Genomic DNA, 51,847 nt, shown 5'->3' on the forward strand with positions numbered 1-51,847 from the left:
TTTCACGGCATGAATCACGTCCAGGTAGCTCAGGGCGGGCTTCACCATCACCATGTCGGCGCCTTCGGCTTCGTCGAGGGCCAGTTCGCGCAGGGCCTCGCGCTTGTTGGCGGGGTTCATCTGGTAGCTCTTTTTGTCGCCCTTTTTCGGGGCCGAATCCAGCGCGTCGCGGAAGGGGCCGTAGAAAGCCGAGGCGTACTTGGCCGTGTAGCTCATGATGCTCACGTGCTGAAATGCATTCTCATCGAGCACCCGCCGAATCCAGGCCACGCGGCCGTCCATCATGTCGCTGGGGCCGATGATGTCGGCGCCGGCCCGGGCCTGGGCCAAGGCCATCTGGCCCAACACTTCCAGGGTGGCGTCGTTGAGGATTTCGCCCGATTCGGCGTCCACCACTCCGTCGTGGCCGTCGGAACTGTAGGGGTCCATGGCCACGTCCGTCATCAGGACCACATCCGGAAACTGCCGCTTGATGTCGGCCACCGTTTTTAGGTACAGCCCTTCCGGGTTGGCCGATTCGCGGGCCAGCCGGTCTTTCAGCGCGTCGTTGATGCTGGGAAAGGGGGCAAAGGCCTTGATGCCCAGCTCCACGCACTGGCCCACCTCGTCGATGATGCGGTCGGCGGTGTAGCGGTGAATGCCCGGCATGGACTTCACTTCCAGGGTCTGGTTCTGGCCTTCAATCAGGAAAAGCGGAAACAAAAAATCGTGGGTGGTGAGGCGGGTTTCCTGCACCATGTCGCGGATGACTTCGGACTTGCGGTTGCGCCGGGGGCGGTGGGTAGGGAGCATATCCAGTGATTATTTTATCTTAAACAATTGACTAAAGCGGAAGGGTTTTCCATCCGGAAACTCCCCTAATAACATGGACCATAGGCCTAGGTAGGCACTCAGCAAAACAGCGAAAATTCCTGCAAGGATTCCTGCCCCGCCCCCTACAGAGAAAATAAGCCAGAAGCCGCCAATCGCAAGAATTAAAGCAATGCCTGCCAGTAGAAAGCTGGCGTTGGCATCATCAAGCGTTGGCTGGTGGCGTTTGCTTTGAGGCAAAACTTTGACAGCGGGCTTGCTGGCCGCAAGCCTGCGAGCCGTCCCTGCTCCGGTGGAGAATTTGCCCTCGTAATGGCCTGCTCTGCCAGAGCTTGGCCAACCTGCCACCAGAAGCACCAGTACCATCAGCTTGACCAGGCGTGGGATGAAGAACATACAGTGAGGTAAGTCACGAAGCTGGCTTCGCCGGGACAACCCAGGATGTGCAGCAAGTTTACATGATTGGCGCAAAGTTCGCCCAGAAAATCCACTAGTGCCCAAACGGGTCCAGATAAGCCACTAACACGGCCAGGGCCGCGGCTCCAGCCAGGATGCCCCACACCAGTCCGCCGCCGCTCAGCAGCAACCCCACCAAAGCCACCGGCAGTACTACTAGGCCCAGAATGCCAAACACCGTTGTGCCCAAGCCGCGCTCGGCCGTGGCGTGGGGCCGGGTGAACAGGAGGCGTGGCCGCGCAACCGAGGCCTTTGCCTCATGGCGTGGCTCTTGGGCCGTCGCACGCGCCTCTTTGTGCAAGGTGCTAGCCTTTCGGTTGCGATGCCGGGCCACGGGCCGGAGGGCGGGCTCAGCGGGCGCCACGGCGGCTACGGCCGGTTCTGGATTAACGGTCGACACCGCAGGGGCGGGGTGCTGAGGTCCTATTGCTTTTTGCGACTGCCGAATGGGCTGAAAAGAGAAGCTGGGCCGGGCGCTCTGGCAGCCGGTGGCCAGCCCGATAATGGCCCAGGTCAGCAGCGCCAGCAGGCGGTGGGTTGTAGAAAGGTTCATGAACAAGTGTCGGAAACGCTACTGTACGCACCTAGTAGGGTTTCCGCCGTCGGCTCCCATCCCTGCGCCCGCCAAAAGTAGGGTTCCGGTTGCCAACGCGCCGAAGTGCTCAGTGTCCTTTCACGCCCGTGATGATGTAATGCTTGCCAAAAAAGTGGCGAAACGGGTACATTTTCCACTTCAAACCATCGGGCAAGCGGGTGTTGAGCCGCAGCAGATAGAGCAACTGGAACGGATACGCCAGCAAAGCAAAGGGCAGATAAAGGATGTCTTTGGCGTAAAACGACGTGTACTGTACGTCTTCGATGGTGATGCCGTTGGTGCGCAGCAGGCGAATGAGCTCCTGGATGGGCACGTTCTGGGTTACTTCTTCCGAGTCGTCGTACACCGGCCGGAACATGCGGTGCCGGGCCAACAACAGGTAGGCCAGCCGGTCGAGGATGGTGGCTGAATTGTCGTTAGTCAGCACGAAGGTGCCGCCGGGCTTGAGGCGGGCCACGCAGTTGCGCACAAACGAGAGGGTGTTGCTGAACATCATCACCCCGCTGATGGACGTGACCAGGTCGAACTGCTGCTGGGCCGGAATGGGAAACTCGCGGGTCAAATCCATCGCCACGAAAGGGATGTTCCGCTCGTTGGTGCGCGGCGGGGCAATGTCGGCCCCGCAAAGGCTGGCGTTGGGAAAGAGCGTTTGCAGGTAAGACAAAAACTCCATGTTGCCGCAAGGCAAGTCCAACGCTTGCAAGGGCTCATTCTGCGAAAACCGTTTCACCAGCAAATCGAGCACGGTGCGGTTGACGTTCTTTTGGGTTTGCCCACGCAATACCACGAGATTCTCCGGCAGGGAAGCAGTTAAAGCCATATGTTGAAAGCGTGGCGCTGAAAAAGCAATGAGAAAACCCAAGCATTAGTAGGGACAATCTAACTATTTCATGTTTTATTTCAACAATATAGCCGCTGATTTGCAGGGAAACAACCCGGGTTATTCAGTTTTCAGAGCCATCGACTCAATCTCAGTCAAAAATGTAGATGCTGAGTATCTAATTGTTATAAAAATGGAGCCCTGCAGGTTACTTAATTATGCCTGGCTCATCATTTCGGCGGCTTGCCACCCCGTGCCCGCGCCCAGGGCCACGCCCATGCCGTTGCAGCGCACCGCCGCCAGCACGCCGGGTTTCACCCAGTCGATGATGGGCGCCAGCGCCGGGCCAAACCCCATCACGCCGCTCCAGCGGTAGTCCACTCGGGGCCTGTGCCCCGGCACCACCACTTCGTGCAACAGCGTGGTGAGGTACTGCTGCACCGGCTCGGTAAGGCCGGGAATAACCGTTTCCTCGGCCGCAAAATCGAGGTTGCGGCCCCCGCCAAGCAGGATGCGGTGGTCGGGCAACTGGCGGAAATAAGCGTACCCGTGGTCGTAATGGAACGTGCCCGTGAGCTTTGCCTCGGGCAGTGGCTCCGTCACGAGTACCTGGCCACGGCCAGGCGCCACGGCCAGGCCGGGCAGCAGCTCGGTAGCGAAGGCGTTGGTGGCCAGCAGTACCTGGCCGGCCTCGATGGTGGCACCGTTGGCCAGGCGCACCGTTACCGCGCGGCCAGCCGGGGCTTCTATTGCTTGCACCGCGCAATTTGCCGGCACCGGCACCTCAGCAGCCCAGGCACGGCTGAGCAGCGTGCGCATCATGCGGCCCGCATCGAGGCTGCCTTCGCAGTCGTTTTTCAGCAAGGTGCCCACGCCGCCGAAGCCAAAGCGGCCGGCTTCGGGGCTGGCGTCGCGGAAGGTGTGTGCCCGGCCTACCACGGGCGCCAGCAGGTCGTTGAAGTAGTCAATCTTGCTCAGGCACTCGACCGCCAACGCACTTTCCTCGTGGCGGAACAGCTCGTAGCCGCCCACGGGCTGGTAGTCCAGGGCCGCATCTCCCACCAATTCGCGCAGGCGCGCCAAGCCCGTGTACCGTGCCGCGACCACCGGCTGCACATCGCCGCGTTTTTCCTGCTCAATGAGCTCGGAAATGGAGCCGAAGCACGCAAACCCGGCATTCTTGGTGGAAGCGCCACTGGGCAAGGCGCCACGTTCCAGCACCACCACGCGCCAGTTGGGTTGCCGCTGCTTTAGGTACAAAGCAGCCGTCAGGCCCACCAGTCCCGCCCCGATGATGGCCACGTCAACCGGGTCAAAAAAGGACTGGTGTTCCCAATAAGAAAGGTTGGCGGCCAAGGAGCAGAAACGTTAAAGTGGCTGGAAATCAGCTTTGGTTTTAGCTATTGCAAGGCGACTCAATTGGCGCCGCGAGTTTCACGGTATCTCCTATTTGCCCCGCGCTATTGCCACCGCAAGGGCCAGCAGCAACGCCCCCACCACCGCCAAAGTAGTCCACCCAAACGCGGACCAGAAACCGATGAAAAAAACCGCAGCCCCTACAAAAGATACGCCCACTAGCGCCAGCACTGCCAAGATGGGCACCAGCAACAGAACCCCATTCAGCACCCTCCTGCCTTCGCCAGGCGGCTTAGGCGTTGCCACCGGCGGGTTAAAATGCCAGAATAACTTCCTCAATCACGTCGCAGACCTCGTGCAACTGCTGCTCCGTGATGACCAGCGGCGGGGCAAAACGAATGATGTCGCCGTGCGTGGGCTTGGCCAGTACGCCGCGCTCCATCAGGGTCACGCACACGTCCCAGGCGGTGCGGCCGTCCTCTGCGGGCACAATGACCACCGCATTCAGCAGGCCCTTGCCGCGCACCAGCTCCACCACCTCGGGCCGCTTGGCTTGCACTTGGCGCATGCGCTCCCGGAACTGCTCGCCCAGTTTGGCCGCATTAGCCGCCAGGTTTTCCTCTTGCAGCACGTCCAGCGCCGCCCGCATCACGGCGCAGGCCAACGGGTTGCCGCCGAACGTGGAGCCGTGCTGGCCGGGCTGAATGGTCAGCATGATGGCATCGTTGGCCAGCACCGCCGAAACGGGCAGCACGCCGCCGCTCAGGGCCTTGCCCAAAATCAGCACGTCGGGGTGCACCGCTTCGTGGTCGCAGGCCAGCAGCTTGCCGGTCCGCCCCAAGCCCGTTTGGATTTCGTCGGCAATGAACAACACATTGTGCGCCTTGCAAATGGCCGCCGCCCGGGCCAGGTAGCCCACCGAGGGCACCATCACGCCGGCTTCCCCCTGAATGGGTTCCACCAGAAAGGCGCACACGTGCGGCTCTTTCACGGCTGCTTCCAACGCCTCCAAATCGTTGTAGGGCACCACCTGGTAGCCGGGCATGTAGGGGCCAAAGCCGCCGGTGCTGTCGGGGTCGGTGCTGAAGGAGATGATGCCCGTGGTGCGGCCGTGGAAGTTGTGCTCGGCCACAATGATGCGCGCCTGGTTGGGCGCAATGCCGCGTTCCTGGTAGCCCCACTTGCGGGCCAGCTTCAGGGCCGTTTCCACCGCTTCGGCGCCCGAGTTCATCAGCAGGGCTTTGTCGTACTTAAACAGCTCGCACAGCTGCTTTTCGGCCGCGCCCAACTGGTCGTTAAAAAAAGCCCGCGACGTGAGCGTGAGCTGCTGGGCCTGCCGCGTGAGCGCTTCAATGATGCGGGGGTGGCAGTGGCCCTGGTTCACGGCCGAGTAAGCCGAGAGAAAGTCGAAGTACTGCTTGCCGTCCACGTCCCACAAATGCACGCCTTCGCCGCGGTTCAGCACCACGGGCAGGGGGTGGTAGTTGTGCGCCCCATATTGGTCTTCGAGCTGCATGAGCTGCTCGGCGCGGCGGGAGGTGGCGGTGGGGGAGGAGGCAGTTTGCATAACGAGGTGGGAATAGTGGTGGGGCGAAAATACAGCGAAGCTGCGCAGCAGGGCCTAGCGCAGGAGCATGCCTTCGAGCTGCCGGGCGGTGTCGATGTAGCGGCCTACGTAGTTTCCCTCTTCGCGGCCGCTGGCGCGCAGCAGCGTCCAGTCGAGCACGGCGGTTTCGGGGAAGCTAACGGGCAGGGGCTCGCGCGGGCCCGCCGGGTCGGCGGCGGCGGGCAGCAACAAAGCTTGGATGGTGTTGCCGCGCCAGCCCAACACCCGGGCCGACGCCTGACGAAAGCTCGTGTCGGTCGTGATTACGCGAACGGACAATAGAAATTGGTCGCCGTCGGGCAGGCCCGCCAGGAAGCGCTTCTTGGCTTGCGGCAGCGTGCGCAAAGCTTCGCGGACGGGGTCGGCCAGGGCGGTTTCGTCGCGGGCGAGGGCCGGCCGCACCCCTGCCGGGGCCGTGGCCGCTGTAAGCACCACCGGAACGCCGGTTTGGGCCACCGCCGCTGGGGGCCTCACGGCCATGAAAGTGGCTAAAATCAGCAGGGCGAAGGCGGTAGGCGTTTTCATGGATGTAGGCGCAAGGTTACCAAAGGAAAGCAATGCAGTGAGGGCTACCACTGAAGACGGGCGTACCTTTGCCGTACTTTATGCCTGCTCCCGTTCCGCAGCCGCTCCAGCCCGGCGACTTCTACTATACGCCCGAGGGTTACTTGGTTTTCACCGAGCAGTACCACCGGCGCCGGGGCAGTTGCTGCGGCAGCGGCTGCCGCCATTGTCCCTGGAAATTTCGGCCCAACGCAGGCTCTCAGAAGGCTTCCGAACAGAAATAAGGGTGGGGTGCTTGGTGAATGCCAGACTTTTGCCGATATTTGCGGCCCGTTTCCCTGCTTTGTAATTCTTAACCCTCCGATATCATGGCCCGTGTTTGTGATTTGACCGGCAAGCGTACCCGCGTTGGTAACAACGTTTCGCACGCTAACAACAAGACCAAGCGCAAGTTCTACCCGAACCTGCAGAAAAAGCGCTTCTACATTCCTGAGCAAGACGCTTGGGTAACCCTGAAAGTAGCTACCTCCACCATCCGCACCATCAACAAGAACGGCATCATGTCGGTCCTGAAGAAGGCCAAGGAGCAGGGCTTCATCGTTTACTAGACTGAAGTTTTTGCGGCAGCAAGCGCGAGGTGACGGGTGAGACTACTTCCCGAAGGCCTGCATTCGCTGTCGACATAAAATAATTTCAAAGCCAGCGCCGATACGCTTGCCCCCGAGGCAACTGTATCGGCGCTGGCTTTGTCTGTTGGCGGTTATCTTGCACTATTGCTTGGTTTTTCACTCCCCAATCCCATGCGGTTTCTGTCTGCCTCTCCATTGCCGAAGCCACAGCGGCTGCGGAGCATTTCACGAGCTTTTTTAAGCAGCGGGCTCCTGCTGCTGGGAGGAACGGCCGCCGCCCAAACACTGCCCTCCATCCCCGAGCCGCTCACGGCAACGGCCCCTCCCGCCCGGCCCACGGATATTATCACGCCCGCATTCCACAAGCAGCGGCGCGAGCTGCTGCGGTCGCAGTTGCCGGCCAAGGGCGTGGCCGTGGTGTTTGCGGCCCCCGTCCGCAACCGGGCCAACGACGTGGATTTCATCTACCATCAAAACCCGGACTTTTACTACCTCACGGGCTACACCGAGCCCGATGCCGTGTTGCTCCTGTTTAAAGAGCCCCGCACGGTAGGCGGGCAGGCCGGCATCACGGAGGCACTCTTCACCCAGCCCCGCAACCCCGCCCGCGAGCAGTGGACGGGCCGCCGCCTGGGCGCCACCGGAGCCAAAACCCAGTTGGCGCTGCAGTTTGCCGCCGACAACAAAGAATTTTCGGCCGCCGGCATTAAGTGGGCCGACTTTGACCACGTGCTTTTCACCGAGTTGCCCACCGATGCCCGCGACGATGCCGGCAACCCCGCCGACTTGCACAGCCTGGTGGCCACCTTCCGCCAACAAGCCGGCCTGCAGAACGGCTACAACTCCGAGCAGGCCGCCGTCGAAAACATCATTCGGCGTTATGGCAGCCGCGATGCCAAGCGCATGAGCGAGTACATCAGCGGCCAGGTGAAGGAAAACCCCACCCTGGCCAAGTCTGCTTTGATAACCGCTTACCTGGCCGCCAAAACCGACGCCGCGCGCCAAGCCGCCATCGCGGCTAACCCGCCCGGCCGCTTCGACGATGCTACCCTGAACGAGGCGCTCGATGAATTGCGCGCCGTTAAAACGCCCGAAGAACTGGCCTTGCTTCGCCGGGCCATTCGCATCAGCACGCAGGGCCAGCGCGAGGTGATGAAGCTGGTGCGCCCCGACATGGGCGAAATGGAAGTGCAAGGCCTGCACGAGTACGTGTACCGACGCTACGGCGCCGAGTTTCAGGGCTACCCCAGCATTGTGGGCGGCGGGGCCAACGCTTGCATTCTGCACTACGAAACCAACGACCGGCAGCGCCTCGACAACGAATTGTTGCTCATGGATTGCGGCGCCGAATACCACGGCTACACGGCCGACGTCACGCGCACGGCGCCGCCCAGTGGCACGTTCAGTCCGGCCCAGCGGCAGATTTATGAGCTCGTGCTGGCAGCCCAGGAAGCCGGTTTTGCCGCCAGCCGCCCCGGCGCGGAGTTCGACGCGCCCAACAAAGCCACCCAAGACGTGGTGGCCAACGGGCTGATAAAGCTCGGCATCATCAAGAAGAAAGAGGAATTCAAGCGGTATTACCCGCACGGCGCCAGCCACTACCTGGGCCTCGACGTGCACGACCGTGGCAGCTACGGCCCGCTGAAGGCCGGCAACGTCATTACCATGGAGCCCGGCATTTACATTCCCGCCGGCTCGCCCTGCGACCCCAAGTGGTGGAACATCGGCGTGCGCATCGAGGACGACGTGCTCATTACCCCCACCGGCCACGAGAACCTGTCGGCCGAGGCCCCGCGCACCGTGGCCGACATTGAGAAGCTGATGGCCGAGCCCAGCGCGCTGGAAGGCTGGCAGCTGCCCACGTTGAAATAACACTGCATTTTGGGCCGGGCTAGCTGGAGTTTTACACTACATTCACTTAACGCTTTGCGTTTTCCAAAAAGACCCGTACCTTTGCAGTCCTAAATTTAAAAATCACACCCCCGTCGAGATGGCCAAGAAAGGAAACCGGGTGCAGGTTATCATGGAATGCACCGAGCATAAAAACTCGGGGATGCCGGGCACCTCGCGCTACATCACCACCAAGAACCGCAAGAACACCCCTGAGCGCATCGAGTTGAAGAAATTCAACCCCATCCTCAAGAAAATGACCGTTCACAAGGAAATTAAATAACCTGAACAATGGCTAAGAAAGTAGTAGCAACTCTGAAAACCACAGAGAACGCCAAGAACTGGGCAAAGGTGATTCGCGCCGTGAAATCGGAGAAAACCGGTGCCTACACCTTCCGCGAGGAAATGGTCCTGCTCGACAAAGTGCAGGAGTACCTGGCCACTGGCAACAAATAAGTTGTTGCCCGGCTTCGGCCATCCGCTTTGTAAAAGTTTAAAAAGTCCCACCTTCGTGGGGCTTTTTTAGTTTACGGGGGTAGGAAGGTTTTTAAGGGTAAGAGGGTGTGGGGGTAAGCGGGCATGAATTGCCGGACGTCCCACTACTTATTGCCTGACTGATAACTCTCGCCCTCCCAACCTCCTACCCTCATACCCCTCCTCATGGGTCTCTTCGATTTTTTCAAAAAGGACAAGGAAACGCCCGCCCAGCAAGCCTCGCTGGACGCGGGACTGGAAAAGACCAAAACCAATTTCTTTGAGCAGTTGAGCAAGGCCGTGGTGGGCAAAAGCACCGTGGACGAGGCCGTGCTCGACGATTTGGAGGGCTTGCTGGTGCACGCCGACGTGGGCATCGAAACCACGGTGAAGGTCATCGACCGCATCGAGGCTCGGGTGTCCCGCGATAAATACGTGAGCACTTCGGAGCTGGACCGCATTCTGCGCGAGGAAATCGCGGCCCTGCTGGAAGACAACAACTCTGGTTCTACGGCCGTGCTGGACAGCGCGGGCAGCTCGGGCCAACCCTACGTCATCATGGTAGTGGGCGTGAACGGGGTGGGCAAAACCACCACCATCGGCAAGCTGGCCCACCGTTTCCATTCGGCCGGCAAAAAAGTGGTGCTGGGTGCGGCCGATACTTTCCGCGCCGCGGCTGTTGACCAGCTCATCATTTGGGGGCAGCGCGTGGGCGTGCCCGTGGTGAGCCACGGCATGAACACCGACCCCGCTTCGGTGGCCTACGACGCCGTGCTGAAAGGCGTGGAGATGGGCGCCGACGTGGTCATCATCGATACCGCGGGCCGCTTGCACAACAAAGTGAACCTGATGAACGAGCTCAGCAAAATCAAGCGCGTGATGCAGAAGGTGATTCCCGATGCGCCGCACGAGGTGCTGCTGGTGCTGGACGGCAGTACGGGCCAGAACGCATTTTTACAGGCCAAGGAATTCACCAAAGCCACCGAGGTAACGGCCCTTGCCATCACCAAACTCGATGGCACGGCCCGCGGCGGCGTGGTGATTGGCATTTCGGACCAATTCAGCATCCCGGTGCGCTACATTGGGGTAGGAGAGAAAATGACCGATTTGCAGCTGTTCGACCGGCACACGTATGTTAACTCGCTGTTCAAGAAATAGCCCCTCGAAACAGTAGAATATTCAACGGCCCGCCTTCCCAAACAATACGTGGGGAGGCGGGCCGTTTACCTTCGTGCCATGAATGAGATTCAAACGTTAGCCGTCGTTGGGGCGGGCACCATGGGCCTGGGCATTGCCCAGCTCGGCATTCAGCACGGCCTGCCCACCATTTTGTTCGACTTGAGCCCGACTGCCTTGGAAAAAGCCAGTGCCGCAATTGCCACGGGTTTGGGCAAACTGGTGGAAAAAAACAAGCTCACCGCCGAAGCTCGCGACGCCGCCTTGGCCCGCTTAGTCACGACCACGGACATGAGCACAGTGCAGGCCGACCTCGTCATCGAAGCCGTGGTGGAGCGGCTCGAGGTGAAACACAAGCTTTTTCAGGAGTTGGCACTTCTCAACGGGCCGGCCACCATTTTGGCCTCCAACACTTCTTCGCTGCCCGTCACGCAGCTGGCTGCGCCCGTCCCGAACCCTGAGCGGGTGGTAGGCATGCACTTCTTCAATCCCGCGCCGCTTATGCCGCTAGTGGAGGTGATAAGCGGCGTGGCAACCGCGCCTGGCGTTGCCGATGCCGTGGAGGCCGTTGCCAAGCGCTTGGGCAAAGTGCCGGTCCGCGCCGCCGATGCCCCCGGCTTCATCGTGAACCGCGTGGCGCGCCATTACTATGTGGAAAGCTTGAAGGTGGTGGAAGAAAACGTGGCTTCTTTCCAGGTAGTAGACGAGCTATTAGAAGCCAGTGGATTCAAAATGGGGCCGTTTCGGTTGATGGACTTGATTGGGGTGGACACCAATTTCTCGGTCACGAGCGCCATGTTTGCCTCTTTCCATCAAGATGCCAAGTTCCGGCCCAGTCGCATCCAGCAGCAAAAAGTGGATGCCGGGCACTACGGCCGCAAAACCGGGCGTGGGTTCTATGATTATCAGTAAACACCTAATAAACGCCGCGATGAATAGTCTGTTTTGCCGTAGTATTTGCGCTTGGCTATTAGGGTGTGTAGTTGCCGGGATGAGCGCGTGCGGCGGGAAAAGCGACGACCAGCCGCAAATTCCCTACGCTCCCGTTAACCTCAGTATCAACATCACCAATCAACAATACGCCGCCTTGCGCGTCGATAACGGAGCGGTGACCTTCCCGGTGAAAGGCCCCGCTGGCGACGGTGGCGTAAAGGGAGTGATTGTGGTGCGCCAGAGCGCGGGCACGTTCCTAGCGTTTGAGCGCAACTGTCCGTACCGTCCCTACGATGCCTGCGCCTTGGTAAGTCTTGACCGCAACTCGCGCCAGTTCCTGGCCGATTCCTGTTGCAACTCACAGTTTGATTTGCGGGGACAAAGCATTGGCGGGCCTGCAGCTAGGCCCCTACGCCAGTACGCTACCAGCCTGCAAGGCAGCCTGCTCAACATCACCAATTGAGGCCAAAGCGCATTTTTGAGAAAAAAAACTAATTTGGGCTTGTGCTTATTTAGATACAGTCGTAAGTTTGCAGTCCGAAACAACAACACCGGGTTTCGGGCAAGAAATTGCTTCCTTAGCTCAGCCGGTTAGAGCATCTGACTGTTAATCAGAGGGTCCCTGGTTCGAGCCCAGGAGGGAGCGCCAAAGCCTAGAATGCCCGCCCTAACCGGCGGGCATTCTTCGTTTCCAGCCAATACGGGCGCTTTTTGATTTGGTACTCCGGCTGTCTTCGGTTATCTTTGGATATAAACCGGGACGGAAAGCAGGACGGAAACCGGGACGAATCAATATGGAAACGCCTAAGTTGTTCAAGCGGAAAATCAGTGTTCGGTTCTATCCACGAGTCGCAGAGGCCGATAAAGTGGGACGGTGCCCGGTGCGGCTAACAACCCGCTGGCACGGTCAGGAGCTTCAGACAGACACCGGGGAGCGGGTTCTACTGGCGCGGCCGGGCAAGGGCGAGGAGATGGAAGTAATGTGGGACGCCAAAGGCCAGCGTGCGCTGGGCGGGCGACGCCTGACACCGAAGGAAGAGGAAGCAGGCGTGCCCACGCACCCGGACACGGTTACGAACATCAACGCCCGGTTGGGAGCCTTGGAGAAGAATGTTATCGACACATTCAACCGGCTTTTTGATGCGGCCCCTTATGCGCAGGTGAGCAAGGCCGCGCTCGTGGCGGTGCTGTACCCTGCGACGGCTATGCCTACACCGGTGCCGGTAGCAGCGCCGGCAGTGGCAAGCCGCACCTTCCGGCAGGTGCTGGAAGAGTGGAAGGCCGAAAACCGCAACCTAGCTAAGGACTCGCTCCGCAAGTACGACCAGCTGGCTACGATGATGGAAAGCTGGCAGCCTGACCTGCGGCCAGACCAAGTGACGCAGAAAGTGGCCAAGGAGTACCAGCAGCACCTGCTGGACCTGCAGAAGTCCGACGCGACCATCAAGGTGCATTTTGGCGGCATGCGTAAGTGCCTGGAGCAGCTGGGGCTCCCGCATGATATGGCATGGCTGCAATACTCGGCCAAGAACGCGCCGCAGCTGGACCTGGAAATTGAGGAAGTGCGCAAGCTCATCCGGTGGCGGCCGACTTCCGAGGCCCTGGCTGAGGAGCGGGACCGGTGGCTGTTTCAGCTATTCAGCGGGCGGCGCTACGAGGACCTGGAAAAATTCGACGTACGCGAGCGTATCACGCTCACGCTGGAAGATGGTAGCCAAGTGCCGGCGCTGCTCCATGCGCAGGGAAAAACGGGCAATGACGCGGCCGTTCCGCTGCCGCCCATTGCGGTCAGGATTGGTGAGCGGTGGAAGTGGCATTTTCCGGCGCGTACCTGGCAGCACCGCGGCGACGTGATTAAGGAGGTAGCGCAAGCCGCCGGCCTCACGCGGGAATGGGACGACCGGCTGATTACGGGCGGCAAGGTGGTACACAACTGGCGGCCGATTTATCAGGTGATTGGCACCCATACGGCGCGACACACCGCCGGCACGCTGCTAAAACAGGTCAGCAACGGAAACAAGGGGCTGGCCAGGCTCGTGCTCGGGCACGCCGAGGAAGACGTGACGGACCGTTATGCCAAGGATAAAGCCCGGTTGCTGGCCCCCGAGGTATTGAAAGCTTGGGAGAAGATATTAGGCGAGTGGTACAACGGAGAGCCGGCGCGGTAGGAGGTACTGCCTGCGTAGCTACTATGCGCCGTGCTGCTTTTTAGTTCTGGGTTTGGGCTCGGGCAATTCTGCCACCGTCAGGCGGGCTAGATTTGTCAGCCACTCCCGGTCCTCCAGCTGCTCTTCAATCAGGAAGCTGGGCTTTGCGCCTGGGTAGGGCGCGGCCTCGGTTACTTCTGATAAAAAAGCCCGTCCCGCTATAGTAGGCTTAATGTACAGCTTGTTGTCACAAACAAGGGCAAAGGGCTTACCGTCCCAGTACAGGGTATACTCCCCAAACATCTTCTTGGCGGTAACGTGGTCGGAACTGTTAATCTGCTCAACGACAAATTCGGCGAATTGTGGAGTGGAGGCCATTGCACACAGGGTGTAGCTGAGTTGTGAACCGTTCGTAAGCCCGACAAGCTTCCGGCGAATGTACGATGCGGGCGCAAGGTGCCTGCAGACTGCCTCCGTCCTGCCTTCAGCCTCGGTTCAGGGCGGCAGCTACTTCGGCCTCTGGGAGGCGGGTGTACTCGCAGAATTCGGCTACCGAAACGTAGGCCCGGGCGGGCTTGCGCAGCTGGGTGCGGATGCGCTGTAACAGGCGCTTACCGGCGTCGTAGCCGGTGCCGGTAAGCTGGGCAACGTCTTTGGGGTAAAGGCAAACCTGGGGCATGTGGGGGCGAATTGGGACTACTTGGACGAACGAATATACAACGGCTAAAGGCTGGCTGTAGGTTCGTGCCATGAAAGATAAAGCACTGTATTTCAGCGGGTGGTTACTGTTGGTTGCTGCTGGTTTCGGATTGGGTGAAGGGGCGACGCTGGCGTTGACCGGTACCCAGCCGTCCACCGTTGTGCCCAGCCAGGAATCCGGGCGGGTGGTACGGGTCGTGGACGCCGATACCTACGATGTGCTGGCCGGGGGCGTAGTGTACCGGGTGCGACTGCTCGGCGTGGACGCGCCGGAACTGGACCAGCCGTTCGGGCACCAAGCGGCCGACTCGGTAACGCGGCTGCTCGGGCCTGCACGGCCGGTACTGCTCGGGCGGCGCGGCGTGGACCTATACGGTCGGACCCTGGCCACGGTCCGGCTGCCGCTGGCCGGCGGGCCGGCCCTGGCGCTTGATTCGCTGCTGGTGGTGCGCGGCTGGGCATGGGCCTGGGACCCGAAGCGTCGGGTAGCAGGGCGCAGCGCTCAACAGGCAACTGCTGTGGCCGCCCGGCGCGGGCTCTGGAAGTGCGGAGCCGCCGGAGTGCTCACGCCGCGCCAGTGGCGGCAATTCAACTACAAAAACAAGCGGCGTTACGGGGTGGGCTGCACCTGGTAGCAAAGCCGCATAAGCGCAAGCAGCCAAATCAACGACTTTTTCAACTTTTAACAGCTTACCACTATGGCACGTCAAACGGGCATTATTGGCATCCAGGGCACCGTAGGGGGCCTGGTGTTCAGCAAAAACGGGAACATTTCCCAAAAGCCGCAAGGCGATAAGGCGGCCTTCGCCAACGCTCCTAGCCGGGCACGTACCCGCGAAAACGCGGCTGAATTTGGCCTGGCCGCCAAGTACAGCAAACTGCTCCGCGACTCGCTGCGCGTGGCCATTGCTTCGGCCAGCGACAGCCAGCTGGCGGCCCGCCTCACGAAGGTGATGCGCGAGGTCATCGGCCTCGATGACACGAACGACCGGGGCCAGCGCGTGTTCGACGCGGGCAACTCGGCTCCGCTGCTCGGCTTCAACTTCAACGCGGGGGCCGGCATTGGTCAGACCATGTACTTCCCTTACGAGGTGACGGGTGCGGGTGCTGATGTTACCATGAGCATTCCGGCGCTGAATCCGGCCTCGGACATTGCCGCTCCGCAGGGCGCGACGCACTTCGAGGTGGTGTTTGCCGCTTCGGACCTGGACATGGAGACGCTAACCTACACTAACGGCGTGGTGGCCGCTCCGCTGGGCATTCTGCCCATCAACAGCGCGGCTCTGGCCAATCAAGCGGTGGTAGCCACTTTCCCGGCTGCTCCGGCCGCAGCTAACCTAGTGGTAGCCGTGGTGGGCATCAACTTCTACCAGCAGATTAACGGCAAGTTCTACGCCCTCAATAACAACAGCACCAACCCGCTGGCGATTGAGTACGTGGCCTAAGCCGGAGAGCCTTCGGCAACAAGCGGCCGGCCGGATATGGCCGGCCGTTTTTCTTCCACCTTTTAAATCTTCTTGCAATGGCACTTACGGCCTATCAAACCCAATTCAAGCGGCGCATGAAGCGCGCTATTAAGCTGCGCGCCAAAGCCGATGCCAAGGCCCGCCGCTACACCCAACTCTTGGCCGATGCCATCGGGGCGGCCGAGGACGCGGCCACGCAGATGAATGAGTTGAACCAGCTCTACAACGTGGACGTAAGCACCTACACGCTGCTCACGCAGGCGCTGCACGCCAACAGCGGGCAGGAAGTGCTGGTGGACCATCTGGCCCAAAGCACACCGGGCGAGGAGCTGGTTATCTTCAACCAGGTACCGGACGGTAACGGTGGGCAGGAACTTCCGGCTAATCCTCTGTTTGGAGAGGTGGCGGCCGGTACGCCGATTATCCCGCCGGCGCAGGCTGGCAAGGCTGCAGCTTTGGTGAAGGATATTGCGCCAGTAGATGCGCAGGTATCGGAAACACTGGGTTAGCAGCTGCTCATCCGTGAACGGCAAGGCCGGCCCCACTTTGCGAGGGGCCGGCCTTTTTATGCGTTGGCAGTGATTCTGAACAGCAGTTTTTAAGTTTACCTCCTACGCCTACCGGCACAACAGCTGCCGGATTTCAGCTGCTGCCGCCTCGGCTGAGCCTTTCGGACGGTTTGCCCAAGTCGGGTACATGCCAAGGTGACGGTGGGCTTCCGGTACGGGCACACGATAAAGGTGCAGATAGAAAAACACCATCGTGTACCAGTGAGGAGAGTTAGCTGAGGGCAAATCGCCCCCATGATGAAATAAGCGGTGCAGGTAGAAGTTGACGGCGAAATTATCTGCTGCACGCAGGAAAAAACGGCCGGTGGTCTGCACCTGATTCAGGCGCACCTCCAGTTGTCTATGGTGTTCTTCGCCGGCCTGCCATACCTGCTGGGCGTATGTGTACCCATCAAAGGCGTGGCCTAAATGCAAAATTGCCTGCTCCGTTTCGTGAGTGAGATTGGTATTCATAGCAATGAATTTGGCAGATTTAGTCCCGATAGTCCTCAGGGTCGAAGCCGTATTCTCTGAACCGGTCCAACCACAGTCCTACCCGCTTCTGCCAGTATTGATTGAATACCTGCTCGCCTTTTTTAAAGGCTCGTAGCTGTTCGATGGCCTTGGGCCAGATGCGCTTGACTTTTTGCTTGCGGTCCCATTCTAGAAGCGCATTCACATCGGCCAAAGTGGCTTCTTTGGCAACCGTAACAGCGGTTGCTGATTTTGGGGAGGTAGCTTCAGCGGCAGCGCTACGGTTGTACAGGTCCTCAAGCAATTGAGGCGCCTTTTCGAGAATCAGGTCAACTATGCTACTGCCAATTTCAACCTCGCTGTCAGTAAGGGCACGGTTGCGGACAATGCTGCGGGCAATGGTATTGCACCGGTCGCGCTTGTGAGGAGTCAGTTCTTCAGTCTGGCGCCCCCATTGCTCAATGGCTTCCCACGCCTCAGAACCTAAGCCGCGTAGTGACTCTTCCTCCTGTCGCCTTTCTTCTGCAGCCAACTCATCTTCGCTCTGACTGAGGCGTTTCTTTTGCTGTTTGGGGTCGGCCAAGTCGTCTTTCAGCCGGCCCATGAGGGTCTGATACTTATCATCAGGAAAAGGAATTGCCAGCAGTTCACGCCAGCAGTCCTCCTGCTTGGCCCGCTCGCTGACTAGTTTGTTGCCCGCATTCTTCAACAGGAATTTGTCGATGGTCGGCAAGGCCCGCCGAATGGCATCCCGTAGCGCATCTGATATGGCCTGCTGCTTCCATATTTTAAAGAGGTCAATCCGGCCATCGGTTACATGGTTGAGCCAAGCCAGTGCGTAGGGAACAGTCAGAAACTTGTAGTCGCCGATTTTAGTAGCTCCGCGGCCGTACTCTTTATCGGCCGCTTGGAACAGAATGAGCTTAGCTACCAAGTCCTCAAAAAAAACTGTGTTCGGCAGAACGTCTTTATCTGTTTCCTTTTTCTTTTCGAGCTTCTTTTTCAGAAACTCCGCGTAGTTTTTCTGCGCCCCGCGCGCCACCATCCACGGCAGGCCACCCCATATGTGCTCCATCTTGGCCACTACCTCCTTTGTGAACAACTGCTCGCGGGGGTTCTGGTATTTGAAAGCAGTCTGACGGGACGGGCTGGCCTCACGGTTAAGCGCCACTTTGTATTGGCCCCTGGCGCGTTCGAAAAACCAGCGGGTCTGAGCTGGTGAACCCTCAGCAGCGGGCGCCCAGCATGAACGGGAAATCTTTTCGAGCTGGCGGTTAAAATTATTGTTGGCTGAAAGGTCGGCGGCTTGGATACCGTTTTGTGAGTTGGCAAACTGAGAGATGAGCGGAATTATCTCCTCCATTTCCTCCGGCCGACGAAGAACGGTGAGCTTCATTTGCACAAATACGGCATCAATGTTAGCATCCTTAACTTGGCGCTGGGTGCGAAAGATGGCAGCAGTGGTCTGCCCACCGTTGACAATCTGCAGGTCGCGCAAATGGTAAATACCCCACCCTCCACCCGGTGCCTGGCGGATGTCGGCTACTTCGGCGGTAGCCGCAATGCCGTTGTTATAGGCTAGAAAGCGGTGAGGCACGTTGCGAATGGTATCGCGGATGCCTTGGTTAACCTTGCCAGTGAAGTCGAGGAAAGAACGTACGTTCTGCTCCAGCAGGCGGGCCCCGTGCTCAGCGTATAGCGCGGCCAGCAATGTGCCTGGCACGATGGCAAGGCAGGTCTGGTAGTCATCGTTATTGACTGGCATTGGCAGACAGGCCAAAGGTTGGCCGTGGGTCTGCACAAAGTCAATCTCAATGGGCTCGCGCCGGTTGTGACTCGTCCACAGGCGATGAAACCTGTCAAGGTCCCATAAGTGGAACTGCACTACCGCATTTTTCAGCGTTCGGTTCGGAATGGCGGCATCGGAGGTAAGCCGTGCATTGGTGAGGATGAATATTTTCACCCGTACCAGCTCCTTTGCGTGGTCGAAAAGTATCTGAGCTAACTCGAAAATGGACTCTGACTCATCTATTTCCTCGCGGTAACCATTGAATATGTTTTTCAGAAACCGCTCGGATTGGTTAGCTGCTTTGGTTACCTCGTCTTTAGGAAAAGAGCGTAGCTCATTGTTTTCCTGAAAGAATGTGATGAACAGCGCCAGCTCCTCCAAGTCTTCGCTGAGAGCATAGCCGTTGATTTTGTGCTGCACCTGTCGGGCCTTATTGTGCTTGATGCTGGTGCAGACACGGGCATTTTCGGTCTCGTTGGCATCAGCCAACAGTCCGGTCAGGTACTCAGTAGCTTTTTCTTCAAGAGAAGCGCCGGCTTCATCAGACTCTGTGTCGGCCAAGGTGCGTACTTCCTGGTTCAGGTCGGCCAGGAAGCGGAGGAGTTCGGGCTGTTCAGCCATTGGTGGGTGGAAGAATTATCTAGCTGATAGAGTCTATTAGGTCAGAGAAAGGCCGCCGGTGCGGTACTAACGCCGTGAGGTCGATAGCATAAGACAGTTCGCTGATGGCAGTAGGTAAGTCGGAGGCCCGCAAGCGTGGTAGCGAACCAGCCACCCGAACGGTCTGCTCGTAGCTCACTGTGAAGCCTTCGGTAGCATATAGGTCCGCCTGAGCATGGAAATACCCGGCGAGCTGCAGGCGGTGCTGAAAATGAGTGGCAGCAGTTGGCTCAGCATGGAGTAGTGCGGCTAGGTCAGCAACTAAGCCGGGTAGGGTTTCGCCGGTGCCTGAGCCAATTTTCAGAGCAAGGTGAAACAGCCACAAGGCCGTCAGCGGGGCATCATCAAGCTGAGCCGCGTTGCTGATATGAATAGCTTGGCTGGTGCCAGAGGTGGTCTTTGCTTCCAAGGCTACGGTTCCAAAGCGGAAGTCCTGCGGCTCGCGTAGCGGGCCCGCCCAGGCTACTGCTACCGACTCTGCTGTCAGGCCCGTTTCCAGCAGGCGGCGCATCAGAAACAGTTCTCCATAAAGTCCTTGCCGTGCCTGCGGCCCCAGGCCTCCGGTGGGCACCTTACCAAACAGCTCCTGCCAGCCAGCAATTCGGTCAAGAAAGGCCTGAAGCTGGCTGGTGCTGTCTGTTTCAGGCGCAATGGTTTCTACAATATCGTAGGCCAGTACAGCAAACAAGTCACCTAGTTCGGGTTCAGTCAGGCGCAGCGATACATAGGCAACACTGTCATCATCCGGGTGCTCGACCGGTTCCAGCGCAAGGCCGCGGGGCTGGTCACGCATGCGGGTATTACGGGCTAAGTAACGCGGTACCCGTAGCATGAGCAGGCGGGCAGGTAACTCGTCAGAGTCACTGCGCAACAAGCCGGCAAACACCGGAACTGCATCCGAGCCTGACAGGCAGGGAAGCATAGTCAGCAGCACGGGGCCAGGGGTGCGGTCCTCGAGCTCCTGCCACAATATGGCGGGCGTCATCATAGCTGGTCTTCGGCGTCTTCCTCTTCTTGGTCCAGCTCGTCGGGGTAGTCAAATTCCTGATGGAACTGACTATTTACCATGTATTCAATGCCCTCATCGCCGGGAATAGCCGGGAAGCTGATTGCATAACCCATAACAGGAGCATCTGCGGTAAATCCTTTTATCAGCGTTTTCTTCTTGTAATCGAAAGGGTCCAGTGGGTAAAGCAGAAGAAGCGCTTCCTCCGGCGGGCGGCGGGCCCGGATGAATGGGCCGCTCGGACGGTCCGGTTCCTTGGGCGGGTCTGGAACAGGTGAGCCAGGCTTGAGGCGTTCTAATTGCTTCTGGTACTGTTCTTTTCTAAAAGCTTTTGTTTCATCAAGTGCTTCCATAGCATCTGTGGCCGAGAGGTCAAGGTACTCGTGCTCACCACTGATGATATGGGATTTGCTTACCATATATTCAGCACCTGCAGGCGTTGAATCGGTACGGGCAGTAGTGGTCACCTCTACTGACGCCCCGCCCGCGCCGATGGGGAAAGGAAAGCGTCGAACATCAGGAGAAGCCTTCTTCTTAGCTTCAATCAACACCACCCGCCAATTGGTCAGGTAGCCCTCGCGTGTTTTTTCCCCGATGTAGTCAGTCAAAAGCACTTGGCTGATATTGTCCTGCCCTGTACGGAATGCGCGCAGAAAATCAAGCACTACTTCGGCAGGCACTCCCTTCCAGCTATAAGGCTGATTACCCAATTGCTCATGGGTACCCAGTTTTTTCAGCATTGCGTTAGTGGCCTCATAGTTGCGGCGGGCACGGGCGGCATCGCGGGCAAATGTATAGGTTTCAATCAAGGTGTCAGCATAGCTGAGGCGCATTGGCCATGCATCACGCAGCTTGTTCGTGGCGGTAATCTGTAGCACACCAGGAAGCGTCCGGACTTTGAGGCCGTATTCGCGGGGTGTTTTGTTCTGGTGAGCCATTACGTCGAACTGCCGCCGCATTTCCTCGGATGCCAGGGTAATGTGGCGATACCAGCGTATCAGCTCTTCGCTGGTGAACAGCCGGCACAGGTCTACATAGCCAGGGCGGTAGCCAAACCAGCGTCCCATTTGCATCAGGGTATCGTACATCTTGGACGCACGCAGATAGTAGCTAATGCAGAGGCCTTCAAGCGTAAGCCCCCGGGAAAGTTTGTCGCCGCCAACAGCAATGACAAAGAGTCCCTTTACCTTCATGTCCTTACGCTCATACTCCTCATAGTTGAGGGGGCGGTGCAGTGGCGCGTTACGGTCCGGAGAGCCGTGTACTATACGCACTTCAATGCGTGAAGCAGCCGGCCAGAGGTGGGGCTGTACTTCTTCCCAGGTAAGCTCGGTGACGCCCGGGTCTTGGTACTGAGTATCCATGTCTAGCACGGCACGGGTTACAGGGCGGTACTCGTTTTCCCACAATTCCTGCAAATGGCTTTCGAGTGAGCCGAGGTTGGTCTCTAACTCTCCCTGATAGTTTTTCAGCAATGCATCAATCAGGTTGCCGAGTCGGTTTTGCCAATTGGTAAAGCGGGTGACGTGGACGAGCATGGAACTGTGCTCGTCCTGCTGGCCCCGTGCAATGCGCGCCGCGCAGGAAAGGATAAAGTGACATACTGCACTCTGCAGGCTGTCAGGCAGCTCGTGGGGTGGCTCGTCGTCCTTCTTGTGCTTATCCGGAATCAGGTCCTGGTAGTCGTCAATCTGAATGCGAACAGGAAGCAGGTTCTTTTCTTCGTCGTGGTCATCCGGCTCACCGAGGCCGAACATACGCTCCGGGCCTATGTAGTTAGAAGGAGCAGGAATGTTGATAATAAAGTCGCGGGGAAACAGGTCCTGCCCAACGGAATAGCCCTTATTATGAATGTTGATGCCTAAACCAGTGTAGTCAGCCTCATCCAGCAATGGGATGAAAACGTTGGCGAAAGGTGTGGCAGTATATCCTACATAGGCCCGCTGCTCAAACAGCGACAACAATGCCCGGATGGCGCCATTTATGGTAGAGACGGACGCTTTGCTAACATTGATGGAGGCATTGTCAGCCTCGTCATCAATCAACAACATAGGAAGGTTCGTAATGAGCTGCCTGCCGTCGAGCAGTGGCTGTCCGAATCCACGTAGCCAGTTAATAAGTGAACGTAGTACGTGCGCGTTCTTCTTGACAATGGCGATTACCGGGTCATGCCCGCGTAAAGCGATACCCTGAGCCTGGGCTGCTCCCTGTGTGAAGTCACCGTTTATTGCACTGGTGGTGATGGAATGCGCTGCCACCTTTGGGTCGCGCAGACCCACCCCGATGACATTATGGTCCTCACTGTGGCTGCCAATAAATCCTTGGTCAATCCGCTTCTGGGTTTGCTGGCGCAGGCTGCTGTGAATCCCGGTCAGCACAATTATCAGCTGAAAACCAGAGTCGGCTGCTTTACATACCAAGCCGGTATAGTTACTGGTTTTGCCAGACTGAACATTGCCGACAACCATACCGCGGCGGTCAAACTGCTTGCTGTCCTTTGGGTCATGCAGGCGGTCCAGAATATCATCCGTCAGGTTGTCAAGCTGGTTAATGGTATCCGGTGACATTTTTTTGTCAAACAGCAGGTAGTCGCGGTAGCGATTCCAGAAACGAGCCGGACGCTCGGCACGCGCAGCTCGTACCCAGGGCTGATAAACGTCTTTGTCTTCCAGAATCCGGTAATCATGTGAAATGACCCTATAATGAGCTGTTAGCTCAATGATGAGCTTGCTACGGTCAACCCCCGGAAAGATTTTTGATACCTGTTCCACAGCTTCGTGGATGGTCTCGGCTGTCACTCTGGTTTGAGCAGACAGCAGCGTAATGGCAATACTTTTGGCTTGTTCGTGCATCAGAGTAGCTAATCAGAGCAAATCAATCAGGTGGGGGTAGTGGCTGAATGGCTCCATTAAAGAGAGGAGCTTTTTGGTTTCGTCGGCTGAACGGCCAGAAGCTATCAGGTCGCTGTATAGCCGGCGTAGCAGTGTATTGACTTCATCCTCGGCATGTTCGTAAGGCCGTGCTTGGTCGCGGGGCTTTTCGGCTTCGTTAAGCGCAATGAGCGGAACGGGCACAGTCTCCTCAATCAGCCGCAGGGCTGTATGGATTGCGCTGCTATCGCCCGGGTTCTTTAAAATAACCTGAATAAGCGGGTGTTCCCGGTTCAGTTCATAGAAGCGTTTGCCTTGGCGGATACGCTCGTTCCAAACTGGGGTAAACCCGAGGTTGATGCTGCGCTGCAACTTACGGCCCCGGGCCCGATACACCTCGGCCGCATGGGCGCGGGTGTATGCTGCAATCCTTTTCAGCTCAGCTCTCAGCAGAGCGGGTGGTCGTGCCACAGATTTACGAATATCAATCTGCCAGGCAGCATCAAGCGTGTTTGGCAGGTCGACGATAATGCGGGCCAGTTTGTGGTGCTCGTCGCGTCGGAACATGCCGAGCCAGTCACCAGGTACCAGAAGGCGTTGGTTGCGGTAGATGTAAAAGCCTTGGTGTGCGTTCCATCCCCGGATACCGGACGCTTCGTCAAAGACTGGAGTACTGAGCCGGTTGTGGTGGGGCAATACATAGGCCAATACTTTTACAAGGCCGCTGCCAATCGTCTCATCCAAAACTACCTGGCTGGCGGCGCCGAATCGTTCTTTGTCGGTAAGAAAAGGGTCCCAGGGCTCAAGCTCCCGCTCGTTCACAATGATTTTGAGGCCTGATTCGAGGTAGCGGTGGAACACCATTGACAGGTGGCGCTTCACATCCGTAATGGCCTTGGTAAATACGGCAAGGTGGTCGTCGTTGCCTTCGTTGAGCCCACCGGTAAGGCGGTCAAGCTTCTCCCAGTAAACGACGGTACCACGCGGCTGCTGTTCAAGCTGGTGGCGCAGGTTGTCTTTGGAAAGGAAGGTGAGCAGGCACCAACGGCGGGTGTCGTTGATGTGGTCAAGGTCCCAGCAACGGAATTTTACAGAACCACCAGTGACTTTCGAAAGTACAGTAAGTCGGCGGGCCTGGGAAAATGATGCTGTTTTCAGACCCAGCCCGAAGCGGCCGAGGTCGGCTGCAGAGCGTTCCTGGGATGGATGAAGACTGCCTGGACGCATAGCCTCGACAAGCTGGCTCTCATCCATCCCATAGCCGTCGTCGGCAATGAGGAGAGATGAATCTTCACCACGCCAGTCAAATTTCAAAGCAATGCGTCTGGCGCCAGCTGTGATGCTGTTGTCGAGTATATCGGCCACTGCTGTTTCCAGCGTGTAGCCCATAGCCCGAAGCGTCTGCATCATAGAGTCAGCGCGCGGAATAGTTTCCTCAGAGGGAATATTGGTAAAGTTCATATCATAGATGAGATGGTATAGTGGCCAACTGCGTTGCAGGTACCTGCCAGCTGGTTTGTATCACGGTGTAGAAGTGTTGACGTGGCTGCAGGGAAGCAGCGGGATTATTGATTACCTGTAATGAGGGTTCATCGTGGACGCTGCTGATTATCACAAGCCAGTAGCGAATGCCAACGCTTTGTGCCACCCGCCATTCTTTAGGAGTGAAGGACACGCCACCACTCTGGCCGGCGGTTCCCTTCAGTTCAATATACTGGTCGGGATGCCCGTCATTTTGTAATAGGAAGTCGTACCCATCTCCATGCTGGCGGCGGTCGATTAATGACCCGGTGAAGCTACTACGGCCAGCGCTGTGCAATTCTATAAACAGGTTTTCCGCAACAGCACCAGTTATTGACCGCTGGTTGGTAGTCTGAAGCTGGCGGGGCTTGCTTTCTGCTGGAGCGTTAATAAGCAAGTTATCCAGAAGGCGAACCTCTGGCGCGTCCGGGCCATCCAACAGGCGGGCTACCAAAGTGCGCAATGCCTCTTCATCAACATCAGCCAGCAGACCGTGGATATGTGCTTCTGAAGTGGAAAGAGGGCGTTGCCACCAGCCACGGCGCCAAGCAAAAAGTGGGTCAAAGCCATCCCGTCGGTTCTTAACGTACGAGCCCTTCACGTCAAGTTTAGCGCTTACATCAGCGTAAGCTTCGCGCCAAGTTGAGTATCCCAGTCTCTGGATAGCACCTTTATCAAAACGAGCAAAGTAGTATGCGACCACAGCTACAGCTGAGCGGTCTGGCGCGGCAGGCATGGGTAGATGCTCGTTTCGTCAACAGGATTAATAATTAACTGATGTTACGCAGTGAGTTGGGCGAGTTGCTGGTACATGGCTTTTAGTCCAACGGCGTAGAGTTGGGCTTTGAGGCGAAAATGCCCCAGGCCATGCCGAAGTTTGAGCACTTCCAGCTTGGTATAGGCCAGCAGAGCGGCAAAGAAATGGGTGGTCTGGGTAGCGGGCGTTTTGGTGGGCGACTGGCCCATGGAGGCGTTCTGTTTGAGCGACTTGTGGTATTCTTCCACTTTCCATCTTCTCTGATAAATCGTGGTCAATTGGCAGTACGTCAAGTTAGTGTCGCTGCCAACCAGATATAACGTGCCTTGGCTTCCATCTTTGTTCGTAAAGACTTGTCTGGTCACGAGCACCGCCTCTGGGACGGAGCGCAAATAGACGCGCAGGGGTTGCTTATCGGGAAAAGCCAGCGTCTGCACGGCTTGAAACTGGCCGGCGGCCCGCGCCTGGGCGCTCAGGGCCACCGTGCGGCTGCTTTCCAGGGCAAACAGAAAGTGGTGGCCTAGCGCCCGCACCAGGTTCATGTTTTCGGCCGAGGCGTACCAACTGTCGGCCAGCAGGTAGCGGTAGCCCACTTGTTGCTGGGCCACGCGCAGCATCTGCTGCACGTATTCGTTCTTGGTGAAGGCACTCTGGTAGCTGGTTTGTTGCGTCTTCACGTTGTAGACGGGTATGGTCTTGGCCACGAGTTCGGCGGCAATCGGCAAGGCCAATTCGCCGGCCTGGTAGAGCAAGGTGACAAAGTTGAGTCCCTTGACAAAGCGCTGCTGACTATGGTCCCAATGCGTGCAAATCAACTCGTTGGCGTCCGTGTGCGCCTTTTCCAGAATCGAATCATCGACGATAAGCACGGCAAACTCCTCTGCCTGGCGCCGGGCTTCGGCTTGCCGAATCAGGGGCTTAGCCTGCCGCCATAAGGCCGGTGAACCCAACGAGGTACTGCGCAGCCAGCGCGTGATGTGGTCGTGACTGAGCGCCCCGTCCAACAAGCGCGACAAGCCCGTGGCCGTTGTCGGGCCAGTGGAACTCACCAGATAATCCGTATATAGGTCGAGTGTGCAAGTCATCATCAAAATGATAAACGGCTAACGTAACCAGCCGACTGCGTAACATCAGTAATTAACACCAAGAAAAGCTATCCTTGGTGTTGTCTGGGTTTTTAATCCTGTTTAAAAAGTGGGACGGGTGCTGGTGCATGTAATCGGTCTACTTTGCCGGAGCGGTTCTTTCCAATTGGAGATTCAGGAGGCAGGAACTCACCCTGACCATTCAGTGCATCCCAGACGCTTTCGGCTATGCGGGTGGCCATCAGTGGCGGAACTGCGTTGCCAATTTGCTTCAGGACGGACGTACGGGAACCTTCGAAATAGAAATTGTCAGGAAAAGACTGAAGTCGGGCTGCCTCCCGGACAGACAAGGAACGAGCCTGTTCTAGGTCTGGATGAATATAGTAGTGCCCATCTTTGTGAATGTGGGCTACTACGGTCTGCGAGTAGGTTTTATCAGCAGCAACTACCTTGAATCGGTCACTGAATCCGTCTTTATTCAAATGAGACTGGAAGTGTCCTGGTAATTGGCTGTAGCGCAGTCGAGGCTTTTCCTCACCGCAGGTATTCCAGTGCTCGATGTAGAGCCTGTAGATATCACGGTCGGACGCAGTGTGTGGACGGGCAACGTGCCAGGTCAGTACCGGACATTCTTCGCGCAGGCGCGAGTTGATAATGTAGTCGGACTCCAATCCCCTTTCAAGACTAACCGGATAGTTGAAAACAGGCTTAACAGCTCCTTTTTTGGCCTGTTTCCCTTTCTGGCTTTCTTCAATGGTAAGCGGCGGCAGGTTGGCCAGAATCTCACCTACGGTATGTTGGTCGCGCTGTTGGGTACGAAAAGCAGGGTAACCCAACTTTGTCTCGTTAACAGGCCACCCAATGATGACCAGACGGTCGCGGCTTTGCAATACGCCAAAGTCGCGGGCATTCCACTCCCGCACATCCATGTGGTAGCCAGCTTCGAGGAAGGTCTGCCGAATCAGAGAAACCTGCTGTTTCTTCCGGAAACTAAGCATCCCCAAAACGTTCTCAAAAACGAACATCCGCGGCTTGTATTTCTTCAGAAACTCCGCGTATTGCACGTACAGACGGCTGCGCGGGTCATCTTCCATCGCCTCGCGGCCTTTACGGGCACGGCCGGCCACCGAAAACGTCTGGCAGGGTGGTCCGCCAATAATCAAATCTATCTGACGGTGGTTTTCCGGCAACAGCTCTCGTTGCGCATCAATTAAGCGGAAAATTTCATCGCGGGTATCCTCTCCAATCGGCATATTTATTACCGACTCCATCAGCCCGTTTGGCATCATGCCATATAAAGCATCACGGCTGATGAGGTTGCGCAGGTATTTGTTGTAGAGCTCCCGTTTATCTTCCTTTCGTAGCTCATACCAAGCAAGCCGGGTACGGATAGAATCACAGGCGTCACGGTCCATCTCAACGTGTGCCACCGGGTGGAAGCCTGCGTTGTGGAAGCCTTCCGACAGGCCACCTGCTCCTGCGAAAAGGTCAATATAATTCATGTTATGGTAGCTTATGCGAGGCGTATATCCGTAGGATATACGCGCAAGTACGACATAAACGATGAACATTTGCTAATGTGCCTGGCGTGTTATGGTTGAAAAAAGTTGCATTAGGGTGTGTTCGCGCACCGCTGGTTTCAACTCGCATTCCCACACGGTCAATACGTTCCAGCCAGCTGCGGCCAGCTCAGCTTGCTGTCGCTCATCATTAGAAACATTCTTGCCGATTTTGTTCAACCAGAAGTCAGTGCGTGTTTTCGGAACGACAAAGTAGCGGCAGCCTTGGTGTTTATGCCAGAAGCAGCCGTGAACGAACACGACGGTTTTGTATTTTGGCAGTACTAAATCAGGTTTGCCTGGCAGGCTTTTGTCATGCAGGCGGTAACGCAGGCCGTGAGCATGTAGGTATTGGCGTACTAGCAGTTCGGGCTTGGTGTCCTTGCCCTTAATCTGCGACATGTTATAGCTGCGCGTAGCAGAGGAGTGTACATCGGTCATAATGCACCAAACGCAGAAGAATCTACAGAGGTGCTTCTCTTTGAGAAATGTTTGCCGATGTGATTACCCGCTGAGGATTTCAATGCAACTACGAACAATGCGCATCGTCCACGCCGATTATTGTCCCGGACAATTAGGGGTGCAAAGCTATCGTCGTGGCGGAACATTAAAAATTATTTCACGTTATGCTAGCAATGTCCCGGACGTTAGTATATTTGTGTCATGGAACCGTTTGAAGAAGCAATACAGCTGCTGGTTAGTAAGCGGCAGTTGTTAGAAGAGCAGAGGCAGGCGATTGAGGCCCAGATCTACAAGATGCAGGCAGCAATTGATGTGCTCGGTGGCAAAACTCCTGTTGCTGCGCGCGAGGAGCCAGAAGAGAATGATGAGCACGAATACCTGTCAAGTGGCAGACAAATGTCATTGCTTGACAGGTACCCTGACGCCAAAGAAGTACTCAACCATCCGTATAATCCACATGCCAACTGGCGTGACAGAGTACTGCACGCGTTAGCTGCAATGGGCCCAGCTTATGTACCTCAGATAGCAGGGTATATCCTTGACCATCAATCAGAACTTGAGCCGGAGTTCGTGCGCCGGAAGGTTACCAGAATCGCCTCGGATTTGAGCGCTATGCATGTTATCAAATCCGAGCGGGAGGGCACGAGGAATCGTTACTCTCTCTAAAAAATAAACAAGGCCACCCGTTGGAGCGGGCGGCCTTGTTTGGGGGGTGCCTAGGCAGGGGCGCACGGCTTGTCATCTGGGCCCTGGGGTTCAATTCCCCCACCCTCCACTTGAATCACCCGGAGGACATTATATGTCTTCCGGGTTCTTCCTGTGTAAGGTACACTGGGAAGCAACACAAAGTTACGTATTCAGCGCGAACTTTGGTATATGCTATCTTTAACAGTTATGCGTGCCCGACACTGCGATATTTTCAAGGCCCGGGACGCTCGGTATTACGTGCGCTTGGAGACTGCGCCGCACAGCGAGCAGTTTGACTTTTACGGCCCGTTTGAGGCTGCTGGGCTGGCACTGGACTACCTGCAGCAGGCGCACGGCATTGAGGACGAGTTCTACCTGGACGAAAGTGGCCGGCGGTCGGTGCCCGTGCCGATACAGCCAGCCGGCACCGACGCTTAACAGGCTACGCACAGGCCGCCAGCGGCACAGAGCGACGGCCTGACTCATCGAGGAAAAAGTCCGTGCCGATGGCGCGGTACTCCTGCAACCAGCTGAGCGCGGCGGAAGCAGTGGGGAAAGGCCCCAGGTGTTCGAAGCTTTCGCTGTAGGGGGCCGTTTCGAGACGAGCATAATACTGGCCGTCGCGGGCACGGTAGATGTCGCAGTGACGCTTTAGGCCGGGTACTGCCGGGGTGGCCGCTGGGTGCGAAGCACAGTAGCGCAGCAGCGCCGTGTACTTCTTCCGGCCCTGCGCGATGAAGCCGGGCGTGGCGCTGGCATCGAATACCCAAACTTCGTGCGAGGCATTCTTCTGCACGCCGATAATCAGGAAGCGGTCGGCATTTAGTGCGTCGAGGTACAGGGTGGCCTGGCGGTCATAGTCGTACTGCTCGGCGCTGGCCAGGAAGTGCGGCAGGTCCTGGCAGCTGGTGGTTTTGAAGTCGATGAGCGTGGTGCGGCGGCCAGCGCGGCTGATTACGAGTAAGTCAGGGCGGATTTTAACGGCTACACCGGTGGCGGTGTGAGTGGCCGTGTGCGTCAGCTCGGGGGTGCCCCGGTATAACAGGTCGCGGCAGTAGCGGTGGCGGCGTACCTGGCGGGCCAGCTGCTCCAACTGCTCCCACGGGCATTTCTCGGTAGTGCGGGCGTAGGTGGCCGGCTCCAGGGTGGCGGTGTGGAAGTGAGAGCCGAAGGCCAGGGCCTGCGGGTTGGGCTTGCGCAGCTGGCCGAGTACCTGGGCTTTCAACTCGGAGAGGTCGGTATTGGAAACCTGGGGCAGGGCGCGGTGCTGCTCCTGAGTGAGGCCGGGGTAAGCTTGCAGATTGTGAAACATGGGGTTGATGGCTGACAGGTGAATATTGGGAAGTAGTGGCCCGCTGGGGCCGCCCACCCCTGGGCGGGATAGGCGGCCGGCGTGGCAATCAGGCGGCAGGCAAAGCTGCCGGGGCGTCCGTTTCGATGCTGTGCGGGTCGTCGCCTTCGGCGGGCACGGTGTAGCCGTGCTGGATTCGCATATCGGCGGCACCGGTGTAGGTTTCGGCCCGCCAGATGGGCAGGTCGCGGGCGTAGTCGCGGCGGGCGGCTACCTCGGCCGCATCGGCGGCTTCGTAGCTGAACTGGGCGATGTAATACACGGCTTTCTTGCCGTCCTTGGTCGTCTCCTTCTTCTCGGCCTGCACCTTTACCGTTACATCGGCAAGGGTCAGGTCGTCGTAAAAAAGCGGCTCGATGAGGCGGTACAGGTTTTCGACACTGTAGCCGTGGAAGAGCACGGCGCAGATAGCGCCCTTCTCGTCGGCATAGAAAAGCTCGGCCCACAGCTTGCGGCCCATGTTCAGAATATCATCCTGGAAAATGCGCCAGGCCAGCGGAATGAAGCTGAGCGAATTGCCAAGCGGCACGGTGCCGCCGATGTTGAACTGGCCGGCCTTGGCATCGAAACGCACCTGGCGCGGGTGGCCGGGCAGGTAGCGGAAGCGGGACACTTTGGCAACCTCGCCGGTTGCCTCGTCCAGCTTCTCGATGAGGTAGGCGCGGGCGGGCTTTTCGGCGACGGCCGTAGTGGTGGGGGCGGCCGGGGCTTCGGTGTCGGCGCTGCGCTGGGCTTTTACTTTGGTGGACATAACGGGAAATAGTTGAGTATTGGAAATGAAAAAGCGGGGCCTGTTGGCGGTCGGCCCCTGCACCGTTGTGAGTTACCTGGCCTCCGTGACCGGCGAGGTCAGCACGTAGTATTTGCGGAATAAGGCCTTCGCTTTGGTGAGGCTGACGGACCGCTCGGTTAGGAGCACAGCGACTTTGGAGAGGCTTTCCTTTTCGTAGCCGTAGGCCTGGAATAGCTTGGTTTTCATGGTGGGCTGAGGGAAAGGCGGGACCAGCCGGAGCCGGCCCCTGGTTGATTAGCGGAATTGCTTGTCGTGGCAGAGGATGGCGCGGCCTACAATGGAATCGACGCCCCGCGCTTCGGGCTGGTGGTGGTACCAGAGGTAGGTAGCCACTAGGTTGACATAGCAGGGGCTGCGGAACTTGCCCTCGTCGTCGATGATGAGGATGAGTTCGGGCGTAAGGCGGACGACATCAACCAGCCGGCAATCGAGCAGCTGATACAACTCGGCCAGCTTGAAGCTGCGGCCGTTGGCGGGGCTGACGGGCTGCGGGCTGGCGCTGTGCGGGTCGAGTAGATGAGGCTGGTAGGTGGTGGCGGTTTTGACTGGCATGGTGAAGCTGATTAGGGGGCCGCCCGCATCGAGAGGCCCCGGTGGGTTAATGAGTGCCGGCGGCCTGCGTGGCCGGGTAGGCGTGGGCGCTGGCGTGGTACAGCTGCACGGCGGCGGCCAGCGCCTCGTAGCAGGTGGCCCCGGTGCCGTGGTAGTGGCCGGGACAGGCCGCATCGGGCGGGGTGCCGATGGTGATATTGAAGCGCGTGCCTTTGGCGAAGGCGTAGCCGCGCACCGTGCAGCCGGGCAGCGGAAAGCAGGCCGCGGCAACCTGGAAAAAATTGAGGGCAAGGCGGGCAATCATAAAAGCGTGTATAGTGGCCGCGCTGGGGCATGCCGGGTGAAAAAGGGAGGCCGGCTAGTAGCCCTCGACCTCGAAAATCATCTGCTCGTATTCACCATCTTCCCACTCTTGCTGCTCCTGCTCGTGGTGGTACCAGGCTTGGCGCTCCCATTCTTCCTGCTCCTCGTAGAATGCGGCCTGGGCTTCATCAGCAGCTATTTCTTCGCTGCGGAGTGCGCACAGCTCCGCCTCGGTGGGTTCGTACTCCATGAAAAAGGGGCTTTGTGGCCCGCACCGATGCCAGCGCGGGCCTGATGGCTAGAAAATGGGGTAGCTGGCGCGGGCGGCCTGCAGGGCGACCCCGGCGGGGCTGGCGTGGAAAGCGGCGGCGGCAGCCTTGTAGGTGGCCTGGGCCTCGCGGCAGCGGATGATGGCGGCGCGCAGCTGAGCGAAGCGGCCCGGCTGGGGACTGTAGTCATCGCGCAGCGCATACTTGGCGGCCCGGGCATCGAAGTAGGCCGAATGGGCGCGGGCCAGCGCTTGGCGGGCGGCTACTGCGGCGGGGGCGATGGGGGCCGGGGCGGGCTGGGGTACTGGCCGGGGGCGGGGCGGAAACATGGCCTCCAGCCGGGCAAGGGTAGCGTGCAGGGCGGCCAGCTTGCCGGCAGCCGCGCCCACGACGGGCGCGGCTGGGGCAGTGGCGACACTAGGCATGAGCGGGCACCCCGGCAAACTCATCCTCGGCCTTCATAACCTCCCACACGGCCGCGAAGGCATAGCCGGGGGCTGCGGCGCGCATGGCACGAAAAGCCTTGCGAAGCGCCTCAAACGGGCAGGGCGACGAGCCGGCGAAGCCGCCCGAGGGCTGGCACTCCGGCCGTGCCTCTAGGCTGAGCATGACGTGCCACGAGGTGCCGCCCTTGCTATAGGTGGCGGCTGATTGAGAAATGTAGATGCCCGAGAACGAGCACAGGGCGGGGCCTTTCCAGGCGGCAGCGGCGAGCTGCAAAAGTTGGTTGGGTTGCATGGCTGTAGATGTTAGCCGTGGTTGCCCCGCGCCGTAGGCCTCCGGGTAGGGCGGGCAGCCGGGTCTTTCCCGACTTGCTACCCAAAGATACAAACAAAATGTTTGTAAATCAAACAACACGCAACCAAAAGAAGGATAAATAAGGGTGTTTTTTAATGCCTGGCCTGACCGGTAAAGTGCAATTATAGGTGCTGTTGTTGCCGGGCGCGGCCGACTGAACAAAGCCTAAATGCCTTTTTGCCGGGGTTTGGGGGCGGCGAGCCCCCAATGGACCCTCGGCGGAGCCGGCCTTGTGAGGGTGTAGCGGCCTTTTTGGCTGCGGAACCCGAGGAGGATGACCGGGCTTTTCCAGCCTGGGCATGATGACGGGGGCTTGGGGCTCTCCCCAATGAAACCCTCCGCGAAGCGGGCCTTGCTTCTGCCTGCGTGGCATGAACGTAAGCTTTACCCGCAGGTGGCAGGCCTTTTTCGGCCTGTGGCCTGCAACCGAATCAGGAGGTGCTGACGGGTGGCGTGAGGCCTTTTCGGGCCTGGCGCGGCCCGGCAGCGGTGTGGCTGGCGTTGGGGTGCTTCCTTGGTTGCTGTGGAAGCTACAGAATCGGTGCGGTGGGGAGAGGGGCGGTACGGCGCTGCAATGACCGAAGCGACCAGAGCGCAGCAAGCGGAGGGAATGAGGAGCGCAGGAACTAAGCGACGAATGGACGTGGCGCAGCGTCGCGGCGGGAGTGCAGGGAATGAAAGCGACGGCCGGCACCGGGGCGGCTGGCTCGGGTGGAGCTGGCGCGCTGCCTGGCGTGCGCTGGATTTTGCGGGTGGCTGGCCGGGCTGCGCGCCAGCGGTGCGGTGGGCTGGCGTCTGGGTAGAAGCGCTGGAATCTGCTGGGTTAGTGCGGTAGGGAGAGGGCCGGGGCGACGTGGAGCGCAGGAGCAGACGCCGCGTAGTCGGGGGTTCGGGCGGAGAAACGGAGCCCGAACCCCCGACGAAGCAAGGCCGCGACGCAGCGCAACGGCGACCGGGGCCGGGGCGTGGGTTTGGAGGGGCCTGTCGGGCGGCACGTCCCGAAGGGCGGGTGGCCCGGCTGGCGGTGGGTTGGCCGAGCGTCTGGGGGCGCTGGGTGAGTTTAGCGTGACAAGGGTAGTATCTAAATGGTGCTGTCCGCAACAGGGATAGTAGCCAAGCCGCCCATCGGGAGGCTGCCCGCAGGGCCGAAGCGAAGCGTAGTGGCGGATAGCCCGGCCCGAAGGGGTTGCTCAAAATAATTCAATAATGCGGCTGGTTGGCGGGTGCTGTACTATGTTGCAAATTGTAACGTAAATTCGTGTTGGATTCATTATTTGTAACAAAGCAAAACCTAATGCCATGTTCAGCAGCACGAAAACCGGGCACCTTGCCCACATCCTCGCAACGGCCCTCGTGGGCCAGGTGGCCAGCAACGAGCTGACGCCGCCCGACCCTGGCCAGATTGAGAACTACGGGCACCTCATCATTCAGGCGCTGGTTGCCATTGTCACCATCTGGGCGACGGTGCGCAAGGCCTTACAGAAGCCTGAGAATGTGGTGAAGGCCCCGGTTGTGGGTGTAGTGGCAGGTCCGGCCGTGCCTGCAGATACTACCGCTACTTCATCTGCCGCCGATGTTACCGAGTAAGGCAGTAGTCGGCGCGGCGCGGGTGGTGCCCGCGTTGAGCGAGGTGCAGACGCGCAGCCAGGCGGCGCGGCTGGGGCAGGCGGTGCCGAGCCTGGCCGCGGCCTACGCGCAGGCGCTGGCCCGGTGGATGGGCGACCCGGTGCTCCGGCTGGCGGGTCTGCCCATTGTCACCGAGTCCTACCGGTCGCCGGAGCGGCAGGACGAACTGTATCGGCAGGGACGCAGCAAGCCGGGGCCGGTTGTGACGTACAAGCGGGGCGGAGAGTCGAAGCACAATGTTTTGCCGAGCCGGGCCCTGGACGTGGCTTTCCTGCTGGCGGACGGGTCGGTATCGTGGTCGGGGCTGCTGTTGAGCAAGTTTGCGCGGCTCGTGAAAGCGGCCGATGCGCGGGTGCGGTGGGGCGGGGACTTCCCGGGGGATTTTAAGGACCGGCCGCACTTTGAGGTGTAGGGCCGAAAAGAAACGAGCGGGCCAGATGGTCCGCTCGTTTTGGTTTACTTGCGTCCGTATGGCCCTCTACTCTTATGTACTCCGCTTTGATACCGGCGACGCTCCCAATCCTTACGGCGGCGTGTGTACGCTCACCGTTTGTAAACCGGCAATTCGCCGTACCGCTCAGGTAGGCGACTGGATTATTGGAACCGGCTCCAAGCACGCTCTCGACGGTATTGTTGGCTACCTGGTTTATGCAATGCGCGTAAGCCGTAAGCTAAGCCTGGCCGAGTACGACTTGTACTGCCAGCAAGAGTTGGGTATTAAAATTCCCGGGCATGCCGCCTATGCACACCTGCGCGAAAATATCGCCGGCGACTCTCTTTACGACTACATAAAGCTGACCAGTAGTGGAGCACCACAACATCGGGGCGGGCCTGTTCATGCGGAACCAGCTTTACAGGTCAGAGACTGGAGCGGCAAGTACGCTTTGCTTTCGGACCGATTCTACTACTTCGGATGTGAGCCCAGGGCAATGCCCGAACATCTCCAGCGGATTGTTAAGAAGAATCAGGGCCATTACCGGCGCACCGACGCGAATGAAATAGCAGCCTTCGAGAAGTGGCTTGAGGATGAAGGATTCGAGCGGAACAAAATCTATGCTGACCCACAGATGCCGGTTTGGGGCAACAATACCGACGTTATTGGAGATATTCCGATGCTACCTGCCTGATAATTGAGAAGCAGTTCCACCATGTATGTTCGGCGGTCTGTTAGCGGTGCCTACCCCGCTGCATTTTGTTGATGACGTAGGTAACGACTCCCCATACTTGGAAACGGTCGCCTAGCAGGCTGGTGTCGGTGGGGCTGTGGTTGGGATTGTCGGGAATGAGCCAGTACCCGTCAGTCCGCTTTATAAGCCGCTTGACGGTGAACTCGCCGTCGACGGCTGCTACTACAATATCGCCCGACTCGGGAGTGAGGGAGCAGTCGACGGCCATCAGGGCACCGGTGGCAATGTGTGAGGGCGCTCCGTCCATGCTGGTGCCCTGGACGCGGGCAAGATAGGTAGAGTCAGGATGGGGCACCAGCAGATTATTCAGGTCGATTTTGCTGATTGGCGACCCGTCGGCCAGGCTGGGAGTACCAGCTGGAACAGGCGTTTCGCATTGCAGGAGCCACAGAGGCTCACGGATGACCTGCAGAATTTCAACGGTAGTCATAATGCTATCAGTGGGAGTGGATTGGCGGTTGTAACGGCAATAATACTAATAATGTTAGTAGTTGTTTGGCCAATATGGTTAGTAGATAGTATTTGTGCACAGCTGGAAAGCGCCTCTGTAGTGAATCCCGACCCTTTTTGTAGATTAGGACGGACTAAAAAAACTTCGGTGCGGCTGGATTTGGGCAGCCTTAGATTCAACAGATGCGCTAACTTCCCGTCATCATGTCGAATAAAGCAAACTGGGCCGTGGGCCGAATGGGGCCGCGGCAGAAGGCGAAAGCAAGGGTTAGGCTGGCGCAGATTTGCGCGAACTGTGGTGCCATAGAAAACCTGACGCTGGACCACAAGGTGGCCAGAGCGCACGGCGGTACGAATAGCAGCAACAACCTCCAGATGCTGTGCGAGCGGTGCAACTTTGCCAAGAGCCTGGTTGAGCAGCAGGTTTTGGCCCGTCAAACAACCACCTTTGCAAACGAGCAACAAATCTGCTGTTGAAATGAACGCCACGCTTTACCTACCCCACCAGACGCCGCAACTGGTATCCGTCGAGGGACTTTGTATGCCGGACCTGGCAACTGGATTTGCGCGGGTGCCGGACCAGGTGCCGGGGCTGCTGGGCTGCGCGCCGGGGCTGGTGGACGTGCTGGCCAGCGGGCCGGAGTACGTGGCCTACTCGGTGTTCGACAGCGAGGGGGAGGCAAACCCGGCGGCTATGGCTGCGGTGGCCGCCGTGTCGGGAGTAGAGTTTGATTCGGAGGATGAGGACGAGATACTGCGTGGGGCGGTGCTGGTTGTTGTCCAATAATAACTTCATTCACACGATGGAGCCGCAACAAGAATTGACGGGTGTTATTAGTGACTTTGCGCAGGCGCTTGCCGCTTCGTTTGACCCTGACCAAGCCGCACATGCCGTTATCAGTCTGGTTCGTGAGGTCGATGTAACCAATGAGTCCCTGAGCGGTGTTCCGGTTACGGATATAATCTCACAGGAAGGACTTGATGCAGCTGCCAGGTTTTTTAAATTCGGTTTCCCATTTGCTTTGCGTGCGGTCTATCCTGCTGTTCAGCAATTAGCTACTCACTATTATTCGCCGGCATCAGCGAATGAGACGGAATGGGCCCAAGAGGTTATTTATAAGAGCGGGAAGGCGGCTATCTGCGCGCAATTAACAGACGGTATACCTGCTGGTCTTGTGCGACTCACCAAGCCTAGTGACAAGGAGTTTTTATTCCGCTACAGCCATGCCAAGTGTGGTATAGAGTATTTTGATGAGATAGATGCAAGCTTTGTGAGGCGCCATCTTACCAAGCAAATGCTGGAAGAAGCCGAGCTTCTTAGCTTAAAAGTATCGGCTAACATCGAAAGGATTATGGCAGAGTCGCTGAGCAATCCTGATGGAGTATTTATCAGCTACAACATTCCTGGAAGTGTATGGGCCACGTTTGTCAGACAGGCTCCTTATCAGGTGGTTCTGATGCAAGGCCATGATGACTTTGGCCAAGACGAGGTTTTTGGTGGCGTCTGCTATGGCCAGTATTGTCAGGCAGTCGAATATCTGATAGCCACGGCTCTGATGCATACTCATTTCTGCACTATGCTAGGTCGTAGGAACCCAGAGGTAGATGCAGGGGTGATATTGACGCGCGTTGATGAGAAACAACACGTCATTGAGGAATTGGGTAATTATCTCGGCACCACCCCAAAAGTTGCAGAACAGGTGCTGTCATGTCTGTGCATGACCCCGGATAATTCCGAGTCATATTTGAGCGAGCCGGGCGCCCCGCCGCCGCCATACATTCAGATTTCAAATAACCAGCTTGTGCGCTCTGCAGCCGGGTGCATGATTAACCCGTTCTGTTTTCTGAATAAAAGCCTCAAGGCTAAATTCCGAAAAGACTATGACAAGCTTGTAAACGAGCGGGAGGCGCGGTTTATGAACGATGTCTATTCACTTTTTGAAGGTGAGCGTTTTATCACTGTGAATCGTACAGTTGACATTTCATCCGATAAAGGAAATACAGACTTGGATGCGGTTGTTTTTGATACTCAAACAAAAACACTTGCTCTATTTCAGTTAAAGTGGCAGGACCCGCTGGGCGAATCAATAAAACTGCGTCGTACCAAAGCAGATAACTTATTCAAAGCGAATGATTGGGTAGATAGGGTCTGTAGTTGGCTGAAAAGCAAAAGCGGGCCGGAAATCCTACAGCATGTGCTGAAAACCAATGGTGCATCCCGCAAGAAGGAGTTAAAGGAGCTAAAGGATGTGTGTCTGTTTGTTGTCGGGCGACACAACATGCATTTTAGTAACAGAGAGATGGATAACAGGGCGGTCTGGGCTTCCTGGCAGGGGATTTGCGCCGCGCAAATTCAAATTGCGGCATTTGTACAAGATGACCCCATTTGGGCTCTGTACGCGAGGCTGCGTATTCAGGAAGCAGATGGCCGAATCAGCCGGGATGACGTGCCTCCGACTGAATATGATATGCAGTTGGGGTCATATACCATCCGGCACACTAGCGCCTGAAACAGGAATCACAGGCAGCCAATTAAGCAGACAGGTTGGAAAAAACGCCCCTACGCATCGAGCAGGCGGCAATGACTTCATCGGTGGCTCCGTTGCGGTGCTTGGCAATATCGAACAGCACCGTATCGGCAGTAGCGGTGCCGTCCTCGTACTCGGCGATGTTGTAGTATTCGCCGCGCCAGAGAAAAACGATGCAGTCAGCGTCTTGCTCCAGGCTGCCGGACTCGCGCAGGTCGGAGAGTAGCGGACGCTTCTCGCCGCCTCGCTTCTCCACGTCGCGGGAGAGCTGGGAGAGGGCGATGACGGGGGCGTTTAGCTCTTTGGCCAACTCTTTCAGGCTGCGGCTGATGCTGCCGACTTCCTGCTCGCGGTTACCCTTTGTGTCGCCGCGCATGAGTTGGATGTAGTCGACCAGGACTAGGCTCAGGGGTTGCTGGGCGTGGAGGCGGGCACACTTGGCGCGTAGCTGCTGGATGGTGAGGCCGGGCGTGTCGTCGATGTGCAACTGGTGGCCGTGGGTGCGCAGGCGCTGGGCCTGCTGACGGATATGGGCTACCTGCTCCAGACCGCCGGGGAGGTTGCCGCGGCGGAGGTCGGAGTTGCTGTAGCCGGGAACCTCGCTGGCAATCATGCGCTGCATGAGCTGCAAGGTGGGCATTTCGAGGCTGAAAATGGCGGTGTGATGGCCGTGGTCGAGGGCGGCGGTGCGGGCGAAATGCAGCAGGGCGGCCGTTTTGCCCATCGCGGGGCGGGCGGCTAGGATGATGAGGTCGCCGGGCTGCCAGCCGCCGGTAAGGCCGTCGAGCTGAGTAAGGCCGGTAGGAATGCCGGTCAGGCCGTGCTGGCCGACAGACTGCGCGAGGCGGTCAAACGTGGGGTCGAAAGCGGCGGCAGCGGTCTGGCCGGGCTTGGTTTCGAGGGTGCGGTGAAGGCTGGTGAGGTGAGTCTGGGCGGTGGCCAGCAATTCCAGCGGGTCGCGGGCATCGTCGTAGCCGTGGGCGGCTAACTCGGTGCCGGCGCGGATGACGACGCGGCGGGCGTGCTGTTCTTGGAGAATGCGGCAGTGGGTATCGAAGTGCGCGGCCGAGTTGATGCGCATGGTCAGCTGGGCCACGAAGGCGGGGCCACCGATGCGCTGCAGGGTGCCCTGGTGGCGCAGCTGCTGCACGACGGTGAGCTGGTCAGCGTGGTCGCCGCGGGCTACCAGGTCACGGATGGCCAAGTAGACCTGCTGATGGGCAGTGGAGTAGAATACTTCCTCGGTGGGCAGGGTGACGAGCAGGGCGCGCTGGGCGTCGGCTTCGAGCAGGGCCGCGCCGAGCACGGCGGCTTCGAGGTCCAGGGCCTGCGGGGGCAGCTGGCCGGTGGTGGGGGCGGAAATGCCGGGGCGGCGGGCAGAATAGGGTTTGGGGCGGTCTTCGGACATGGTGGGGTTGGGTTAGCTCCAGCGGGCGGGGTCAGTGGATTTGGGGGCGGTGCGGGCGCGGGCAGGGGCTGGCGGGCCGGTGCCGGTGCGGGCGGCGGCCGTGGCCTGGAACTGCGGGCGGCGGCGCATCCAGTTGCGGAAAGAGGCGCGCCAGTCAACCATCAGGGTTTTGCCGCTGACGCGCCAGCCGTTGCTTTCGTAGTGGTCGTGGAAGGTGGCGGCCTCGGTTTGGGCGTCGGCGCTGGTGGGGTGCTGCGCGGCGGCGTATTCCTGGACCTCGGCCAGCGTGGGCGGCACGCCACCTTTGGGGCGTTTGCCGGCCGGCTTCTCAACTTTCTTTTCGGTGGCGGGCGTGGGCGGGGCGGCTTCAGCCGCCTCCCTCTCTATTACCGAAGTTGTAATTGAAGATGAAAATGAAGGGGTTGGAATTTGCTTAACCCGGGTAGTTGCTTTTTGCTTAGGCTTTTGGTTAAGCAAATTGGGGTTACCGCCCTTTTTACCCGCTTCCGTGCGTATCCGGCGCAGGTTCTCATCTTTGACCATGCGGCGGCAGAACAGCGCGCCGTCGGACTCGCGGCGGCTGGCGACGCCGTAGGTTAGCAGGGTGGTTAGAATTTGGTTGGCCGTTTGGTTATCCAAACCGAGGCGGCGGGCAATGACGGCATCGGGCATGGGCTGGCCGTTGACGAGGAGCACGCCGCGCTCGTCGCTATCGTGCATCATCAGCAGCAACTCGAACCAGGCCCCGCGCTGCGCGAGGTCGAGGGCCTGGACGCCTTGGTCCTTGTGCCAGTCGCCGGGGTAGAATTGGATGGCCGGGAGTTTCATGCGCGCGGTGGCGTGGGCACCAGAAGGGCGTTGGTGGGGGCGGGGTGCTCGAACAAGTCAAGCTGGCGGTAGTCGGTGCATTTGCCGCGTAGAGCGGCTTCGGCTTCGGTTAGGGCCGTGGCCAGGGTGGTTTCCAGCAGGCCGGTGTAGGGGTAGCTGGCCTGCTCGTCGTCGAAGGACTGGTAGGGCGTGGTCAGGTTCAGGACCCGGCCGCCGGTTAGCTCGCGCTGGCCGATGAGCGTGACGCCGCTCTGGCTGCGGCCCATCGAGAAGCCGGTGACGGTGAAGGGCTCGAACAGCGCGGGCAGCTCCTCGGACTCGTCGGGCCAAAAGTCAGGCGTCTCGGTCAGCTGCTCGGCCAGCAGGCAGAGGTGCGGTACCAGGCGGCTGAGGGCGTGGGTCAGGTCGGGGTGTACCTGCTCGGCGCATGTTAAAGCGAAAGCGCGGGGCGGGGCCTCCTGGGTACGCTGCTCGGTGAATTCGCAGGTCAGGTGCTGGTCTTTGACCTTGACTTTCTGAATGGTGATGATGGAAGTAATGGCCTCTGGGCTATCAGGGCCAACGATTGGGAGTAGCTGGGACATTGGGGAACGGGGAATTGAGCCGCCTGTACCGGCAGCGGGTGGGGCTACCGTTTCGAGTAGCGGATTAAGACAGGTGCAATGGGAAGCGGCGGCCGATGGCGCGAGGCTAGGGGCCGCTATTGAGCCGGCGGGCGGCGGCCGCGGGTGCGGGGGCCGGCTGGGGCTATCAGGGCCGCGTCGGTGCGGTTGCGGCGCTGCCAGTCGTGAATCTGGGACAGCAGCACCCGGTCGCCGCGGCTGGACTCGCCGGGCATGTAGTGCAGGCGGCGCGGGTGGTGGTCAGGCAGGCGCATGTAGTCGCGCAGGGTTTCGGGGTGCAGGTCGAGGAGGTCAGCGGCGCGGGGCACCGAGTAAGCCGGGTCGGGAGCGGGCGTATCGGCCAGCTGGCGGCGGGCCTCGGCGGCGCAGGCCTTCTCCAGCGACTCGCGCACCCAGGCGTGATTGTCGGGCATCCGTACGGTGACTTGCAGGCCGTCGGCGGTGGTAGTGGTTAGCTCAGTCATGGCCGGGAGGTTCGGAGCTTTTCGGGTTTGGGTAGCTGCTCGGGATAGTAGCGGCTGGGTGGCGTCGGGAGGGGGCCCAGGGTGCGGCGGTAGTCGATGATGCGGGCGAGCTGGCGGATTACCTCGTCGGCTACTTCGGTGTTGAACTCCACTATTTTCATGAGCACCCACTTGTATTCCAGCTCGGTCAGGTAGTGAGTAGCCAGAAGCCGGTAGATTTCCTCCTGTTGCTGATGGTTAGCAAACTTGTACTCGCCGAAGTGGGTCGGGCGCGGGCAGTTCAACAGGGCGGCATCAAGGGCGGAAGTTGCTTCCTGCGGGGCCTCGTGCAGATTGTAGGGCGTGCTCATTGGATAGAGGGGTTATGGCCGGCTAGCTGGTTGAGGTCGTGCTGTACCGACTGGCTGCCGGCTTCCTTAATGAGGCGCACAGCCTCGGCAACGGCGGGGTGGGCGGGCTTGGCCTTCTGCAAAGCCTTGGACACGGCCGCGTGGGACATTTTGAGGGAGCGGGCAATGCTGGAAATTGCGCCGTGCGGCAGCAACAATCTCAGGTCTGCCGGCGTAGCTGTGGTTTCAATTGGTTGCATTTTAGTTTTGATATGTTACCTTTGATTAGTTGATGCCGCTCAAATGTAGGTAAAAGTTACCAAATGTTACAAAATGACTACACTGGAACGCAAAAAAATAAGCTCAGTTAGTCCGTTGCCGGAACTGAGCATGGCGGAGCGGCTGAAAGTTGTTAGGCAGGCCCGCGGCCTGACGCAGCAGCAAATGGCTGACTTGCTGGAAATCTCGCGGCCTACCGTAGCGCAGTTGGAAGGCGGCCGGCACCAGCCCAGCACGGAGGTGCTGGAAACCATTGTTTCGGAGTTGGGAATCAGCCGCAACTGGCTATGGTTCGGCGGCGGGCCGATGGACGATACCAGCACTAAGGGCGGTGAGGTGGTCGTATTCGGCAAGTTTGCGGATGAAGAATTCATCGATTGTCCGTTCATTACGGTGCCGGTACGGGCCGGCTTCGTGGAACTGGTTGCGACGGAAGGCGACTACGGCCAGTACGAAACCATGCGGATTTACAACCCCAGCCCCGAGCTGCGAAAACCGGGTACGCTGGTGTTTGAAATTAACGGCGACTCGATGGAGCCGCAGCTACGCGCCGGTATGCTGGTGGCCGTGACGCCAGTTCCGATGGCGGATATCAAATACACGGTGAGCGGGGTGTACGTGGCCACGTTCGGCAACCAGCTCACGATAAAACGGATTAAGGATAATGACCTTCTGACCAAGCGGCAGCTCGTGCTGCACTCCGATAACCCGCGGGCCGGCATGCTGACTGTGGCGGCGGAGGATATTCGCGGGCTGTGGAAAGTGGTGGATATTATTCGGGGGCGGGTGGAATAGGCAGGGAGCCTCACAATTGATTGAGGCTCCCCGCAGGGAGCCTCAGAAATTTGGCCATAAAAATCCTGTCATTAACCGGGACGAAAACCGGGACGGATATTTAATAAAACGCCTTTATTGTGTTTTTAAGCGGTTATTACGCACCCAGGAGGGAGCGCTACAACACAAGAAGCCCGCCGATAACCGGCGGGCTTCTTTGTTTTCAGACCATTCAGGGCACATTTGGGTTTGGCGGTTCGGCTGTCGTCGGTTGTTTTTGGAAACAAGCCGGACGAAACTACATGGAAACGCCCAAGCTGTTTAGAGCAAAGCCGTGTTCGCTTCCGCTTATGGGTCGCATAGGTCGATAAAGCAAGGCAGTGCCCGGTGCGGCTAATTGCCCGCTGGTACGGTTGGGAGTCGCAAACTTGTCGACCTATTTAACCAGCTTTCTGATGCGGCTCCTATGCGCAAAAGAGCACCGCCACGAGTTGTAGCGGTGCTCTTTTGCAGCGACTGTGCCCATATCTGAACCGGTAGTGGCAAGCCGTACCTAACGGCAGCTACTTGAGGAATGCTGGGAGGAAAACCGCAATAGCGTGCCGGCGAGAGGAGCCGCAGGTGAGTGCGCACTTGCGGCACATATGCCGTGGTTCAGGCCACCTTTAGGGCGTTGCCGCTACCAACCCGGGTTCTGCACCATCGAGGGCACCTTCCGGATTTCCGAATCGGGAATGGGCAGCAGGTACATCTCGGGCCGGAAGTTGTGGCGGCGGATGGATTCGGTGACCTCGTAGGCGGTCGGCGTGGCCGCGGGGCTGGCCTGCACGATGCGCATGCGCTTGTTGTAGGCGTTGGCAACCACCATGGCTATTTTCCAACGGCGGATGTCGTTCCAGCGGTGGTCTTCGTAGGCCAGCTCGATGCGGCGCTCGTTGCGCACCACTTCCCGCATTTCGGGCAGGCTCATGCCGGCCTTCAGGCCGTAGTTGCCATCGGTGCCCGCCTCGATGCCGGCCCGCTGGCGGATTTGCTTGAGCACGGCCAGGGCCGCGGCCTGGTTGCCGGTTTCGTTGATGGCCTCGGCGTAGTTGAGCAGGATTTCGGCGTAGCGCAGCAGGGGCCAGCCGCGCGTGGTGTTGCTGCTGCCGTTCTGGGCGATGTTCACGTCGCACATCTTGCGGCAGTAGTAGCCCGTGGTGAACGAATTGCCCACGTAGCCATCGCCGCCGCTGCCTTCGTAGGTGTACACGGGTTGCAGCCCGCTGTTGGCGTTCGCGTACCTCGACATGTTGTAGATAATCGTGTAGTCAAAGCGCGGGTCGCGCTTGTCATACGGATTCTTGGGGTCAAAGCCCGAGGTGGGGTCGGTGATAGCCTTGCCGTTCTTCATCGGAAAGCAGTCCACAATGTTTTGGGTCGGCATACTATTGTACTGGCCGCCGCGCGAGGGCGGGTTGTAGTAGTTCTCGTATTCCCGCTGCGAGCCGCGGTTCACGAAGATGATGTATTCCTTGTTGACCCGCTTCAGGAACACCTCGTAGAAGCCCAGGCCCGGCGTGTTGGGGTTGGAGCCCATGTTTAGCTCATACGGCTTGCCCGCCATGGTGATTACCGCTTGGGCGGCATCGGCGGCGGCCTGCCAGTGGCTGAGGCTGGCAGTGGGGTAGCTGACGATTTTTTGCAGCTCCGGGTTCTTGGCTTCCGACTCGCCGTTGAACAAGGGGCTGGCGGCCTGCAGCAGCAGGCGCGACTTCAGGGCCAGGCAGGCGCCCACCGTGACCCGGCCGTAGTCCTGCTCGGTGTACTCCACGGGCAGCACCTTGGCCGCCGCGTCCAGCTCGCTCACCACGTAGTCCACGCACTCGGCGTAGGTGTTGCGGGGCAGGTCAATCACCTCGTCGGGCGCGTACACTTTGTCGCCAACCAGGGGCATGCCCCCGAAGTGGTTGAGCATGGTTTGGTAGTACCACGCGCGCAGGAAACGGGCTTCGGCGGCAGCGCGGGCCTTCAGCCGGCCGGAAAGCGGCGCGTCAGGCAGCTTTTGGAGGAACAGGTTCACGCGGCGGATGTTGCGCCACGGCACGTCGTAGCTCTCTGCCACGTTGAAGTTAAGCGGGCTGATGGAGCCGTTGTAGAGCTGCACGGCGGGCTGGCCCGTGCCGCTGTAGCGAAACTCGGCGTCGTCGGTAGCCACTTCCGTGGAGCTTGTGCCGTTCCAGCGACCCTTGTTGTAGGCGTAGCTGATGTCGCCGTAGATGCGCCCCAGGAAACCCATCGTCCGGGTGCTGTCGGTGAACACGTTCGCCTCGGCCAAGATGTTGGTTTTGGGTTCCAAGAAGTCATCCTTCTGACACGCAGTGAACATGGCGGCCACCAGAAAGAAAAAAAGCTGCTTTTTCATATAATTCAAGTATGGAGTGTGAGCAACCAGCGAGGGCTTGCTATGCAAGCGGCTGCCGGCAGCATCATTGGCTTAGAAAGTGACGCTCACGCCGAGGTTGAACAGGCGCTGCGGCGGGTACTGAATTTGGGTGGTGCCCCCGATGCCGTTGTTCACGTTGGCCACGCCGTTGCCGCCCTGCGAAATCTCGGGGTCGAGTTCGTAAAGGCGGTTCAGCTTGGTCCAGGTGAACAGGTTGTTGCCGTTGGCGTAGAGGCGGGCCTGACCAATGCCCAGCTTCTTGGTGAGGCCAATGGGCAGCTCGTAGTTCAGCTGCGCGGTCTTGAGCCGGATATAGTCGCCCCGGATGTACCAGAAGGTGGAGGAGTAGGCGCCCGCGTCGCTGATGCCGCCGCCCAGGCTCAGGCGGGGGTACTTGGCGTCGTCGCCCAGTTCCGGCGTCCAGGCTTTGGTGTGAATCTCTGTCAGGTTGGCCGTAAACGCTTTGATGACCACGTCGGCGCCGCGCACGTTGAAGTTGCTGGCACCCTGAAACAGCACGTTCAGGCTGAAGGCCTTGTAGCGGAAGCTGCTGGTAATGCCGTAGTTGGTGTTGGGCAGGGCCGGATAGCCTTCCACCGATTGGTCCGACGCGTTGATGATGTTGTCGCCGTTCAGGTCCGCGTACTTCAAGTCGCCCGGAAAGACGGGCACCGCCGGTTTGGGGCTGTTGGCAATGTCGTCAGCGTCTTTGTAGAAGCCAATCCACCGATACACCCGCTGCTGCCCGATACTATTGCCGGTGAGGCGCTGGTACGGGTACTGGGGGTCGGGCTCGTCCTGGAAGACAATCTTGTTTTTGGCCAGCGAGTAGTTGCCGCCCACCGAGAAGGAAACGTTCTTGCCGATGTCGCGGCGGTAGTTGAGCTGCACCTCCACGCCCCGGTTGTTTACCTTGCCCAGGTTGACGGGCGGCAAGCCAATGCCGACAAGCTGGGACACGGTGCCCCGCCGGGTCAAGATGTCGTAGCGGTTGTTGTCAAAGAAGTCCACCGTGCCGGTAAGCGCATTGTTCAGCAGGCCGAACTCCACGGCCACGTCCAGCTTTTTCTCTTTTTCCCAGCTCACGCTTGGGTTGGCCAAATCGCCTTCCATCACGTTGTTGGTCGGGTTGGGCGAGTAGCCAAAGTCGGCGGCGGCAATGCCGAAGTTGTTCGCGGTGCCCGTGTTGTTGGTGTTCATGTTGCCCTGGCCCTGGGAATAGCTCTGCTGGTAGTAGTAGGTGAAGCCGCCGCCCAGGGCGTCGTTGCCCACAATGCCGTAGGAGCCCCGAAACTTCAGCTGGTCGATGAACCCCAGAGCCGATTTGAAGAAGGGCTCCTCCGAGATGTTCCACCCCGCCGACACGGCCGGGAACAGGCCGTAGCGCTCGGCGCCCACGAAGCGCGACGAGCCGTTGTAGCCGGCGTTGAGCTGGAACAGGTACTTCTGCTTGTAGTCGTAGCCAAGGCGGGCCGAATACCCGCGGAAGTTGTTGGGAATGAAGCGGTACAGTTCGTCAATCACTGGATTGCCGGTATTGCGGTTCTCCATGTTCGAGTTGCGGTTGAGCAGCGCCAGGCCCGACAGGTGGTGGTCGCCAAAGGTGCGGTCGTAGTTCAGGATGGCCTGCAGGTTGAGCACCCGCACGGTGTTGCGCCCTTGGTAGTCGTAGCCCAGGCGGGGCAGGCGGAACACGCTCGGGTCGCGCGGCTCGTAGCGGTCATCCACCGGCGTGTTCGGGTCGTTGGTTTTGGAGGGGTCGTAGATGAAAGAGGGGAACGTGCCGCGCGACAAGGAGCGGTAGTAGACGTAGTTGCTGGTGTAGGCCACCCGGCCCTGCACTGAAAGGCCCTTCGTCAGGAAATCCAGGCCCTGCTTGGCCGACAGCACCACGTTCATGTTGCTCTCGTAGTTGCGCTGGTAGCCGGCCGTGGCCAAGCGCCCAATGACGTTGTTTACGTCGATGCCCTGGCCGTTGCCACCGCGGGCCCAGGTGCTGTAGCCGTACGAGCCGTCGGGGTTGGTGATGGGGTACTGAAACGGAGCCAGCGTGTTGAAGCTGCTGTAGTCGTAGAACACGTCGTTCCGCTGGAAGGGGCTGGCCGTCACCGGAATGTTCACCTGGGCAAAGTTGCCGTATAAATCCACGCGCATGTCCAGGCTTTTGGTCACCTTCATGTCCAGGTTCGAGCGGTAGTTGTAGCGCTTCTGGTAATAAGAGCCGTCGATGTCCTGGCCCTTGCTGAAGTTTTTGGTAATGCCGTCCTGAAACAGGTAGCCCAACGACACGAAGTACTTCACCCGCTGGGTGCCGCCCGTCAAATCCAGGTTGACGCGCTGCTGCTGGCTGAACTTCTTGAACAGTACCTCCCGCCAGTTGATGTCGGGGTGCGTGTAAGGAGAGGAACCGGTTTCGTAGGCCCGCAGGTCGGCCTCCGAAAAGCGGGGCTTGAACGTGGGCGAGGGCGCCACCGCGTTGTCGTTGATTTGGGCTTGGTTGTAGAGCGAGGCGCTTTGGAAGGAATTGAGGTAGTTGGGCAGCTTGGTGGGCTGGCTCAGGCTGCCTTCCAGGCGAAGCGAAATCTGGGGCGGGCCTTCTTTGCCGCGCCGCGTGGTCACGACCACCACGCCGTTGGCGCCCCGGATGCCGTAGATGGCCGTGGTGGAGGCGTCTTTCAGAATCGAGAGGCTTTCAATTTCGTTGGGGTCGAGGCGGGCAAACTGGTCGTAGGAGTACTCGATGTCGTCGACGATGATGAGCGGCCGGGTGTTGCCGTTGTAGGAGCTCACGCCGCGGATGTAAAATTCGGCCCCGTCGGCGCCGGGCCGGCCCGAGCCCTGCTGGGAGAAGAAGCCGGGCAAACGCCCCGACAAGGAGTTTTGCAAGCTGGCCGAGGGGTTTTCCCGGATGTCTTTGCCGCTCACCACGCTCACTGAGCCCGTGGAGGTAAGCTTTTTCTGCTCGCCGTAGCCCACCACCACCACGTCGTTGAGCACTTGGTCGTTGGACTCCAGTTTCACGTCCACCGTGGTGCGGGTGCCCACCTGCACTTCGGCCAGCTTGTAGCCCACCGAGCGAAAAACCAGCACGCCGCCTTTGCCCCGCAGGGTGAGGGTGTAGCGCCCGTTCAGGTCCGTGCTGATGCCGTTGGTCGGTGCGTCTTTCTCGTACACCGACACGCCGGGCAGAACCTCTTTGGCGTCGGACACCACGCCTTGCACCGCTTGGCCCTGCGCGTGCAGCGAGCCGCTGGCCAGCAGCAAGCCGAAGAATAAAAGTAGTATTATGTTTTTCATGCCATGTTATAATGAAGAAGGCGAATTGCAGTCCGGCCGGTGGGCTTACCAGCCGGGGTTCTGCTTCAGGTTCAGGTTCTTGGTGGTTTCGTCGTAAGGCAGCGGCATGTAGTAGAGCTTGGGCTGGAACACCAGGTTGGTCACCAGGGTCCGCTCGTAGGTGTAGGTCAGGGGCGAGGTGGCGGTGCGCGTAATCTTGATGCCGTTCAACGGGCCGCTCAGGGCCGTTTCGGCGATTTTCCAGCGGCGTACGTCCCAGAAGCGGTGCTCCTCGAAGGCCAGCTCGATGCGGCGCTCGTTCCGAATCAGCTCTCGCAAAGCCGCTTGCCCGATGCCGGCCGGAATGCCGTAGCGCCCGTCGGCGCCCGCCATGATGCCGGCGCGCCTCCGTAATTCAATTATTTGATTTACAGCGTCCTGTGTGCGGGTTCCTACTTCGTTGAAGGCTTCGGCGGCATTCAGCCGGATTTCAGCGAAGCGAAAAATCGGGAAGTTGTGGCTTTGGGCGGTGTAGCTGGAGTTGGTGGCAAAGTTGGCCAGGAACTTGCGCAGGTAGTAACCCGTGCGGGTCTGCACCGCGTTGCCGCCCGGCTTGTCGCGTCCCCCCTCAAACAGCTCCACGGGGCGGTTAATCCAGCTGGTCGGCACGGGAGTCGTGCCGTTGGCGGCAGTGACGCCGTTGGTAAACACGGTCAGGGCCAGGCGCGGGTCGCGCTCGGCGTAGGGGTTGTTGGCCCGGTAGGTGGTGGCGGCGTCCGTGATGGGCCGGCCGTTGAGGTCGGGGAAGGCGTCCACCAGGTTCTGGCTGGGGCTGGTCAGGCCCTGGCTGGCGGCCGGCGTGACGTAGCCAACGGGGGCGTTGCTGTTTTCCAGCGAGGTGCCGTTGGGCGACTGCTTGGCCAGGATGATTTCCGTGTTCTTCTTCACCACAAACACATTGTTGAAGTTTGGTTGCAGGGTGTAAGGGGCGGCGTTGCTGCTGTTAAAAGTCAGAAACTCCTGGGCCGCCTCGGCGGCCTTCAACCAGCGGGACGGGTCGGCGCTGGGGTAGCCCAGCAGGTCGCTGCCGGCCACGCCTCCCCCGTTGAAGAGCGGGCTGGCCGCGTAGAGCAGCACCCGGCTCTTCAGGGCGTAGGCGGCGCCCCGCGGAACCCGGCCCCAGTCGGCGTCGCTGACGGGTTCGGGGCGCAGGGTGCCCTTGACGGCGTCGCACTCGCTCACAATGTAGGCCACGCAGTCGGCGTAGGTGTTGCGCGGCACCGACAAATCGTCTTCCAGGCTGAAGATTTTGTCGCCGATGAGCGGCACGCCGCCGTAGCGCTTCACCAGCTCAAAATACATCAAGGCCCGGATAAAGCGGGCTTCCGACTTCCACCAGGTCAGGTTCTCGGCGGTAGTCGGCACCTTGTCGATGTTGGCCAGGAAGATGTTGACCTTGCGAATGCCCGCGTAGCTCGTGCCCCAGTACGCGTCGGGGTTGAGGATGGTGCTGATGGTGCCGTTGGTGTAGTACTCCACCGTGCGGCCCGTGCGCGAGGGCACGGCGTCGTCGGTGCCGGCGTCCAGAAAATCGCCGCCCACCCGCATGAACCCGTTGGGAATGTAGTTGTAGAGGTCGTTGAGGAACTGCAAGGCCACCACGGCGTTGCGGTCCTGAACGTCCCACACGGTGTCTTCCCGGTAAATGTCCCGGGGCTCGGTTTCGATTCGTTGGCAGCCCGACCCGGCCAGCGACAACGCCAGGCCGGTCAGCAATAGGTAACGTTTCTTAATCATAAAAAAGAGGACAGGCCGGAGCCTAGAGCTTGAAGTTAATGCCGAGGTTGAACAGGCGCTGCTGCGGGTACGCGTTGTTGAAGATTTCCGGGTCGACGCGACTGAACTCGCTCACGGTAAGTAGGTTGGTGGCACTGGCAAACACCCGCAGGGACTGCACGCGCACCCGGCTGGTGAGGAATAGCGGCAGGGTGTAGCCCAGCTCCACGTTCTTGAGGCGGGCGTAGTTGGCGCGGCGAAACCAGTAAGAAGAAAAGGCCTGGTTGTTGGGGTTGGCGACCACGTTGAGCCGCGGGTAAGTGGCGTCGGGGTTGCTAGGCGTCCAGCGGTCGAGGTGCTGCTCGAAAGCCTGCCCAAAGCCGTTGTTCTGGAAGGCGTATTCGGCGGCGCCGCTCAGGTAAATGGTGCGGTTGAGCACGCCTTGTACCAAGGCCGACAAATCAAACGAGTGAAAGCGGATGCCGAAATCGGCCCCGAACGGAATGACCGACTTGGTGTTGCCGATGGGCGCCTGGTCGAACTGGTCGATGACGCCGTCGCTGTTCAAATCCTTGTAGCGGACGTCGCCGGGCCGGGGCCGGTAGCCCACCAGCGTGGCGGCGCCGGCAATTTCGGCGTCGCTCTGAAACAAGCCGTCGGCCACGTAGCCAAACGACTGGCCCACCTGCTGGCCGGTGCGCCGCATCCAGTCGTAGGGGCGGAACACCTCGTCCTGGTACAACACCCGGGACTTCTGAATGCCGACGTTGCCGGTCACGTAGTAATCGACGTTCTGGCTGCCTTGCTGCCAGGTCAGCTGGCCCGTGAA

The 51,847-nt window shown here is 59.1% G+C and carries 57 protein-coding genes, 1 tRNA gene and 1 pseudogene; 22 read left to right on the forward strand and 37 right to left on the reverse strand.

What is annotated here, in order from left to right; all coding sequences use genetic code 11:
- The 7 genes from hemB to VF629_RS10610 form a co-directional block, all read right to left on the reverse strand.
- On the reverse strand, positions 1–792 hold a 792-nt coding region (gene hemB / locus VF629_RS10580; protein WP_331058448.1), incomplete at its 3' end, for a porphobilinogen synthase.
- A gap of 9 nt (positions 793–801) precedes the next feature.
- On the reverse strand, positions 802–1,206 hold the full coding sequence (locus VF629_RS10585; RefSeq protein ID WP_331058449.1) for a hypothetical protein: 405 nt from the start codon (positions 1,204–1,206) through the stop codon (positions 802–804).
- 94 nt (positions 1,207–1,300) lie between these two features.
- The gene (locus VF629_RS10590) at positions 1,301–1,819 is read right to left on the reverse strand and encodes a hypothetical protein (protein WP_331058450.1); all 519 of its coding nucleotides are present in this window, start codon (positions 1,817–1,819) and stop codon (positions 1,301–1,303) included.
- A gap of 109 nt (positions 1,820–1,928) precedes the next feature.
- On the reverse strand, positions 1,929–2,681 hold the full coding sequence (locus VF629_RS10595; RefSeq protein ID WP_331058451.1) for a class I SAM-dependent methyltransferase: 753 nt from the start codon (positions 2,679–2,681) through the stop codon (positions 1,929–1,931).
- Between the two features lie 216 nt (positions 2,682–2,897).
- A complete protein-coding gene (locus tag VF629_RS10600; RefSeq protein ID WP_331058452.1) occupies positions 2,898–4,037 on the reverse strand; it encodes an FAD-binding oxidoreductase in 1,140 nt (379 codons plus the stop codon).
- Between the two features lie 313 nt (positions 4,038–4,350).
- Positions 4,351–5,604 carry an ornithine--oxo-acid transaminase gene (gene rocD / locus VF629_RS10605; RefSeq protein ID WP_331058453.1) on the reverse strand — a complete coding sequence of 418 codons (1,254 nt, stop codon included), beginning with the start codon at positions 5,602–5,604 and terminating at the stop codon, positions 4,351–4,353.
- A gap of 54 nt (positions 5,605–5,658) precedes the next feature.
- Entirely contained in the window at positions 5,659–6,168 is a 510-nt protein-coding gene (locus tag VF629_RS10610) for a hypothetical protein (RefSeq protein WP_331058454.1), read from the reverse strand.
- 80 nt (positions 6,169–6,248) lie between these two features.
- Here VF629_RS10610 and VF629_RS10615 point away from each other — a divergent pair, with 80 nt between their 5' ends.
- The 10 genes from VF629_RS10615 to VF629_RS10660 all read left to right on the forward strand — a co-directional run bounded on the left by VF629_RS10615 (position 6,249) and on the right by VF629_RS10660 (position 13,417).
- On the forward strand, positions 6,249–6,431 hold the full coding sequence (locus VF629_RS10615) for a DUF5522 domain-containing protein (protein WP_331058455.1): 183 nt from the start codon (positions 6,249–6,251) through the stop codon (positions 6,429–6,431).
- Positions 6,432–6,515: 84 nt separating this feature from the next.
- Entirely contained in the window at positions 6,516–6,755 is a 240-nt protein-coding gene (gene rpmB / locus VF629_RS10620) for a 50S ribosomal protein L28 (RefSeq protein WP_044003635.1), read from the forward strand.
- Between the two features lie 192 nt (positions 6,756–6,947).
- Positions 6,948–8,648, forward strand: a complete 1,701-nt coding sequence (locus VF629_RS10625; protein WP_331058456.1) for an aminopeptidase P family protein — start codon at positions 6,948–6,950, stop codon at positions 8,646–8,648.
- Between the two features lie 118 nt (positions 8,649–8,766).
- Complete coding sequence (gene rpmG, locus VF629_RS10630) at positions 8,767–8,949, forward strand: 50S ribosomal protein L33 (protein ID WP_046245291.1); 183 nt, start codon at positions 8,767–8,769, stop codon at positions 8,947–8,949.
- Positions 8,950–8,957: 8 nt separating this feature from the next.
- Complete coding sequence (locus VF629_RS10635; protein ID WP_083322258.1) at positions 8,958–9,122, forward strand: DUF4295 domain-containing protein; 165 nt, start codon at positions 8,958–8,960, stop codon at positions 9,120–9,122.
- Between the two features lie 204 nt (positions 9,123–9,326).
- Positions 9,327–10,298, forward strand: coding sequence for a signal recognition particle-docking protein FtsY (gene ftsY / locus VF629_RS10640; RefSeq protein WP_331058457.1), 972 nt, complete (start codon positions 9,327–9,329; stop codon positions 10,296–10,298).
- Positions 10,299–10,376: 78 nt separating this feature from the next.
- Positions 10,377–11,228, forward strand: coding sequence for a 3-hydroxyacyl-CoA dehydrogenase NAD-binding domain-containing protein (locus tag VF629_RS10645; protein ID WP_331058458.1), 852 nt, complete (start codon positions 10,377–10,379; stop codon positions 11,226–11,228).
- Positions 11,229–11,307: 79 nt separating this feature from the next.
- On the forward strand, positions 11,308–11,712 hold the full coding sequence (locus tag VF629_RS10650; protein WP_331058459.1) for a hypothetical protein: 405 nt from the start codon (positions 11,308–11,310) through the stop codon (positions 11,710–11,712).
- Between the two features lie 109 nt (positions 11,713–11,821).
- Positions 11,822–11,898, forward strand: a tRNA-Asn gene (locus VF629_RS10655).
- Between the two features lie 232 nt (positions 11,899–12,130).
- A complete protein-coding gene (locus tag VF629_RS10660) occupies positions 12,131–13,417 on the forward strand; it encodes a phage integrase SAM-like domain-containing protein (protein WP_331058460.1) in 1,287 nt (428 codons plus the stop codon).
- 21 nt (positions 13,418–13,438) lie between these two features.
- On the opposite strand, the gene VF629_RS10665 is transcribed toward VF629_RS10660, so the two are convergent.
- Positions 13,439–13,774, reverse strand: a complete 336-nt coding sequence (locus tag VF629_RS10665; protein ID WP_331058461.1) for a TfoX/Sxy family protein — start codon at positions 13,772–13,774, stop codon at positions 13,439–13,441.
- Between the two features lie 106 nt (positions 13,775–13,880).
- On the reverse strand, positions 13,881–14,075 hold the full coding sequence (locus VF629_RS10670; protein WP_331058462.1) for a hypothetical protein: 195 nt from the start codon (positions 14,073–14,075) through the stop codon (positions 13,881–13,883).
- 70 nt (positions 14,076–14,145) lie between these two features.
- Here VF629_RS10670 and VF629_RS10675 point away from each other — a divergent pair, with 70 nt between their 5' ends.
- From VF629_RS10675 to VF629_RS10685, 3 genes are all read left to right on the forward strand, one after another.
- On the forward strand, positions 14,146–14,730 hold the full coding sequence (locus tag VF629_RS10675; RefSeq protein WP_331058463.1) for a thermonuclease family protein: 585 nt from the start codon (positions 14,146–14,148) through the stop codon (positions 14,728–14,730).
- A gap of 63 nt (positions 14,731–14,793) precedes the next feature.
- Positions 14,794–15,540: a hypothetical protein gene (locus VF629_RS10680; RefSeq protein WP_331058464.1), complete on the forward strand. Its 747-nt coding sequence runs from the start codon at positions 14,794–14,796 to the stop codon at positions 15,538–15,540.
- Between the two features lie 77 nt (positions 15,541–15,617).
- Positions 15,618–16,070 (forward strand): hypothetical protein, encoded by a 453-nt coding sequence (locus tag VF629_RS10685; protein WP_331058465.1) that lies wholly within the window; start codon positions 15,618–15,620, stop codon positions 16,068–16,070.
- A gap of 108 nt (positions 16,071–16,178) precedes the next feature.
- Here VF629_RS10685 and VF629_RS10690 read toward each other — a convergent pair whose 3' ends face one another.
- The 9 genes from VF629_RS10690 to VF629_RS10730 form a co-directional block, all read right to left on the reverse strand.
- A complete protein-coding gene (locus VF629_RS10690) occupies positions 16,179–16,583 on the reverse strand; it encodes a hypothetical protein (protein ID WP_331058466.1) in 405 nt (134 codons plus the stop codon).
- 19 nt (positions 16,584–16,602) lie between these two features.
- On the reverse strand, positions 16,603–18,993 hold the full coding sequence (locus VF629_RS10695) for an AIPR family protein (protein WP_331058467.1): 2,391 nt from the start codon (positions 18,991–18,993) through the stop codon (positions 16,603–16,605).
- Positions 18,994–19,012: 19 nt separating this feature from the next.
- On the reverse strand, positions 19,013–19,966 hold the full coding sequence (locus VF629_RS10700; protein WP_331058468.1) for a PD-(D/E)XK motif protein: 954 nt from the start codon (positions 19,964–19,966) through the stop codon (positions 19,013–19,015).
- A 50-nt stretch (positions 19,967–20,016) separates the two neighbouring features.
- On the reverse strand, positions 20,017–22,890 hold the full coding sequence (locus tag VF629_RS10705) for a Z1 domain-containing protein (protein ID WP_331058469.1): 2,874 nt from the start codon (positions 22,888–22,890) through the stop codon (positions 20,017–20,019).
- Positions 22,891–22,902: 12 nt separating this feature from the next.
- Positions 22,903–24,369 carry an ATP-binding protein gene (locus VF629_RS10710; RefSeq protein ID WP_331058470.1) on the reverse strand — a complete coding sequence of 489 codons (1,467 nt, stop codon included), beginning with the start codon at positions 24,367–24,369 and terminating at the stop codon, positions 22,903–22,905.
- Between the two features lies 1 nt (position 24,370).
- Positions 24,371–25,165, reverse strand: coding sequence for a DUF3883 domain-containing protein (locus tag VF629_RS10715; protein WP_331058471.1), 795 nt, complete (start codon positions 25,163–25,165; stop codon positions 24,371–24,373).
- A gap of 44 nt (positions 25,166–25,209) precedes the next feature.
- Positions 25,210–26,274 carry an IS701 family transposase gene (locus VF629_RS10720; RefSeq protein ID WP_331058472.1) on the reverse strand — a complete coding sequence of 355 codons (1,065 nt, stop codon included), beginning with the start codon at positions 26,272–26,274 and terminating at the stop codon, positions 25,210–25,212.
- An 89-nt stretch (positions 26,275–26,363) separates the two neighbouring features.
- Complete coding sequence (locus VF629_RS10725; RefSeq protein WP_331058473.1) at positions 26,364–27,773, reverse strand: DNA cytosine methyltransferase; 1,410 nt, start codon at positions 27,771–27,773, stop codon at positions 26,364–26,366.
- Between the two features lie 72 nt (positions 27,774–27,845).
- The gene (locus VF629_RS10730) at positions 27,846–28,271 is read right to left on the reverse strand and encodes a DNA mismatch endonuclease Vsr (RefSeq protein WP_331058474.1); all 426 of its coding nucleotides are present in this window, start codon (positions 28,269–28,271) and stop codon (positions 27,846–27,848) included.
- A gap of 222 nt (positions 28,272–28,493) precedes the next feature.
- Between VF629_RS10730 and VF629_RS10735 the strand changes: the two genes are divergently transcribed.
- Entirely contained in the window at positions 28,494–28,958 is a 465-nt protein-coding gene (locus VF629_RS10735; protein WP_331058475.1) for a hypothetical protein, read from the forward strand.
- A 228-nt stretch (positions 28,959–29,186) separates the two neighbouring features.
- Positions 29,187–29,417: a hypothetical protein gene (locus VF629_RS10740; RefSeq protein WP_331058476.1), complete on the forward strand. Its 231-nt coding sequence runs from the start codon at positions 29,187–29,189 to the stop codon at positions 29,415–29,417.
- 4 nt (positions 29,418–29,421) lie between these two features.
- Here the strand turns inward: VF629_RS10740 and VF629_RS10745 are convergent, their stop codons facing one another.
- From VF629_RS10745 to VF629_RS10780, 8 genes are all read right to left on the reverse strand, one after another.
- Positions 29,422–30,291: a PD-(D/E)XK nuclease-like domain-containing protein gene (locus VF629_RS10745; RefSeq protein WP_331058477.1), complete on the reverse strand. Its 870-nt coding sequence runs from the start codon at positions 30,289–30,291 to the stop codon at positions 29,422–29,424.
- 88 nt (positions 30,292–30,379) lie between these two features.
- On the reverse strand, positions 30,380–31,081 hold the full coding sequence (locus VF629_RS10750; protein ID WP_331058478.1) for a hypothetical protein: 702 nt from the start codon (positions 31,079–31,081) through the stop codon (positions 30,380–30,382).
- A 72-nt stretch (positions 31,082–31,153) separates the two neighbouring features.
- Positions 31,154–31,309, reverse strand: a complete 156-nt coding sequence (locus tag VF629_RS10755; RefSeq protein WP_331058479.1) for a hypothetical protein — start codon at positions 31,307–31,309, stop codon at positions 31,154–31,156.
- 48 nt (positions 31,310–31,357) lie between these two features.
- Positions 31,358–31,675, reverse strand: coding sequence for a DUF3846 domain-containing protein (locus tag VF629_RS10760; RefSeq protein WP_331058480.1), 318 nt, complete (start codon positions 31,673–31,675; stop codon positions 31,358–31,360).
- A gap of 46 nt (positions 31,676–31,721) precedes the next feature.
- Positions 31,722–31,979, reverse strand: coding sequence for a hypothetical protein (locus VF629_RS10765; RefSeq protein ID WP_331058481.1), 258 nt, complete (start codon positions 31,977–31,979; stop codon positions 31,722–31,724).
- A gap of 54 nt (positions 31,980–32,033) precedes the next feature.
- Positions 32,034–32,228, reverse strand: coding sequence for a hypothetical protein (locus VF629_RS10770; protein ID WP_331058482.1), 195 nt, complete (start codon positions 32,226–32,228; stop codon positions 32,034–32,036).
- Positions 32,229–32,276: 48 nt separating this feature from the next.
- Entirely contained in the window at positions 32,277–32,672 is a 396-nt protein-coding gene (locus tag VF629_RS10775) for a hypothetical protein (RefSeq protein ID WP_331058483.1), read from the reverse strand.
- Positions 32,665–32,985: a hypothetical protein gene (locus VF629_RS10780; protein ID WP_331058484.1), complete on the reverse strand. Its 321-nt coding sequence runs from the start codon at positions 32,983–32,985 to the stop codon at positions 32,665–32,667. Before VF629_RS10780 ends, VF629_RS10775 begins: the two co-directional genes overlap by 8 nt.
- 1,359 nt (positions 32,986–34,344) lie before the next feature.
- On the opposite strand from VF629_RS10780, the gene VF629_RS10785 reads away from it, so the two are divergent.
- From VF629_RS10785 to VF629_RS10795, 3 genes are read left to right on the forward strand one after another with little or no spacing between them, the layout of a single operon-like run.
- Positions 34,345–34,632, forward strand: coding sequence for a hypothetical protein (locus tag VF629_RS10785; RefSeq protein ID WP_331058485.1), 288 nt, complete (start codon positions 34,345–34,347; stop codon positions 34,630–34,632).
- Complete coding sequence (locus tag VF629_RS10790; protein ID WP_331058486.1) at positions 34,619–35,083, forward strand: M15 family metallopeptidase; 465 nt, start codon at positions 34,619–34,621, stop codon at positions 35,081–35,083. The genes VF629_RS10785 and VF629_RS10790 overlap by 14 nt, the downstream gene beginning before the upstream one ends.
- Positions 35,084–35,141: 58 nt before the next feature.
- On the forward strand, positions 35,142–35,798 hold the full coding sequence (locus VF629_RS10795) for a hypothetical protein (RefSeq protein WP_331058487.1): 657 nt from the start codon (positions 35,142–35,144) through the stop codon (positions 35,796–35,798).
- A gap of 40 nt (positions 35,799–35,838) precedes the next feature.
- Here VF629_RS10795 and VF629_RS10800 read toward each other — a convergent pair whose 3' ends face one another.
- Complete coding sequence (locus tag VF629_RS10800) at positions 35,839–36,288, reverse strand: LexA family protein (protein ID WP_331058488.1); 450 nt, start codon at positions 36,286–36,288, stop codon at positions 35,839–35,841.
- Between the two features lie 224 nt (positions 36,289–36,512).
- Here VF629_RS10800 and VF629_RS10805 point away from each other — a divergent pair, with 224 nt between their 5' ends.
- The 3 genes from VF629_RS10805 (at position 36,513) to VF629_RS10815 (ending at position 38,818) form a co-directional block, all read left to right on the forward strand.
- Entirely contained in the window at positions 36,513–36,785 is a 273-nt protein-coding gene (locus VF629_RS10805; RefSeq protein WP_331058489.1) for an HNH endonuclease signature motif containing protein, read from the forward strand.
- A gap of 64 nt (positions 36,786–36,849) precedes the next feature.
- Entirely contained in the window at positions 36,850–37,095 is a 246-nt protein-coding gene (locus VF629_RS10810; RefSeq protein WP_331058490.1) for a hypothetical protein, read from the forward strand.
- A gap of 16 nt (positions 37,096–37,111) precedes the next feature.
- Complete coding sequence (locus VF629_RS10815; protein WP_331058491.1) at positions 37,112–38,818, forward strand: hypothetical protein; 1,707 nt, start codon at positions 37,112–37,114, stop codon at positions 38,816–38,818.
- A 22-nt stretch (positions 38,819–38,840) separates the two neighbouring features.
- Here VF629_RS10815 and dnaB read toward each other — a convergent pair whose 3' ends face one another.
- The 6 genes from dnaB to VF629_RS10845 form a co-directional block, all read right to left on the reverse strand.
- Positions 38,841–40,244 (reverse strand): replicative DNA helicase, encoded by a 1,404-nt coding sequence (dnaB, locus tag VF629_RS10820; RefSeq protein WP_331058492.1) that lies wholly within the window; start codon positions 40,242–40,244, stop codon positions 38,841–38,843.
- A gap of 12 nt (positions 40,245–40,256) precedes the next feature.
- On the reverse strand, positions 40,257–41,072 hold the full coding sequence (locus VF629_RS10825) for a hypothetical protein (RefSeq protein WP_331058493.1): 816 nt from the start codon (positions 41,070–41,072) through the stop codon (positions 40,257–40,259).
- Positions 41,069–41,656: a hypothetical protein gene (locus tag VF629_RS10830; protein WP_331058494.1), complete on the reverse strand. Its 588-nt coding sequence runs from the start codon at positions 41,654–41,656 to the stop codon at positions 41,069–41,071. The genes VF629_RS10825 and VF629_RS10830 overlap by 4 nt, the downstream gene beginning before the upstream one ends.
- A 116-nt stretch (positions 41,657–41,772) precedes the next feature.
- Positions 41,773–42,159 carry a hypothetical protein gene (locus VF629_RS10835; RefSeq protein ID WP_331058495.1) on the reverse strand — a complete coding sequence of 129 codons (387 nt, stop codon included), beginning with the start codon at positions 42,157–42,159 and terminating at the stop codon, positions 41,773–41,775.
- A complete protein-coding gene (locus VF629_RS10840) occupies positions 42,156–42,509 on the reverse strand; it encodes a hypothetical protein (protein ID WP_331058496.1) in 354 nt (117 codons plus the stop codon). The genes VF629_RS10835 and VF629_RS10840 overlap by 4 nt, the downstream gene beginning before the upstream one ends.
- The gene (locus tag VF629_RS10845; RefSeq protein ID WP_331058497.1) at positions 42,506–42,748 is read right to left on the reverse strand and encodes a hypothetical protein; all 243 of its coding nucleotides are present in this window, start codon (positions 42,746–42,748) and stop codon (positions 42,506–42,508) included. Before VF629_RS10845 ends, VF629_RS10840 begins: the two co-directional genes overlap by 4 nt.
- Before the next feature lie 73 nt (positions 42,749–42,821).
- On the opposite strand from VF629_RS10845, the gene VF629_RS10850 reads away from it, so the two are divergent.
- Complete coding sequence (locus VF629_RS10850; RefSeq protein WP_331058498.1) at positions 42,822–43,562, forward strand: LexA family transcriptional regulator; 741 nt, start codon at positions 42,822–42,824, stop codon at positions 43,560–43,562.
- Positions 43,563–44,220: 658 nt separating this feature from the next.
- On the opposite strand, the gene VF629_RS10855 is transcribed toward VF629_RS10850, so the two are convergent.
- The 4 genes and pseudogenes from VF629_RS10855 to VF629_RS10870 all read right to left on the reverse strand — a co-directional run.
- Positions 44,221–45,945, reverse strand: coding sequence for a RagB/SusD family nutrient uptake outer membrane protein (locus VF629_RS10855; RefSeq protein WP_331058499.1), 1,725 nt, complete (start codon positions 45,943–45,945; stop codon positions 44,221–44,223).
- A gap of 72 nt (positions 45,946–46,017) precedes the next feature.
- The gene (locus tag VF629_RS10860) at positions 46,018–49,263 is read right to left on the reverse strand and encodes a TonB-dependent receptor (RefSeq protein WP_331058500.1); all 3,246 of its coding nucleotides are present in this window, start codon (positions 49,261–49,263) and stop codon (positions 46,018–46,020) included.
- Positions 49,264–49,308: 45 nt separating this feature from the next.
- Positions 49,309–51,039 (reverse strand): RagB/SusD family nutrient uptake outer membrane protein, encoded by a 1,731-nt coding sequence (locus VF629_RS10865; protein ID WP_331058501.1) that lies wholly within the window; start codon positions 51,037–51,039, stop codon positions 49,309–49,311.
- A 22-nt stretch (positions 51,040–51,061) separates the two neighbouring features.
- Positions 51,062–51,847 (reverse strand): annotated as a pseudogene (locus tag VF629_RS10870) (TonB-dependent receptor); the annotation flags it as partial.

This window comes from Hymenobacter sp., assembly GCF_036388155.1.
Lineage (GTDB): Bacteria > Bacteroidota > Bacteroidia > Cytophagales > Hymenobacteraceae > Hymenobacter.

Coding starts and splice junctions, on each gene's coding strand:
- VF629_RS10725 (WP_331058473.1), bottom strand. CDS start 27,773: ATGAATTATATTGACCTTTTCGCAGGAGCAGGTGGCCTGTCGGAAGGC.
- VF629_RS10770 (WP_331058482.1), bottom strand. CDS start 32,228: ATGGAGTACGAACCCACCGAGGCGGAGCTGTGCGCACTCCGCAGCGAA.
- VF629_RS10765 (WP_331058481.1), bottom strand. CDS start 31,979: ATGATTGCCCGCCTTGCCCTCAATTTTTTCCAGGTTGCCGCGGCCTGC.
- VF629_RS10670 (WP_331058462.1), bottom strand. CDS start 14,075: ATGCCCCAGGTTTGCCTTTACCCCAAAGACGTTGCCCAGCTTACCGGC.
- VF629_RS10705 (WP_331058469.1), bottom strand. CDS start 22,890: ATGCACGAACAAGCCAAAAGTATTGCCATTACGCTGCTGTCTGCTCAA.
- rpmB (WP_044003635.1), top strand. CDS start 6,516: ATGGCCCGTGTTTGTGATTTGACCGGCAAGCGTACCCGCGTTGGTAAC.
- VF629_RS10650 (WP_331058459.1), top strand. CDS start 11,308: ATGAGCGCGTGCGGCGGGAAAAGCGACGACCAGCCGCAAATTCCCTAC.
- VF629_RS10800 (WP_331058488.1), bottom strand. CDS start 36,288: ATGACTACCGTTGAAATTCTGCAGGTCATCCGTGAGCCTCTGTGGCTC.
- VF629_RS10615 (WP_331058455.1), top strand. CDS start 6,249: ATGCCTGCTCCCGTTCCGCAGCCGCTCCAGCCCGGCGACTTCTACTAT.
- VF629_RS10680 (WP_331058464.1), top strand. CDS start 14,794: ATGGCACGTCAAACGGGCATTATTGGCATCCAGGGCACCGTAGGGGGC.
- VF629_RS10865 (WP_331058501.1), bottom strand. CDS start 51,039: ATGATTAAGAAACGTTACCTATTGCTGACCGGCCTGGCGTTGTCGCTG.
- VF629_RS10595 (WP_331058451.1), bottom strand. CDS start 2,681: ATGGCTTTAACTGCTTCCCTGCCGGAGAATCTCGTGGTATTGCGTGGG.
- ftsY (WP_331058457.1), top strand. CDS start 9,327: ATGGGTCTCTTCGATTTTTTCAAAAAGGACAAGGAAACGCCCGCCCAG.
- VF629_RS10830 (WP_331058494.1), bottom strand. CDS start 41,656: ATGTCCCAGCTACTCCCAATCGTTGGCCCTGATAGCCCAGAGGCCATT.
- VF629_RS10850 (WP_331058498.1), top strand. CDS start 42,822: ATGACTACACTGGAACGCAAAAAAATAAGCTCAGTTAGTCCGTTGCCG.
- VF629_RS10790 (WP_331058486.1), top strand. CDS start 34,619: ATGTTACCGAGTAAGGCAGTAGTCGGCGCGGCGCGGGTGGTGCCCGCG.
- VF629_RS10715 (WP_331058471.1), bottom strand. CDS start 25,165: ATGCCTGCCGCGCCAGACCGCTCAGCTGTAGCTGTGGTCGCATACTAC.
- VF629_RS10735 (WP_331058475.1), top strand. CDS start 28,494: ATGGAACCGTTTGAAGAAGCAATACAGCTGCTGGTTAGTAAGCGGCAG.
- VF629_RS10845 (WP_331058497.1), bottom strand. CDS start 42,748: ATGCAACCAATTGAAACCACAGCTACGCCGGCAGACCTGAGATTGTTG.
- VF629_RS10590 (WP_331058450.1), bottom strand. CDS start 1,819: ATGAACCTTTCTACAACCCACCGCCTGCTGGCGCTGCTGACCTGGGCC.
- VF629_RS10755 (WP_331058479.1), bottom strand. CDS start 31,309: ATGAAAACCAAGCTATTCCAGGCCTACGGCTACGAAAAGGAAAGCCTC.
- VF629_RS10785 (WP_331058485.1), top strand. CDS start 34,345: ATGTTCAGCAGCACGAAAACCGGGCACCTTGCCCACATCCTCGCAACG.
- VF629_RS10840 (WP_331058496.1), bottom strand. CDS start 42,509: ATGAGCACGCCCTACAATCTGCACGAGGCCCCGCAGGAAGCAACTTCC.
- VF629_RS10635 (WP_083322258.1), top strand. CDS start 8,958: ATGGCTAAGAAAGTAGTAGCAACTCTGAAAACCACAGAGAACGCCAAG.
- VF629_RS10775 (WP_331058483.1), bottom strand. CDS start 32,672: ATGCCTAGTGTCGCCACTGCCCCAGCCGCGCCCGTCGTGGGCGCGGCT.
- VF629_RS10805 (WP_331058489.1), top strand. CDS start 36,513: ATGTCGAATAAAGCAAACTGGGCCGTGGGCCGAATGGGGCCGCGGCAG.
- VF629_RS10695 (WP_331058467.1), bottom strand. CDS start 18,993: ATGGCTGAACAGCCCGAACTCCTCCGCTTCCTGGCCGACCTGAACCAG.
- rocD (WP_331058453.1), bottom strand. CDS start 5,604: ATGCAAACTGCCTCCTCCCCCACCGCCACCTCCCGCCGCGCCGAGCAG.
- VF629_RS10720 (WP_331058472.1), bottom strand. CDS start 26,274: ATGATGACTTGCACACTCGACCTATATACGGATTATCTGGTGAGTTCC.
- VF629_RS10585 (WP_331058449.1), bottom strand. CDS start 1,206: ATGTTCTTCATCCCACGCCTGGTCAAGCTGATGGTACTGGTGCTTCTG.
- VF629_RS10730 (WP_331058474.1), bottom strand. CDS start 28,271: ATGACCGATGTACACTCCTCTGCTACGCGCAGCTATAACATGTCGCAG.
- VF629_RS10780 (WP_331058484.1), bottom strand. CDS start 32,985: ATGCAACCCAACCAACTTTTGCAGCTCGCCGCTGCCGCCTGGAAAGGC.
- VF629_RS10645 (WP_331058458.1), top strand. CDS start 10,377: ATGAATGAGATTCAAACGTTAGCCGTCGTTGGGGCGGGCACCATGGGC.
- VF629_RS10760 (WP_331058480.1), bottom strand. CDS start 31,675: ATGCCAGTCAAAACCGCCACCACCTACCAGCCTCATCTACTCGACCCG.
- VF629_RS10825 (WP_331058493.1), bottom strand. CDS start 41,072: ATGAAACTCCCGGCCATCCAATTCTACCCCGGCGACTGGCACAAGGAC.
- VF629_RS10745 (WP_331058477.1), bottom strand. CDS start 30,291: ATGTTTCACAATCTGCAAGCTTACCCCGGCCTCACTCAGGAGCAGCAC.
- VF629_RS10625 (WP_331058456.1), top strand. CDS start 6,948: ATGCGGTTTCTGTCTGCCTCTCCATTGCCGAAGCCACAGCGGCTGCGG.
- VF629_RS10710 (WP_331058470.1), bottom strand. CDS start 24,369: ATGAACTTTACCAATATTCCCTCTGAGGAAACTATTCCGCGCGCTGAC.
- VF629_RS10810 (WP_331058490.1), top strand. CDS start 36,850: ATGCCGGACCTGGCAACTGGATTTGCGCGGGTGCCGGACCAGGTGCCG.
- rpmG (WP_046245291.1), top strand. CDS start 8,767: ATGGCCAAGAAAGGAAACCGGGTGCAGGTTATCATGGAATGCACCGAG.
- VF629_RS10860 (WP_331058500.1), bottom strand. CDS start 49,263: ATGAAAAACATAATACTACTTTTATTCTTCGGCTTGCTGCTGGCCAGC.
- VF629_RS10835 (WP_331058495.1), bottom strand. CDS start 42,159: ATGACTGAGCTAACCACTACCACCGCCGACGGCCTGCAAGTCACCGTA.
- VF629_RS10795 (WP_331058487.1), top strand. CDS start 35,142: ATGGCCCTCTACTCTTATGTACTCCGCTTTGATACCGGCGACGCTCCC.
- dnaB (WP_331058492.1), bottom strand. CDS start 40,244: ATGTCCGAAGACCGCCCCAAACCCTATTCTGCCCGCCGCCCCGGCATT.
- VF629_RS10855 (WP_331058499.1), bottom strand. CDS start 45,945: ATGAAAAAGCAGCTTTTTTTCTTTCTGGTGGCCGCCATGTTCACTGCG.
- VF629_RS10610 (WP_331058454.1), bottom strand. CDS start 6,168: ATGAAAACGCCTACCGCCTTCGCCCTGCTGATTTTAGCCACTTTCATG.
- VF629_RS10740 (WP_331058476.1), top strand. CDS start 29,187: ATGCGTGCCCGACACTGCGATATTTTCAAGGCCCGGGACGCTCGGTAT.
- VF629_RS10685 (WP_331058465.1), top strand. CDS start 15,618: ATGGCACTTACGGCCTATCAAACCCAATTCAAGCGGCGCATGAAGCGC.
- VF629_RS10750 (WP_331058478.1), bottom strand. CDS start 31,081: ATGTCCACCAAAGTAAAAGCCCAGCGCAGCGCCGACACCGAAGCCCCG.
- VF629_RS10690 (WP_331058466.1), bottom strand. CDS start 16,583: ATGAATACCAATCTCACTCACGAAACGGAGCAGGCAATTTTGCATTTA.
- VF629_RS10675 (WP_331058463.1), top strand. CDS start 14,146: ATGAAAGATAAAGCACTGTATTTCAGCGGGTGGTTACTGTTGGTTGCT.
- VF629_RS10815 (WP_331058491.1), top strand. CDS start 37,112: ATGGAGCCGCAACAAGAATTGACGGGTGTTATTAGTGACTTTGCGCAG.
- VF629_RS10665 (WP_331058461.1), bottom strand. CDS start 13,774: ATGGCCTCCACTCCACAATTCGCCGAATTTGTCGTTGAGCAGATTAAC.